We start from the raw sequence: 57,111 nt of genomic DNA, 5'->3' as shown, positions 1-57,111 counted from the left end.
CCTTGGTGTCGTCCTTCGCCGCGCCCTTGAGCCCCTCGGCGATGTCGTGCGCCTGGGCGCGCAGCCGGTCGGCCTCGGCCTCCGCCTCGGAGCGGATCCGCTCGGCCTCCTCGGCGGCGGCCTTCGTGGTGTTCTTGGCGTCCTCGGACGCCTTGTCGAGGACGTCCTCGGCGGTGCGGGCGGCCTTGGCGAGCTGGGAGGCGGTCTCCTCGGCGGTGAGGCTGCGGGCGTTCTCCTCGGCCTCCGCGATGATCTTCTCGGCCTTGGCCTGGGCCTCGGCGACGACCTGATCGGCGTCCGCCTTGGTGGTCTCGGCCTCCTTGGTGGCCTCGGTGACCAGCCGGGCGACCTGCTCCTTCGCCGTACGGGTGCGCTGCTCGTTGGCCGACTCGGCGCTCGCGAGGGCCTTGGCCGCGGCCTCCTTGGCCTCGGTGAGGACCTTCTCGGCCTCCATGCGCGCTTCACGCAGTGAGGTTTCGGCCTCCGCCATCCGCAGCTCGGCGGCCCGGCTCAGCTCGGTGGCCTGCCGGCGGGCGGAATCCGACTCGTTGACCGTGGAACTGCGCAGCTGCTCGGCGTGATCGGTGGCTTCCTGGGCCTGGCTGGAGGCCGCGTTCAGCAGGCGTTCGGCGTCCGTACGGGCGCGCCGCAGCAGTGCCTCGGCCTCCGAGCGGGCGGCCTCGGCGTCCATCTCCAGCCGCTGCCGGGCCTCGGCGGCGACCCGCTCGGCCTCGGCGCGGGCGGCGGCCAGCGCCTGCTCGGCCTCGGCGCGGGACTCCTCGACGAGCCGGCGGGCCTGGGCCTCGGAGCGGGCGCGCAGCTGCTCGGCCCACGCCACGTTCTCGTTGACGTGCGACTCGACGGTCTGCCGGCGCTCGCCCAGCTCCTGGTCGAGCTGCTGGCGCCGGGTCACGGCCTCCTGGTGCAGCTCCGCCTGGAGGCGGGCCGCGTTCTCCGCGTGTTCCTGGAGGATGCGCTGGGTCTGCGCGCGGGCCTGGCTGAGCTCCCGCTCGGCGTCCTGGCGCAGCTGGTCGGCCTGGATCTGGGCATTACGGAGCATCTGCTCGGCCTGGTAGCCGATGTCGCCGCCCTCGTATGCCGGGCGGGACATGAGGGTGCGGCGCGCCTCGTGGAGCTTGGCGCGCAACACCTCGACCTGGTAGCCGAGGTCCTCGGCATGCTGGATCGCCTTTTCCCGCTCGGTCTTCAGCCGCTCCATCTCGGCCTCGAACCGAGAGAGGTGGTCGACGTCAGCCGCCGGCTCTCGCTCCTGGCGTTCGTAGCCCCGCACTGCGCGGTCCCATCCGTCCCCTGGTCGCGGTTTACTCCAACGAGCTCCGTCCATCCGCCGAACGGTGCTCCCGGGGAATGGTGTCAGATCAACGGCGGAGCACGGGCTGCTGCCCCGACGCTCGCCCCCCGAAACCGGACCCCGGCATGCCGTTGCCCTGGTTGCGAGCGACGACCGACCCCAACCCTACCGGCCCATATGTACGAGGGTCAGTGCTCAGGTGACTCAACAGGCGCCGAAGTGACCAGTTCTGTCAGTACGCCATGGCAATCCTTTGGGTGCAGGAACGTGATCCGTGACCCCATGGAGCCGCGCCGGGGCTCCTCGTACAGAACGCGCACACCCTTCCCGCGGATGTCCTCGGAGTCGGTGTCGACGTCGGCCGTGCCGAAGGCGATGTGGTGGACCCCCTCCCCGTTCTTCGCCAGCCACTTTCCTACGGCGGAGTCCTCGCGGGTGGGTTCGAGGAGCTGGAGGTAGGAGGCGCCGCCGTCGTCCGTGTTGTTGATCTTCAACATGGCCTCGCGCACGCCCTGTTCCTCGTTGACCTCGGAGTGGAACACCTCGAAGCCGTACGTGGCCCGGTAGAACTCGACTGTCGTGTCGAGGTCGAAGCAGGCGATCCCGATGTGGTCGATTCGCGTCAGCATGTATGTAGTGCAGCGCTAGCCGGGTGGTTACGCAACGTGCGCGCGATCACACCGACGGCCCGATGACGGGGTGGTCTACCGCTCAGTACATTTCAAGTAAACCCTCGTTCACTCCTCAGCTGAAACACGCTGGAAGGGGATCGCACCTCATGTCTGGAACGAACAGCACGACCTCGGTGATCGTCGCGGGCGCCCGGACGCCCATGGGACGGTTGCTGGGCTCCCTGAAGACCTTCTCCGGAGCCGACCTCGGCGGCTTCGCGATCAAGGCCGCCCTCGACCGTGCGGGTATCGGTGGCGACCAGGTGCAGTACGTGATCATGGGCCAGGTGCTCCAGGCCGGGGCAGGGCAGATCCCGGCACGCCAGGCCGCCGTCAAGGCGGGCATCCCCATGAGCGTCCCGGCGCTCACCATCAACAAGGTCTGTCTCTCCGGCCTCGACGCCATCGCGCTCGCCGACCAGCTCATCCGTGCAGGTGAGTTCGACGTGATCGTCGCGGGCGGCCAGGAGTCCATGACCAACGCCCCCCACCTGCTCCCCAAGTCCCGCGAGGGCCACAAGTACGGCGCGATCGAGATGCTCGACGCGATGGCCTACGACGGCCTGACCGACGCCTTCGAGAACATCGCCATGGGCGAGTCGACGGAGAAGCACAACACACGCCTCGGCATCGCCCGCCCCGAGCAGGACGAGATCGCCGCCCTGTCCCACCAGCGGGCCGCGGCGGCGCAGCGGAACGGCGTCTTCGAAGCGGAGATCACCCCGATCGAGATCCCGCAGCGCAAGGGCGAGCCGGTCGTCTTCAGCAAGGACGAGGGCATCCGCGCGGAGACCACGGTCGAGTCGCTCGGCAAGCTGCGCCCCGCGTTCTCCCGCGACGGCACGATCACCGCCGGCACCTCCTCGCAGATCTCGGACGGTGCGGCGGCCGTGGTCGTGATGAGCAAGACCAAGGCGCAGGAGCTGGGCCTTCAGTGGATCGCCGAGATCGGCGCCCACGGCAATGTGGCGGGACCCGACAACTCGCTCCAGTCGCAGCCGTCCAACGCGATCCTGCACGCCCTGAAGAAGGAGGGCCTGGAGGTCGAGGACCTCGACCTGATCGAGATCAACGAGGCCTTCGCCGCCGTCGCGGTGCAGTCAATGAAGGACCTCGGGGTGTCCACGGAAAAGGTGAACGTCAACGGCGGAGCCATCGCCCTGGGCCACCCCATCGGCATGTCCGGCGCCCGTCTCGTCCTGCACCTCGCCCTGGAGCTCAAGCGGCGCGGCGGCGGGGTCGGCGCGGCGGCGCTGTGCGGCGGCGGCGGTCAGGGTGACGCACTGATCGTGCGGGTACCCAAGGCCTGAGCCCGTACATACGTCGCTAGGAACGGAGCTGTGATGCAGGACGTCGCCTCGCTGGTGGCCCAGGCCAGGGAAGGCCGGCCGCGGGCCGTGGCCCGCCTGATCTCCCTGGTGGAGGGGGCGTCCCCCCAGCTGAGGGAGGTCATGGCGGCGCTCGCACCGTTGACCGGCGGGGCGTACGTCGTCGGCCTCACGGGATCGCCGGGCGTCGGCAAGTCGACGTCCACGTCCGCGCTGGTCACGGCGTACCGCAAGCAGGGCAGGCGGGTCGGCGTCCTGGCCGTCGACCCGTCCTCGCCGTTCTCGGGCGGAGCCCTGCTCGGCGACCGCGTCCGCATGTCCGACCACTCCTCCGACCCCGGCGTCTACATCCGCTCGATGGCCACCCGCGGCCACCTCGGCGGCCTGGCCTGGTCGGCCCCGCAGGCGATCCGCGTCCTCGACGCGGCCGGCTGCGAGGTGATCCTGGTGGAGACGGTGGGGGTCGGCCAGTCGGAGGTGGAGATCGCCTCACAGGCGGACACGAGCGTGGTGTTGCTGGCCCCGGGGATGGGCGACGGCATCCAGGCGGCCAAGGCCGGAATCCTGGAGATCGGCGACGTCTATGTGGTCAACAAGGCCGACCGCGACGGCGCGGACGCGACGGCCCGCGAGCTGAACCACATGCTCGGCCTGGGCGAGTCCCGCGGTCCCGGTGACTGGCGTCCTCCCATCGTCAAGACGGTGGCCTCCCGCGCGGAGGGCATCGACGAGGTGGTGGAGGCACTGGAGAAGCACCGGGCGTGGATGGAGGAGCACGGGGTTCTCGCTGAGCGGCGGGCGGCCCGGGCGGCGCGTGAGATCGAGACGATCGCGGTCACGGCGCTGCGGGCGCGGATCGGGGACCTGCACGGGGATCGGCGGGTCGGTGCGCTCGCGGAGCGGGTCGTGGCGGGGGAGTTGGACGCGTACCGGGCCGCGGACGAGCTGATCGCGGGGATCACGGAGGGCTGAAGCGCGGGAGTGCGGGGGGTGGTGCGGTCGTCGGTCGTGTGCCGGTGCGTCGTGGCTGGTCGCGCCCACGCGGCGGAGCCGCACATTGATACAGCCCCGCGCCCCTGAGAACGCCGAACGCGGGCGGGGTTCACATCCCGCCCGCGTTCGATCAACTGCTGTTAGGGACGGCCCCGTTGGCCCCGCAGATGCTCCGCGATCGGCTTGAGGGTCTTGTCGAGTTCTGACAGGCCCTCAGGCGTCACAAGGTCGATGAAGTGCCGTCGCACGGACGCCACATGATGGGGCGCGACCTTCTGCATCGTCTCCAGGCCGTGTTCGGTGAGTACCGCGTACAGTCCCCGGCGGTCCGACTCGCAGTTCTCCCGGCGTACCAGGTCCGCGTTCTCCATGCGGGTGATCTGGTGCGAGAGGCGGCTCTTGGACTGGAGCGTGGCGGCGGCGAGGTCGCTCATCCGCAGCCGTTTGTCCTCCGCCTCGGAGAGGTTCACCAGGATCTCGTAGTCGTTCATCGTCAGGCCGAACGGCTGCAGGTCCTTTTCGAGCTGGTACGTCAGCAGCCTGTTGACCTCCAGGTGGGTGCGCCAGGCGCACTGCTCCTCATCGGTCAGCCAGCGCGTGGCCGTCTCGGTCTCCATGAATGAAGTCTACCTAAAATGTTGAAAGGCGAACTAGTGAGGGTGGCGTGACGGCGCGCACACGTTCGACGTCACACTCCGCAGACTACCGCTCACAGCCCGAAGCGACGCTGGAGATCTCCCAGCTGTCCGGGAAGGCGCGGTGCGCCCGCTTGCTGTGAGGGGCCTGTGCGCACCCCGCCCCCACCCGGTACCCCCGGCTCGTGCGGCACAACCCCTGTGGCCTGCTCGGGCATGAGGTTCTCGGAGGACTGGAGCAGCACCGTACCCGCCCCTACGAACTCGAACTGGTGCTCCTCCCCGGAGGCCCCGCCGATGCCCGTCATCGCACGTAGACCGCCCATCAGACCGGTCATGTACGCGTGGTCGTAGTGGTGGCACGGGGAGGGGCAGTCGGCCCAGCCGACGAGCGCCTGCGGGTCGACCCGGATCGGGGGTTCCATGAACACCACCGGCCCGCTGGAGGCGGCCACGATCTTTCCGGTTCCGATGAGTGTCAGAAAGCCGGGAACAATCGACTGCTTGAGAGCGAGACTTGGCTGAAAAGCGAGCAGGTTGCCGGAGCGAATGGTCATGTTGGCGTCTTCGAGGTCGTACGCGTTGACGTCGAAGGCCCGGTCGGCGAGCAGCATCTTGCCCGAGCCGTCCGCCACGACCCAGTCGCTCGCGTGCAGAGGCGAATGGAAGGACGTACGGACAAGCCGGTCGAGTCGCCCGTGCCCGATGCCGTTGAACTCCATCGAGCCGTAGTAGGCGATCATCTTCCCCTTCTGCAGGAACCACTGGCTCCCCTTGAGCTCCACGCAGAAGGTGTACTTGTTGACGTTGTCGTCGACCGGGAGGGTCATCGGGTCGAAGACCGTGGGGCCGGACCCCGCGTACTGGCTCACAGTTTCTCCTCCGACGCCTGGACGTACACCGCGCCGCTGCCGCTCAGCTCCAGCTGGAACGCCTCGCCGGAGCCCCGGCCCACCATGTCGCGCCAACCGAGCGCCGTGGACAGCTTGTTGCGGACGTCGCCGTGGTGGGCGACGTAGGCCTGCGGGTCGACATGGACCGGTCGGCCGGGGGTGATCGGCACCTCGAAGACCCCGCCGTGGGCCATCACGGCGACCGCGCCGCGCCCCTGGAGGGTGGTCGTGAACAGCCCCTGTCCGGTGACCTGGCCGCGGACCATGCCCATGACGCCGCCCTGCGAGCCCATGAACATCGTGCCCTGCTGGAGGGTGCCCTCGAAGGCGAGGAGGCGGTCGGCCTCCACGTAGAGGGTGTCTCCGGTGAGCTCGATGATCTGGATGTGGTGGCCGCCGTGACCGAACATCACGGTGCCGCTGCCCTCGACGGTCATCAGGGGCGTCGCCTCGTTCGCCACCCGGCGCCCGAGCATCGACATGACGCCGCCCTGGCCGCCCTGGATGTTCGGGGTGAAGGAGACGTCGCCCTTGTAGGCGAGCATCGCGCCGCGCTGGCTGTACAGCCGCTGGCCCGGCATGACGGTGGCCTGGATCATCTTCGAGTTGATCTCCGTGAACGTCATCTCACACGTCCCCCGCGATCGTGTTCCGCTCGCTGGGCTGGACGTAGACGAGCCCGTCCCCCTCGAAGCGGATCTGGAAGGCCTCGCCGCCGCCCTCCCCGAAGAAGGTGCGGAAGGTCACACCGGACTGGAAGGACTGGTGCAGGTTCCCCTGGTGCGCGATGTACGCGCCGGGGTCGACGGTCAGCGGGTACTGCCGGCTCACCCGCAGCACGACCGCCGGGCCGTCCGACATGATCGCCGCCTGGCCGTGGCCCTCGACGGTCGTCGTGAACAGCCCGTTGCCCTGCGAGGCGCCGCGCAGGCCCGTGAACGTCGTGCCCGTTCTCAGCCCCGCGTCCGTCGCGAGCAGGTTGCTCGACTCGACGTACAGCTTGTCGCCCTGGAGATTCACGAGGTTGATCTCGGAGGCCCGGTCCGCGAACCAGCAGGTGCCCTGCCCCCTCACCTCCATCACCGTCATCTGCTCACCGGTGAGCCGCCGGGTGACCATCCCCCGGATGCCCTCACCGCCGCCCGTCATCTTCTTGAAGGCCATCTGTCCGTCGTACGCGACCATCGAGCCGTTCTTCGCCTTCACGGCGTCCCCGGTCATGTCGACGGCGAGCACCTTGCTGCCCTGGAGTCGAAACATCGCCACGGTGCGAAGGTAGCCGTAGGGTGCGAAAGCCGACAGGGCCCCTGGGTGGAGAACTACCCTGACCTGCCCCCTAGGGCGTGTCGCGGGGCGCGGTCGGCCGGATGACGGCGGTGCACGCGCCCAGGTCGACTGTGGACCTTTGCCGGGCGAGAGGCTCCGTGCAGCTGCCAGGCGCCCAGTTGGCTGTATCGAGCCGAGGCTCCGCCGCAGGGCGACGAGGGGCTGTCGGTCGGCTGCCGGGCACTGCCCACCCCCCACTCTCAGTCGGCTCCGCCGTTTGCCACAATGGTTGAACGTTTGTGCTCGCGTTCACAAACTGTGGACGTCTCTCCCACCGAAGGTGACCTGTGGACATCAAGACCGCCACCGCAATCCGCCGCCTCCGCCTGGTGTCGGCCCCCGAGGCCGTGTCCTTCCTCCTGCTGCTCGTCTGCTCGGTGCTGAAGCGGACCACGGACTTCAACGCGGTGCCCGTGATGGGCATGGTCCACGGTGTTCTCTTCATCCTCTACGTCCTTTTCTGGGCCGACGCCTGGAACCGCACCAAGTGGGGCCCGAAGACGGCCGCCCTCTACTTCGTCCTCTCCGTCCTGCCCACCGGCGGCTTCTTCGCCGAGCGCAAGCTGCGGCGCGAGTCCGAGGACGCGGTCATCGCCTCCCGCGCCCGCCAGGAGCAGCAGGGAGCCGTGAAGGCATGATCGTCGCCTTTTCCGTGACGCCCCTGGGTGTCGGCGAGGACGTCGGCGAGTACGTCGCCGACGCCGTCCGCGTGGTCCGCGAGTCCGGCCTGCCCAACCGTACCGACGCGATGTTCACCTCCATCGAGGGCGAGTGGGACGAGGTCATGGACGTCGTCAAGCGCGCGGTCGCCGCCGTGGAGGCCCGCGCCCCGCGCGTCTCCGTGGTCCTCAAGGCGGACATCCGCCCCGGAGTGACGGACGGCCTCACCTCCAAGGTGGAGACGGTCGAACGACACCTGGCGGACTAGGACCTGTCCGGCGGGTCCTGCCGCAGACGCGGGGTGTGGCACGCGCAGTCGCCCGCGGCGGAGCCGCTGATGTCAACGTCTCCTCCGCCGTGCAGCCGCACGCACCACACCCCGCTCACCGGCGTCGAACAGGCACCGTCGATGTGCTGCGACCTGACCCGCCGGACAGGCCCTGGCCGTCCAACGCCGCGCACAACCGCGATACGGCCGCCGGGTCCGGCACCCAGCTCAGCGCGGCGACCACCTGGCCGCTCGCGAACTCCCGTTGCGCGGCGGTCACCGTCGGGTCGACGGCGCACTCGGCCTGTACACGGACGTAGTTCAGCGAGGTCGCGAAGAGCATCGAGAACGACTGCGGCCCCTGTACGACGGCAGGCCCGCCGGTGCTCCGATAGGCCCGCGCCACCCGCACCCCGGCCTCGACGTTCCCCTCGTTCCCGCCCGACCACACGAACAGGGCGCGGGCCAACTCCCGTTCCGCCGAAGCGGATCCGGCGTTGTCCCAGTCGAGGAGGACGGGACCGTCCGCGCCGACCAGTACGTTCTGCGGCTGGAGATCGAGGTGGGACGTCACCAGGTCACCGGGGCCGGACGGTGTCACCCACTGCGCCAGCTCCCGTGCGGAGGTGGCGATGAACCGTCCCAGCGCGTCCGCCCACGGCATTCCCGCCCGCCGGACCTCCGTGTGCAGCGCGGCCCACTCGTCGTCCTGCGGGCACCGCTCGTACCAGCCGCTCGGCGGCTCGGTCTCGTCCGCTCCCGCCCGGTGCAGCAGCGCCATGGTCCGCCCGAACCAGTCCAGGACGTCCGGGTCGGAGGCGTCCGCGGGGGTGCCGTCGATCCAGTCGTACAGCTTGACCGGGGAGCCGGAGCCGGGGCGGGAGACGTACGCCCCCTGCCGGTCGGGCATGAGCCGCGGCGACGCGATGCCCAGCCGCTCGGCGGCCCGCCGTAACGCGGCCTCGCGGCGGACCTGTTCCTCGTCGCAGCCGAAGAGGAGTTCCTTGACGGCCCAGGAAGTGTCGGCTCCGGACAGTTTCCAGATCTGGCCGAGCGCGCCCCGGGTGACCGGTGTCATCGTCCACGGTCCGGTGCCGAGCGCGTAGGTCTCGGCGATGAGATCGGCGGTGTCGTGCATGCGAGTGCCTTTCGGAGTGCTGATCCGCGGCATTCTCCCGGAGCCGTCTCTCCCCCCGTCTCTCCGCCCGTTCCGCCGCCGGGGTCAACCCCCCACCCACCTGGACGCACCCAGTTCGACACGCCCTCAATTCTCCACTTGTGTGTGGGTATCGGCCCGGTCGATCTTCGGAGCCCAACGGTTCCGCCGGTCCCCTCGGGCGTCGATCACTCCTCAATCATTGGAGGGCGCTGTGCGGCCGGAGGGCTACGACTACGACACCTACAGCCGACTGGCCGGGCCGCTCAGCGAGCCGTCCGGTGCGGCGTACCAGGTGCAGTACACCTCGCTCCTCTCGCGCGAGCCCCACCGAATACGCGCTGTCCTCCTGATGAGCCTCGCCCCGGTGCTGACCGCCGCCCTGCTCGTGTACCTCGTGTGGCCCACCCACTGGGTGGAGCGCGAGGGGGGCCAGGAGTGGATGGTCGGGCTCGACGTCACGATGCTGATAGCCATCGGTCTGATCGAGCTGTTCATGGTGGTCAACGTCGCCTCCGTCGCCCACGCCACGCTGGTCGCCCGCGACCCGATCCCCGTCGTTCCCGAGGCAGGCACCCGCGTCGCCTTCCTCACGACGTACGTCCCGGGCAAGGAACCTCTGTCCATGGTCCGCGCCACCCTCGAAGGCGCGGTCAACGTCACCCACACCGGGCCCGTGGATGTGTGGCTCCTCGACGAAGGTGACGACGAGCAGGCCAAGGCGCTGTGCGCCGAGTTGGGCGTACGGCACTTCACCCGGCACGGGGTTCCCGAGTGGAACCGCCCCAAGGGTGTCCACAAGGCCCGTACCAAGCACGGGAATTACAACGCCTGGATCGCGATGCACGGCGGCGACTACGAGTTCTTCGCCTCCGTCGACACCGACCACGTTCCGCTCCCCAACTTCCTTGAGCGGATGATGGGTTACTTCCGCGACCCGGACGTGGCCTTCGTCGTGGGACCGCAGGTGTACGGGAACTACCACAACCCCGTCACCAAGGCCGCCGAGTCGCAGCAGTTCCTCTTCCACGCGCTGATCCAGCGCGCCGGCAACCGCTACCGCGCCCCCATGTTCGTCGGCACCAACAACGTCGTACGGATCGCCGCCGTCAAGCAGATCGGCGGGCTGTACGACTCCATCACCGAGGACATGGCCACCGGCTTCGAACTCCACCGGCACCGCAACCCGTTGACCCGCACCCACTGGCGCTCCGTCTACACCCCGGACGTGCTCGCGGTGGGGGAGGGGCCGGCCTCCTGGACCGACTTCTTCACCCAGCAGATGCGGTGGTCGCGCGGGACGTACGAGACGCTGATCAAGCAGTACTGGAAGGCGCCGTTCACGATGCCTCCGGGGCGGCTGTTCTCGTACACGATGATGCTCGTCTACTACCCGATGACGGCCGTCAACTGGCTGCTGGGCATCCTGAGTTGCTTCCTGTTCCTGTGGTTCGGGGCCTCCGGCACGCAGGTCGCCGCGTCCGTGTGGCTGATGCTCTACAGCGACGCGGCGGCCCTCCAGATCGGGCTGTATCTCTGGAACCGGCGGCACAATGTGTCCCCGCACGAACCCGAGGGCTCGGGCGGTCTCGCGGGCATGGCGATGTCGGCGCTCTCCGCGCCGATCTACCTCAAGTCCTTCGGCGAGGCGCTGATTCGCAGGCCCAGCCGGTTCGTCGTGACCCCCAAGGGCGGCGACGCCAGCCCGGACCGGGTGATGACCTTCCGCATCCATCTCTTCTGGGCGATCCTCCTGGCGACCTCGCTGGCCGCCTCCGTCGTCCTCGACCACACCCACGCGGCGATGCGCACCTGGGCCGTCCTCGCGATGGTCATCTCCCTTGCCCCGATCGGGGTGTGGGTCGGCTCGCTGGTCAAGGAGCGCCGGGAACGGCACTCGCTGCTCGGCGCCGCGCGCACCCTCGACACCGTCGAACCCGCTCTCGCCACCACCGGGGCCGGCCCGTCCGTCTCCGGCACCACGACAGGGGGCAACTAGACCATGGCGTACCAGCCGTCCCAGAGAACCAGGAAGACCGTCCTCGGCATCGGCGGCATCGCCGTCCTGGCCGGTCTCAACGCCCCGGCCGCCCTCGAGTTCGCCGGCGAGCAGTACCACGAGTACAAGATCACGCGGCCCGACTACATGGCCAAGTACGGCTCCTGGGACCAGATCGACATCCCGAAGGAGTACCGCACCAACGCCATCCACGCCTCGCTGCTGCACACCGGCAAGGTGCTGATCGTGGCCGGATCGGGCAACGAGCAGAAGAAGTTCAACGCCGGGTCCTTCGACACCGTCCTGTGGGACCCGAAGGCCAACACCTTCAAGAAGATCCCCACCCCGGTCGACTTCTTCTGCGGCGGACACAGTCAACTCCCCAGCGGCAACCTGCTGGTGGCCGGCGGCACCGCCCGCTACGAACTCCTCGACGGCGAGGTCAAGCGGGCCGGCGGCGGTATGCGGGTGAAGAACGAGAACCCCAACAAGCCGATGTTCCTCAAGAAGGGCACCGTCTTCCGCTCACCGGCCGGCGTCGACTACGTCAGCAGGTTCGACGTCACCGTCCCCAAGGCCAAGCGCGAGTTCAAGGTCACGTACAACGCCCGTGGTGTGATGCAGCCCTGGAAGACCACGGTCACCGCGAGCGAGGTCCGGGTCTTCGTCGAGGCCACCGAGGCGGGCCCGATGTCGGTCACCGAGAACCAGGCCCAGTACGACATCGTCGGCCTCAAGGGCATCGACGCGAACAACACGTACGGCCTCTCCGAGAAGATCACGCTCGACAAGCAGGACTACCAAGGCATCCGCGCCGCCTACGAGTTCGACCCGAAGGCCGAGCGGTACATCGCCGTCGACCCGATGGACAAGGCCCGCTGGTACCCGACCCTCGTCGGCCTCGACGACGGCCGCGTCCTCGCCGTCTCCGGCCTCGACGACGTCGGCGTCATCGACCAGGGCGACAACGAGATCTACGACCCGAAGACCAAGAAGTGGACCCCGGGCCCCAAGCGTTACTTCCCCACCTACCCCGCCCTCTTCCTCACCAAGGGCGGCAAGCTCTTCTACCCGGCCTCCAACGCCGGCTACGGACCCGCCAACAAGGGCCGCGAGCCGGGGATCTGGGACCTGAAGACCAACAAGTTCACCACGGTCGCCGGACTGCGCGACCCCGACGAGACCGAGACGTCGTCCTCGCTCCTGCTGCCCCCCGCCCAGGACCAGAAGGTCATGATCCTCGGCGGCGGAGGTGTCGGCGAGTCCAAGAAGTCGACCCCGCGCACGGCCGTGGTCGACCTGAAGCAGGACAGCCCGGTCTTCAAGGACGGCCCCAACCTCCCCCAGGGCACCCGGTACTTGAACAGCGTGATCATGCCGGACGACTCGGTCTTCACCACCAACGGCTCCTCCGACTACCGCGGCCGCAGCGCCAGCAACATCTTCAAGGCCCAGTTCTACGACCCGAAGGGCAACGCCTTCCGCGAGGCCGCCGCCCCGATGGTCGGCCGCAACTACCACTCCGAGGCACTGCTGTTGCCCGACGGCCGCGTCGTCACCTTCGGCTCCGACCCGCTCTTCGACGACCAGGCCAACACCAAACTCGGCCACTTCGAGCAGCGCATGGAGATCTTCACCCCGCCCGCGCTGCACAAGAACGGCGGCAACAGGCCCGTACTGCAGGACGGTCCGGAGACCTTGGACCGCCACCACCGGGCGACCTTCCGCACCGACCACCCCGACCGGGTCGTCAAGGCCCGTCTGATGCGGCCGAGTTCGGTCACGCACACCACGGACGTCGAGCAGCGCTCCATCGAGCTGGGTCTGGTCAAGGACGGAAAGTCGGTGACGGTGGACGTTCCCAACGACCGGGCACTGGTACCGCCCGGCTGGTACATGCTGTTCGTGACGGACGCGCAGGGCACGCCGTCGGAGGCGAAGTGGATCCAGGTCCAGTGACCAACCGGGTTGCTACGCCTTGGAGTTGCGCGCCAGCTCCAAGGCGTACTCCGGCCACCACTGGCCGGCGTCCGGACCGCCCTCGCAGGTGCCGTCCGAGGCACCGGGCCGCTTGATCCAGAGGTAGGCGTCCAGGGCGGGTTCGCCGGTGTCGGTGGTCGGGCGGGTGCCCAGTCCCCGGCCCGGCGGGTTGCACCAGGCGCCGGGCAGCGGCCCGTTGCCGTTCCGGCTGCTGTCGACGACGAAGTGCTTGCCGCCGAGGTCCTTCGACAGGTGGACGCCGTACTTCTTCGTCACGTCGTCCGTCTGGAAGTTGGAGACGTTGAGCGAGAATCCGTCGGCCTCCTCGACCCCGGCCCGCTTCAGCGGCTCCACCAGCTTCCAAGGGTCTTGGATCCAGGCCGGGTTGCCCGCGTCGAGATACACCGCCGTACCGGACTGCTGCTTCAGCCGGACGACCGCCTCGCTCAGCAACTGCTCCCGCTCGCCCTGGTATTCGCCCGGGGTGCACCCGTCCACCATGTGCGCGACGGCGTCGGGTTCGAGCACGACGAGCGCCTTGGAGTCGCCCAGTGCCTCCGCGAACTTCCCGATCCAGGCCCGGTAGGCGTCCGCGTCCGCCGCACCGCCCGCCGAGTGCTGACCGCAGTCCCGGTGCGGGATGTCGTACGCCACGAAGATGGGCGTACGCCCCTCCTGACGCGCCGACGCGGTCGCCGCCCGGATCACCGGGCCGGGGTCGAGCTCACCGGCCGGCCACAGCGCGGTCGGCTGATCGGCGATCCGCTTCAGCAGCGCGGCGTCGTGCTTACGCCCCTCCCGCTCCCACATCTGGATCTGCTCGGCCGCCGGGCTCGCCGGGTCGACCCAGAAGGACGTGGCGTGCGCCGGGTCCTTTGACCGGGCACCGGCGACGGACGCCTCGTCGACGTCGGCAGTGGACGAACAGCCCACCGCCAGCCCGAACACCGAGACCACCGCGAACGTGCGGATCAGCCGGGACATGCCGCTCCCTTGCGCGAGGGGACATTAAGTGACGATTCGTCAGTAATTGTGGATGATCTGCCCCCGCGCCGGGTCCTGGCGCGCCGGGCGGGCGGTGCGCGAGGTGGGTGCGGGGTTCTGGGGGTGTGGGTCCGCGGACCGGGCCGGGGGCTGATGTGTCGGTCGGCCGCTGTGTGAGGTCGGCGTGGATTCCCGACGCGGTCCGTTGGCGCACGGTGTCGGGTGTTGCCGTACCGCGCCGGGCCTTGGCGCGCGGGTTGGGGGCGTGGCTTCTCCAGTGGTGTGCGTTCGCGCTCCGTGCCGGGGACTGGTGCGTCGGTCGGCCGCCGCCTGAGGCCGGTGTGGAATCCCGGTGGCGTTCGTTCGCGCACCAGGTCGTGCGCGGGTGCGTCGGTCGGCCGCTGCCCGAGGCGGGCCCGGATTCCCGACGCGGTCCGTCGGCGCACGGTGTCGGGTGTCGCCGCACCGCGCCGGGCCTTGGCGCGCGGGTTGGGGGCGTGGCTTCCTCAGCGGTGTGCGTTCGCGCCCCTTGCCGGGGCCTTGGTCCGTCGGTCGGACGCCACCCGAGGCCCGAGGCTGGCGTGGATTCCCGCCGCGGTCCGTTGACGCGTGGTGTCGGGTCTTGCCGTACCGCGCCCGGCCCCGGCGTGCCGGTCAGCCGCCCCCCGACGCCAGCGCTGTCCCCAGCGGAGTCCGCTCGTACAGCACCTGATGGCCGTAGCGGCGGGCCGTGAGCAGGCCCGCGTCGCGTAGGACCGTCAGGTGTGCGGACACCGACGAGGGGGCGAGGCGGAGGCGGTGGGCCAGGGCGGTTGTGGAGGTGGGTTCGGTGAGGGCGGTCAGTACGGTGGCTCGGCCGCGGCCGAGGAGGCGTAGGAGCGCGTCGGGGGTGTGGGCGGCGGGGTCGGACCACAGGGCGCCGATGCCTCGGGCCGGGTAGGCGAGGGTGGGTTGCCAGGGGTGTTCGAAGGTGCTCACCAGGTTCGGCCAGATGAAGACGCTCGGCAGCAGGACGAGGCCCTGGCCGCCGAGGTCGCGTTCGTGCTCGCCCCGGAACTCCACGGTCAGTGTTCCCGCGTCCCAGGCACAGTGCCGGCTGATCTCCGGGAGCAGCACGCCCAGCCCGACCTCGGCGAGCCGGCGTGAGTGGAAGGCGATGTCGGCCTCCAGCAGGGCGCGCAGCCGGGGCCAGTCCGGTGCGACGAGGGTGTGCCAGACGGACTCCATCGCGTCCGCCAACTCCTCGATCATGCGGGCGGGTTCACGCAGCCAGGCCCGGCCGCGCGCCGACTCCAGCGCGCCCGGGGTGGATGCCAGCGACCTGGCCGTGTCCTCCCGGGCCTCGGCCGGATCGGCCGCGCGCACGGCGGCGATCTCCTCCTCGAAAGTGGCCGCGGGACCGATCGGCGGCGGGCACAGCCAGTCGGGGCAGTGCCCGGTCTGCGGCATCAGCAGCCACAGCGGTGCGAGATCGAGACCGGCCGCCGCCGCACGCGTCCGCCGCAGCCAGTCCGCGTGATACCCGTGCCGCTCCGGCCGCTTCAGCGTGCGGACGACCTCCTGCGTCTCCCAGAGCGGCGACACGGCGAACCGGCACCGGAGGAAGTCGTCCTCCCCGAAATACAGCCGCGACGCCATGCGCCAACCCCCAGAGATTCGGCCCTGCCCGAAACTCTAGGACGCCAGGGGCGCCTCCGACCACGCTGCTGTCCATGCTCCAAGCCCCTCCCGCCCCGCCCACCGGCTACCGCCGCGTCCTCGCCGTCCCCGAGTTCCGTGTCGTCTTCGCCGCGCACGCGCTGTCCCTGCTCGGCGTGGTCGTCACCGAGATCGCGCTCTCCGTCCTCGTCTACGACCTGACCGGCTCGCCCCTGATGAGCGCGCTGGCGTTCGCGGTGGGCTTCCTGCCGTATCTCGTCGGCGGGACGCTCCTGGCCGGGGTCGCCGACCGCTACCCGGCCCGGCGCGTGCTCGTGGTCTGCGACCTGGTGTGCGCGGGCTGCGTCGCGGCGATGGTGGCGCCGGGCACCGGCATCGCCGTACTGCTGCTGCTCCGCTGCGCCCTCGCCGTCGTGTCACCGGTGTTCGCGGGCACCCGGATGGCGACGCTCGCCGACATCCTCGGCGACGGCGACCTCTTCGTGCTCGGCCGCTCGCTGCTGCGGATCGTGTCGCAGAGCGCGCTGCTCGTCGGCTACGGGCTGGGTGGCCTGCTGCTCACCGTCGTCTCTCCGCGCCACGCCCTGCTGATCACCGTGGGCACCTTCCTCACCTCCGCCGCCCTGCTGCGGCTCGGCACCCGGCGCCGCCCCGCCCGGGCGAGCGGCGGGGGCGCCCTGCTCGCCGACTCCCTCAAGGGCGCCGGACAGGTGCTCGCGAACCGCCGGGTGCGGGCGCTGCTCCTGCTGTTCTGGCTGCCCGCGATGTTCTCCGTCGCCCCGGAGGCGCTCGCCGCCCCCTACGCGGCCGAACTCGGCGCCGGTTCCACCGGACTCGGGCTGCTGATGTGCGCCCTGCCCGTCGGCACGATCGCCGGCGAGCTGTACGCCGGTTCCCGGCTGCGCCCCGCCACCCGCGAACGGATCGCCCTCCCGCTGGTCTGCTGCACCCTGCTCCCCTACCTCGCCTACGCCCTCCGGCCCGGCCTCGCCCTCTCCCTCGCGCTGCTGGCGGTCGCCGGCGCCGGGTCCGCGTACACGCTCGGCCTCGACCAGTGGTTCGTACGGGACGTGCCCCAGGAACTCCGCGGCCGGGCCATGACCCTGCTCACCGCCGGGCTGATGACCATCCAGGGCGTGGGCATGGCCCTGGCCGGTGTGGTCGCCGAGTTCGCCGGGGTGCGCGGGGCGGTCGTGGGCGCCGGGGCGCTCGGCACGGTGTGCTGCGCACTGCTCGCGGTGGAAGCCCGTAGGACCGCGGAAGCCCATAGGGCTTCGGAAGCCCGCAGGACCGCCGTGGGACCGAAAGACGAGACGGGGCTGACCACGATGTGACCGGCCGGTAAGGTCTGGTGACGTGCCGAAGCCGCTCAGTCTCCCTTTCGACCCCATCGCCCGTGCCGACGAACACTGGAAGCAGCGCTGGGGAAACGTACCGTCGATGGCCGCCATCACCTCGATCATGCGGGCACAGCAGATCCTGCTCGCCGAGGTCGACGCGGTCGTCAAACCGTACGGACTGACCTTCGCGCGGTACGAGGCGCTGGTGCTCCTCACCTTCTCCAAGGCCGGTGAGCTGCCGATGTCGAAGATCGGCGAGCGGCTCATGGTGCATCCGACGTCCGTCACCAACACCGTGGACCGGCTGGTCAGATCCGGGCTCGTCGACAAACGCCCCAACCCCAACGACGGCCGCGGCACCCTCGCCTCCATCACCGACAAGGGCCGCGAGGTCTGCGACGCGGCCACCCGCGACCTGATGGAGATGGACTTCGGGCTCAGCGCGTACGACGCCGAGGAGTGCGCGGAGATCTTCGCGATGCTGCGCCCGCTGAGGGTCGCGGCGGCGGACTTCGACGAGGACTGACCCGGCAGAGGACGAGGGCCGACCGGGGCGCAGGACGAGGGCCGACCCGGGGAAAGATCGCCCGGAACCGGTCGTTACGCTCGTCCTCATGAAAAAGAGCGTGCTGACCCGCTACCGCGTCATGGCGTACGTCACGGGTGTCCTGCTGGTCCTGCTGTGCCTCAGCATGATCGCCAAGTACCTCCTCAAGATCGACGGCGCCGGCAGCTTCACCGAGGTCGTCGCCATCGCGCACGGCTGGCTGTACGTCGTGTACCTGCTCTTCGCGTTCGACCTGGGCTCCAAGGCGAAGTGGCCGGTCGGCAAGCAGCTCTGGGTGCTGCTCGCGGGGACCATCCCGACCGCCGCCTTCTTCGTGGAGCGGAAGATCAGCCACGAGCTGGAGTCGAAGATCGTCGAGCCGACTCCGGTCGGTGCCAAGGCGTAACCTCCACCGCCGCACGGGTTGCCTGCGGCGGTTGGCCATCGACATTTACTAGGACGTCCTAGTAAATTCGAAGCATGGACGCTGACGCCATCGCAGAGGGCCGCCGACGCTGGCAGGCCCGGTTCGACGCCGCACGTAAGCGTGAGGCCGACTTCACCACGCTCTCCGGGGACCCCGTCGAGCCGGTGTACGGGCCACGCCCCGGGGACAGGTACGACGGCTTCGAGCGGATCGGATGGCCCGGCGAGTACCCCTACACGCGCGGGCTGCACGCCACGGGCTACCGGGGGCGGACCTGGACGATCCGGCAGTTCGCCGGGTTCGGCAACGCCGAGCAGACCAACGAGCGCTACAAGAAGATCCTCGCCAACGGCGGCGGCGGACTCTCCGTCGCCTTCGACATGCCGACCCTCATGGGCCGCGACTCCGACGACCCGCGCTCGCTGGGCGAGGTCGGGCACTGCGGGGTCGCGATCGACTCCGCCGCCGACATGGAGGTCCTCTTCAAGGACATCCCGCTGGGCGATGTGACGACGTCCATGACCATCAGCGGGCCCGCCGTCCCCGTCTTCTGCATGTACCTCGTCGCCGCCGAACGGCAGGGCATCGACCCCGCCGTCCTCAACGGCACGCTCCAGACGGACATCTTCAAGGAGTACATCGCCCAGAAGGAGTGGCTCTTCCAGCCCGAGCCGCACCTGCGCCTCATCGGCGACCTCATGGAGTACTGCGCGACCGGCATCCCCGCCTACAAGCCGCTGTCCGTCTCCGGCTACCACATCCGCGAGGCCGGCTCCACGGCCGCGCAGGAACTGGCGTACACCCTCGCGGACGGCTTCGGGTACGTCGAACTCGGCCTGTCCCGGGGCCTCGACGTGGACGTGTTCGCGCCCGGCCTCTCCTTCTTCTTCGACGCGCACGTCGACTTCTTCGAGGAGATCGCCAAGTTCCGCGCCGCGCGCAGGATCTGGGCCCGCTGGATGCGGGACGTCTACGGCGCGAAGTCCGAGAAGGCGCAGTGGCTGCGCTTCCACACCCAGACCGCGGGCGTCTCGCTGACCGCGCAGCAGCCGTACAACAACGTCGTCCGTACGGCGGTTGAAGCGCTCGCGGCCGTGCTCGGCGGGACCAACTCGCTGCACACCAACGCCCTGGACGAGACGCTCGCGCTGCCCAGCGAGCAGGCCGCGGAGATCGCGCTGCGCACGCAGCAGGTGCTGATGGAGGAGACCGGGGTCGCCAACGTGGCGGACCCGCTGGGCGGTTCGTGGTACGTCGAGCAGCTCACCGACCGGATCGAGGCGGACGCCGAGAAGATCTTCGAGCAGATCAGGGAGCGCGGGCTGCGGGCCCACCCGGACGGCCGGCACCCGATCGGCCCGATCACCTCCGGCATCCTGCGCGGCATCGAGGACGGCTGGTTCACCGGCGAGATCGCCGAGGCCGCCTTCCAGTACCAGCGGTCCGTGGAGAAGGGCGACAAGCGGGTCGTGGGCGTCAACGTGCACCACGGCTCGGTCACCGGGGACCTGGAGATCCTGCGGGTCAGCCACGAGGTGGAGCGGGAGCAGATCCGGGAGTTGGGGTCGCGGAAGGGAGCGCGCGACGAGGCGGCCGTAGCGGCCGCTCTGGACGCGATGCTCGCCGCCGCGCGGGACGGGTCGAACATGATCGGCCCGATGCTGGACGCCGCACGGGCCGAGGCGACGCTGGGCGAGATCTGCGGGGTGCTGCGGGAGGAGTGGGGCGTCTACACCGAGCCCGCCGGCTTCTGAGTCCCGCTCAGTGACGTCAGGCCCAGGAGCAGGACCTGGGTGAAGCTGTGGACCCAGTTCTCGTCGGCGGGTTCCGCGCTGACCAGGGTGCGGTGGACGACCGCGCCGGCGACCACGTCGAAGATCAGGTCGGCGGTGCGGGCGGCTTCCAAGGGGTCCGATTCGGGGGGCAGTTCGCCGCGGGCCTGGGCGCGGGCGCGGCCCTCGACGACCAGGCATTTCTGCCGGTCGACGATCGACTCGCGGATGCGTTCGCGCAGGGCGTCGTCGCGGACGGACTCGGCGACCACCGCCATCAGGCCGCTCTTGGCCTCCGGGCGGGCCAGGATCGCCGCGAACTGGAGGACGACGCCCTCGATGTCGGCGGCCAGGGAGCCGCGGTCGGGGAGTTCCAGTTCGTCGAAGAGTTCGGCGACGGCGTCGACGACGAGTTCGTTCTTGCCCGCCCAGCGGCGGTAGAGGGTCGTTTTCGCAACCCCGGCGCGGGTCGCCACGTCTCCCAACGTGAGCTTGGACCAGCCGAGTTCGACCAGGGCCTCCCGGGTGGCCGCGAGGATCGCGGTGTCCGCGGTGGTGCTGCGGGGGCGGCCCGCGGCGCGTGGGACGGGAGTGCGGCTCTGCATCCCCCGACCATAACCGGCGGTTCCTGTGGTGCAGTGAGGGAGATCACCGGGTATCCCTTTCCGCGAGGCACCCGGCACCATTACGCTACGACTCGTAGCGAAACCACGGGCGTGGGGTGGGGACCCGACGCCGGACAGCACCTGCCGAACAGCACCGACCGGACCGGCTTTCACAACGCTTTTCATTCACACGCGCGGACGGGGGAGGATAGACGCATGCAGCCACGGAACATGTCCATGAGCGGAGTCGTCGACCTCGCCGCGGTGAAGGCGGCCCAGGAGGCCAAGGCCAAGGCGGAGCAGGCGCGCGCCGAATCCGCCAGGCAGGGCGGTGGCGGAGCCGTCTCGCCGGCCGATCTTGTGATCGACGTAGATGAGGCGGGCTTCGAGAGCGAGGTCCTGCAGCGGTCCACCGAGGTCCCGGTCGTCATCGACTTCTGGGCCGAGTGGTGCGAGCCGTGCAAGCAGCTGAGCCCGGTCCTGGAGCGGCTCGCCCTCGAATACAACGGGCGCTTCGTCCTCGCCAGGATCGACGTCGACGCCAATCAGATGCTGATGCAGCAGTTCGGGGTGCAGGGCATCCCGGCCGTCTTCGCGGTGGTCGCCGGCCAGGCGCTGCCGCTCTTCCAGGGGGCCGCCGCCGAACCGCAGATCCGCCAGACCCTCGACCAGTTGATCCAGGTCGCCGAGCAGCGCTTCGGTCTGACCGGCCTTGACGTCGACCCGGACGCCGTACCGGGGGAGCGGCCCGAGGCCGCGGCCGAGATTCCGGCCGGTCCCTACGACGGCCTGCTGGAAGCCGCCGTACAGGCCCTGGACGCGGGGGACTTCGGCGGGGCCGTGCAGGCCTACAAGAACGTGCTGAGCGACGACCCGGGCAACTCGGAGGCCAAGCTCGGGCTCGCGCAGGCCGAGTTGCTGCATCGGGTGTCGGTGCTCGATCCGCAGCAGGTGCGTACGGAGGCCGCCGACAAGCCGGGTGACGTGCCGGCCCAGATCGCCGCCGCGGACCTGGATCTGGTGGGCGGTCATGTCGAGGACGCCTTCGGGCGGTTGATCGACACCGTGCGGCGCACGGTGGGTGACGACCGGGACACCGTACGGGTGCGGCTGCTGGAGCTGTTCGAGGTCGTCGGGGCCGACGACCCGAGGGTGACGGCGGCCCGGCGGGCACTGGCGCGGGCGCTGTTCTGAGCGGGGTCCGAGGCCGGTTCTGACCAGTCGGTAAACCTCGGGAACGGTGTTGCCGGTGTGAAAGATTTGCCGACGGAGTGTCACTGCGACCGCGCTTTACCAAATCTTGGTAATCGCGGTCGCTGTTACTTGGAGTAAGCCGAGGCCGTTGTTCTGTCGGATTCCGTCCGAAGATCCACGGTTTTGTCCTGGCCCACGATGACACCCAGCGTCGTCGGCCGATACCGGCGGGTCGTTGTTCGGTTATCCGGTCGTTACTACCCAGTAACGAAGCCCCTTGTGCGGGCGGCGAGAATGCACCACGATCGGCGACGCTCGGTCCGTTTCCGTACCCCGACAGCCGGTCGGGGCGACGGGGTCTCCTGGGTCCCCACCGAGTAGAGCCGGAAACAATGGAGTCGGCTCTTGGGCAGGGGGGTCTTCGCCGCACGGCGGAGCCTGTCCAGCAAGGTTGTGCGTGATGTGCGTCAGGCGCGACCAGTGGTTGTCGCTCGGGGGTGATCGCCGGTGATCGGTGCGCGGGTTCGCGCCTCCGGGTACAGGCGCTCCCCTTCCCGAGGACGTAGCACTTCTCCCATCCCTGCCCGGCTGAGCCGCCATCTGGGGGCAGTCAGGGCCAGGAGATGTACGTCCGAGAAGGAGGAAATATGGAGTCCCAGGTGCGTGGCGGGACGAGATGGAAGCGCTTCGCTGTGGTCATGGTGCCCAGCGTCGCCGCTACGGCGTGTATAGGTGTCGCCCTCGCGCAGGGCGCTCTTGCCGCGTCGTTCAGTGTTTCCGGCCAGTCGTTCAAGGTGACGGCCGACCAGCTCGACGGCACGGGCTTCACGCAGTACGGAGCCCTGGACTCGGGCTACAACCTGGACGGCAGCAAGACGGCTCACCCCGTCGCCGTCTCGGCGTTCAAGTCCGCCTCGATCACCAACATGTGCCAGTCGGTGGTCACCCCGAACATCCCGATCTTCGGATCGGTCAGCCTCGTGCTGAAGGCGGGCGGCGACGGTACGCCGGTCCAGGCCGAGAACCTGTACATCGACGTCCAGGACCTCAGCGCCGATGCGGTGTTCCACAACATCGACATCGGTGTGGCCGCCGGCAACGCGACCAAGGGTCCGGGCATGAAGGGCGGCAGCGAGGCTGCCAACCCGTACGGATTCGCCCAGCAGGCCGAGTCGGCCACGCTGACCAACGTGAAGCAGACGGCGTGGGCCACCACTGCCGGAACCTTCAAGCTCAGCGGGCTGAAGATGTCGGTGTCGACGGGCACCCACGAGTGCTACTAGGCACGTGACGGCGGGCGGGGGAGCCGGTGGCGCCCCCGCCCGTCCATCTTCCACCCGCACCTTCACACGAGGTGCAACTCTCCACCACAGCAACGCCGTACCAGGGAGCTGTTTTCCATGAGCGCCGAGACTCCTGCCGCACCCGGTCAGTTCACCCGCCGGAGGCTGCAGTTCCGCGCCTGGCGTGGCACGAGGCCGTTCTGGGCCGGTCTGTTCGTCATGTTCGGCGGACTCCCGATCGCCTACTTCCCGTACGCGCATCTCCAGATCGGGCATCTGACGCTGGCGATGGCCACCACCGCGGGCGCCGGGTCCCTGATCATCGGTGTGCTGCTCGTCGTCCTGGGCTTCAGCCTCTGGTTCCAGAAGCACGTGCGCACCTTCGCGGGTGTCGCGGCGATTCTGCTGGCGCTGGTGTCCATCCCCGTGTCCAACCTCGGCGGCTTCCTCATCGGCTTCCTCTTCGCCATGGTCGGCGGAGCGCTGGCCGTGTCGTGGGCGCCGGGCGCACCGCCGGAGCCGCAGGCGGTACAGGAGGACACGCAGGGAGAGGGCGGCACGCCCGCAGCCGCGCCGTACGAGGCCGCCCCGCACGAGTCCGCGTCGTACTACGAAGCCGCGCCGCACGAGTCAGCGCCGCACGAGTCCGCCGACGACGCGGACGAGCCCAAGGATCTGTCAGGAACGAGCCCGGTGAACAACGGGGCGAACGGGAGGCACAGTGCCGGCTGACGAGGTGACCCACGGGACTGACGTGGACGCGTCCCGTGTGAGAACCGGGCCGCGGCACGCGGCGCCCAAGAAGCCGCTGTTCACCAGGCTCCACATGCCCGCCGGCAAGGCGATAGCCACGGTGGCGATGCCGACCGCCGTCATCATGGGGATGGGCTTCACGTCGTCCCTGGCACTCGCCGACAACGGCACGACGACCTCGCCGTCGTCGAAGAGCCTGACCGCCGACGAGTACAAGGACTGCGTCTCGGCCCTCGCCGGGTCGACGGCCAGTGCCACTCCCTCGGCTTCGCCGTCCACCAGTGCGAGCGACTCCGCGAAGGACGACGCGACGCCCTCGGCGACCGCGACGGACTCCGCCACGAAGGACTCGGGCAAGACCTCTTCGTCGGATTCAGGTTCCGACGACACGGCCACACCCACGCCGTCCGCCACGGCGAGCAAGTCGGCCGACACGAGCGGTTCGTCGAGCAGCACCGCCACCGCGACGCCCTCCGCGTCCGAGAGCAGCGGCAACCTGCTGGACACCATCGGCGACGCCATCACCGGCATCCTCACCGGCGGTTCGTCGAACTCGGACTCCACGGCGAGTGCCACGCCGACGCCGACCGCGTCCGCGTCCGCCTCGACGGGTTCCGACGACGGCTCCTCCAGCGCGTCCGACACCGTCAAGGACACGACCAAGAAGGTCACCGACACGGTCGAGAACACCGTGAAGGACACCACCGACACCGCGACCAAGGCGGCCGACGAGGCCACCAAGGCGGCCGAGGACACGGCCACCGCCACGGCCACCCCGAGCGCGTCCGCGAGCGCCGACACGTCGGACTGCCCGGTCGCCACGGACGACACCAGCGGCGTCGACAACAAGATCCTGGTGCCCGACGACCCCTGGTACCTGAACGCCAGCTCGCTGCTGCTCAAGGGCGCCGACTACAAGGGCGTCGTCGAGGTGAAGACCGCCAGCGGCAAGGTCAAGAAGGTCCTGAAGTACGTCATCTCCGGCGGCACCGACATCGGCGACCTGCACCAGACGGTGGACGACAAGCAGTCCGGCAAGACGTACCACGTGAAGGCGGCCAAGGGCTCGACCTCCACGATCCGCGACGGCGACACCGTGATGTACACGGAGTCCATCTCGGGCAACCTGTTCGGTCTGATCCCGATCACGTTCGACCCGGACAACCCGCCCCCGCTGAACATCCCGCTGATCTACTTCACCAACGTGAAGGTGGTCCAGGCCGGCCAGTTCGGCGGCACGCTCACCGTCCCGGGGCTGCAGAGCTACCAGGACTGAGCGTCCCCACAAGCCCGTTCGGGAGCCGCGCACGAACTGAGGGCGCCCCCTTTCCCAGGGGGCGCCCTCAGCGCCGTACAAGAGCCTTCAGCGGTACGTCAGTTGCCCTCGCCGCCGCCGAGGTGGTGGACGCGGAGCATGTTCGTCGTGCCGGCCACGCCGGGGGGCGAGCCGGCGGTGATGATGACGGTCTCGCCCGGGTTGAAGCGGTTGATCTTGGCGATCTCGCCGTCGACCATGTCGACCATCTCGTCCGTGCTGTTGACGAACGGCACCACGTGCGACTCCACGCCCCAGCTGAGCGTCAGCTGGTTGCGGGTGCCCTCGTCGGTGGTGAAGGCGACGATCGGCTGGGCCGCGCGGTAGCGGGAGAGCCGGCGGGCGGTGTCACCGGACTGAGTGAACGCCACCAGGGCCCGGCCGCCGAGGAAGTCGGCGATCTCGCACGCGGCACGCGCGATCGAACCGCCCTGCGTCCGCGGCTTCTTGCCCGGCACGAGCGGCTGGAGGCCCTTGCTGAGCAGCTCCTCCTCGGCCGCCTGCACGATCTTCGACATCGTCTGCACGGTCTCGATCGGATAGGCGCCCACCGAGGACTCGGCGGACAGCATGACCGCGTCCGCGCCGTCCAGGATCGCGTTGGCCACGTCGGAGGCCTCGGCGCGCGTGGGGCGGGAGTTGGTGATCATCGACTCCATCATCTGGGTCGCCACGATCACCGGCTTGGCGTTGCGCCGGCACAGCTCCACCAGGCGCTTCTGCACCATCGGGACCTTCTCCAGCGGGTACTCCACGGCGAGGTCGCCACGGGCCACCATCACCGCGTCGAAGGCCGCGACCACGGCCTCCATGTTGGCGACCGCCTGCGGCTTCTCCACCTTGGCGATGACGGGGACCCGGCGGCCCTCCTCGTCCATCACCTTGTGGACGTCGTACACGTCGCTCGCGTCGCGCACGAAGGACAGGGCGACCATGTCGCAGCCCATCCGCAGCGCGAACCGCAGGTCCTCGACGTCCTTCTCGGACAGCGCGGGCACGTTCACGGCCGCGCCGGGCAGGTTGATGCCCTTGTGGTCGGAGATGACGCCGCCCTCGATGACGATCGTCTTCACCCGCGGGCCCTCGACGCTCAGCACCTTCAGCTCGACGTTGCCGTCGTTGATCAGGATCTGGTCGCCGCGGGAGACGTCACCGGGCAGGCCCTTGTACGTCGTACCGCAGATGGTCTTGTCGCCCGGGACGTCCTCGGTGGTGATGGTGAACTCGTCACCGCGCACCAGCTCGACGGGACCCTCGGCGAAGGTCTCCAGGCGGATCTTCGGGCCCTGCAGGTCGGCGAGGACGCCGATGGCACGGCCGGTCTCCTTGGCCGCGGCACGGACGCGGTCGTACCGCCCCTGGTGCTCGGCGTGGGTACCGTGGCTGAAATTGAAGCGGGCCACATTCATGCCGGCCTCGATCAGCGACACCAACTGCTCGTGGGAGTCGACCGCGGGGCCGAGAGTACAGACGATTTTCGAACGGCGCATGGGACGATCCTATCGGTTTGTTTCGCTACGGAATATTCCGTCTGGCGGAAGATACAAATGGGCGGGCATGCGCTCAGGCGTTGTAATTTCCGACCAGTGCATAGGTCTGTGTGGCGATCTCCAATTCCTCGTCCGTCGGCACCACCGCGACCGCGACCCGCGACGACGCCGGCGAGATCAGCCGCGGCTCGTCGCTCCGTACGGCGTTCAGCGCCCCGTCGACCTCGAGCCCCAGCAGCTCCAGGCCCGCCACGGCAGCTTCCCGCACCGCACTCGCGTTCTCCCCGACTCCCGCTGTGAAGGCGACCGCGTCCACCCGGCCGAGTACCGCGCAGTAGGCGCCGATGTACTTCTTCAAACGGTGAATGTAGATGTCGAAGGCGAGTTCCGCCCGTTCGTCGCCCTCGTCGATCCGGCGCCGGATCTCGCGCATGTCGTTGTCCCCGCACAACCCGATCAGACCGCTCTTCTTGTTGAGAAGAGTGTCGATCTCATCGGTGGACATTTCGCCAACACGCATCAAATGGAAGATGACGGCCGGATCCAGGTCTCCCGACCGGGTCCCCATCACCAGTCCCTCCAGCGGGGTCAGCCCCATGGAGGTCTCCACGCACCGCCCCTTCTCGACGGCCGACGCGGACGCCCCGTTCCCGAGGTGCAGCACGATGACATTCACGTCCTCGGGCGCCTTCCCCAGGAGCTTCGCCGTCGCCCGCGACACATACGCGTGCGAGGTCCCGTGGAACCCGTACCGCCGGATCCGGTACGCGTCGGCCGTCGCCACGTCGATCGCGTACCGCGCGGCCGACTCCGGCATCGTCGTGTGGAACGCGGTGTCGAACACGGCCACCTGCGGCAGATCCGGCCGCAGCGCCATCGCGGTCCGGATCCCGACCAGGTTCGCCGGATTGTGCAGCGGGGCCACCGGTATCAGCCGCTCGATCTCGGCGAGCACGGCGTCGTCGATGACGGTGGGCGCGGTGAAGGTCATCCCGCCGTGCACGACCCGATGCCCGATGGCCGCCAACTCCGGTGAATCCAGGCCGAGTCCATCCTTCGTCAATTCCTCCGCCACGGCCTTCAGGGCGGCCCCGTGATCGGCGATCGGGGCGATCAGCTCCCGTACGGCGCCGGTCGTGACGCAGGTGTGCTTGAGCCGGGAGGCCTCCTCGCCGATGCGCTCGACGAGGCCCAGGGCCAGCCGCTCGCCGCCGCGCATGTCGAGCAGCTGGTACTTCACCGACGAGGAGCCGGAGTTGAGGACGAGGACGCGGGTGGGGCTCACTGGGCGGTTGCCTTCTTGGTCGGGTTCTGGGACTGGATCGCGGTGATGGCGACGGTGTTGACGATGTCGGAGACGAGGGCGCCCCGGGACAGGTCGTTGACCGGCTTGCGCAGCCCCTGGAGCACCGGCCCGACGGCGATCGCGCCGGCCGAACGCTGCACGGCCTTGTAGGTGTTGTTCCCGGTGTTGAGGTCGGGGAAGATCAACACGCTGGCCCGGCCCGCGACTTCGGACTCCGGCATCTTCGTGGCGGCGACACTCGGCTCGACGGCGGCGTCGTACTGGATGGGCCCCTCGATCCGCAGATCGGCCCGGCGCAGCCGCACCAACTCCGTTGCCTCGCGCACCTTGTCGACGTCGGCGCCCGAGCCGGACGTACCGGTGGAGTACGACAGCATCGCGATGCGCGCGGCGACGCCGAACTGCTCGGCGGTGGCGGCCGACTGGACGGCGATGTCGGCCAACTGCTCGGCGTTCGGGTCGGGGTTGACCGCGCAGTCGCCGTAGACGAGGACCTTGTCGGCGAGGCACATGAAGAAGACGGACGAGACGATGTCGGCGTCCGGCTTGGTCTTGATGATCTCGAAGGCGGGGCGGATGGTGGCGGCCGTGGAGTGGACGGCGCCCGAGACCATGCCGTCGGCGAGCCCGGCCTGCACCATCAGCGTGCCGAAGTAGTTCACGTCGGCGACGACGTCGTAGGCGAGTTCGACGGTCACGCCCTTGTGGGCGCGGAGTTCGGCGTACTTCTCGGCGAAGCGGTCGCGGAGTTCGGAGGTCTGGGGGTCGATCAGCTGGGCGGCGCTGAGGTCGATGCCGAGGTCGGCGGCGCGCTTGCGGATCTGGTCCTCGGGGCCGAGCAGGGTCAGCTCGCAGACGCCCCGGCGCAGCAGTACCTCGGCGGCGTGCAGGACGCGGGGCTCGGTGCCCTCGGGGAGGACGATGCGGCGCTTGTCGGAGCGGGCCCGCTCCAGGAGCGTGTGCTCGAACATCATCGGGGTGAGGCGGTCGCTGCTCGGCGCGGAGACCCGCTTGAGGAGGTCGCCGGTGTCGACGTACCGCTCGAAGAGACCGAGCGCGGTCTCCGCCTTGCGCGGGGTGGCCGCGTTCAACTTCCCCTCCAGGGAGAAGAGTTCGGCGGCGGTGGGGAAGGACGTGCCGGTCACCGAGACCACCGGGGTGCCCGGGGCGAGGCGGGCGGCGAGGGTGAGGATCTCGTCGCTCGGCACCTCGTTCAGGGTGAGCAGGACGCCGGCTATCGGCGGGGTGCCGGCGCTGTGCGCGGCCAGCGCCCCGACGACGAGGTCGGCGCGGTCGCCCGGGGTGACGACCAGCGCGCCCGGGGTCAGCGCCTTGAGGAAGTTGGGCAGCATCGCCCCGCCGAACACGAAGTCCAGCGCGTCCCGCGCGAGCCCCGAGTCGTCCCCGAGGAGGACCCGGCCGCCGAGGGCGTGGGTGATCTGCGCGACGGTCGGCGCGGAGAGCGCGGGCTCGTCCGGTACGACGTAACAGGGCACCGGCAGCCGGGTGGCGAGGCGCTGGGCGATCTCCTCCCGGTCCTCGCGGGCGACCCGGTTGGTGACCATGGCGAGGACGTCGCAGCCGAGGCCGTCGTAGGCGCGGTACGCGTTGCGGGTCTCCGCGAGCACGGACTCGGAGGTCTGCTTGCGGCCGCCGACGACGGGGATCACGGACGCGCCGAACTCGTTGGCGAGGCGGGCGTTGAGGGCCAGCTCGTCCGGGAACTGGGTGTCCGCGAAGTCGGTGCCGAGGACGAGGACGACGTCGTAGTCACGGGCGACGAGATGGAACCGCTCGACGAGCGTCGACACCAGCTCGTCCGTGCCCTGCTCGGCCTGGAGGGCGGACGCCTCGTGGTAGTCCATGCCGTAGACGGTCGCCGGGTCCTGGGAGAGCCGGTAGCGGGCACGCAGCAGTTCGAACAGCCGATCGGGATCGTCGTGGACGAGGGGACGGAACACCCCCACCCGGTCGACCTGGCGGGTCAGGAGCTCCATGACCCCCAGCTCGACGACCTGACGGCCGTCGCCGCGGTCGATCCCGGTCACGTACACGCTGCGGGTCACGCGTGCTCCCTCGCTTCGTTTCGGTGGTCGTTTCGGTGGCTGTTTCGGTGGCTGTTTCGGTGGTCATAAAAATCGCCCACCGAGGTGAGCAGAACCCTCTTGACAATACCTCCGGGGGTGGTTAAGACGCCCCTCGGTCCGGCGGGAGCGGCATCGCCCTGAGGGACGTGAAACAATCGGATCCGGCTCACCGGTATCAACAGCGAGCAGGAGACACAGCACGATGCGCATCGGAGTTCTCACCGCAGGCGGCGACTGCCCCGGCCTGAACGCAGTGATCCGATCGGTCGTGCACCGAGCGGTCGACAACTACGGCGACGAGGTCATCGGCTTCGAGGACGGCTACGCCGGACTGCTCGAGGGCCACTACCGCACCCTCGACCTCGACGCGGTCAGCGGCATCCTCGCCCGCGGCGGCACGATCCTCGGCTCCTCCCGCCTTGAGCGCGACCGGCTCCGCGAGGCCTGCGAGAACGCGCTCGACATCGCGCGCGACTTCGGCATCGACGCGCTGATCCCGATCGGCGGCGAGGGCACGCTGACGGCGGCACGGATGCTGTCGGACGCGGGCCTGCCGGTGGTAGGGGTCCCCAAAACAATCGACAACGACATCTCGTCGACGGACCGCACGTTCGGCTTCGACACGGCGGTGGGTGTCGCGACGGAGGCGATGGACCGCCTCAAGACGACCGCGGAATCCCACCAACGAGTGATGGTCGTCGAGGTCATGGGCCGGCACGCGGGCTGGATCGCGCTGGAGTCCGGGATGGCGGCGGGCGCCCACGGCATCTGCCTGCCCGAGCGCCCCTTCGACCCCGCCGACCTGGTCAAGATGGTCGAGGAACGCTTCGCCCGCGGCAAGCGGTTCGCCGTCGTCTGCGTCGCCGAGGGCGCGCACCCCGCCGAGGGCTCCATGGACTACGGCAAGGGCGAGATCGACGCGTTCGGCCACGAGCGCTTCCAGGGCATCGGCACGGCACTGGCGTACGAACTCGAACGCCGCCTCGGCAAGGAGGCCAAGCCGGTCATCCTCGGCCACATCCAGCGCGGCGGCGTACCGACCGCGTACGACCGGGTCCTCGCGACACGCTTCGGCTGGCACGCGGTGGAGGCCGCGCACCGGGGCGAGTTCGGCCGGATGACGGCGCTGCGCGGCACGGACGTGGTGATGGTGCCGCTGGCGGAGGCGGTCACGGAGCTGAAGACGGTGCCGAAGGACCGGATGGACGAGGCGGAGTCGGTCTTTTAGGTCCGGTTTTCTGGGTTCGGTCCGGCCGGTTCGTTCGGTCAGGCCTGTTCAGTAGGTACTCCTGTCGACCATGGCCCAGAAGCGGTCGATGATCTGGTCGAGGAAGTCGCGGCCGGCCTCGCTGGCGTCGCCGGGGGAGTTGCCGCCGGCCCAGCTGAGGGTGGCGAGCATCTGCCCCTGGTAGTCCTGGTGGAGTTCCTTGAGGGAGTCCTCCAGGAGGTGCCGGTCCAGGGGCACCATTTTGCCGATCGGCCGTACGTAGGCCTGCCAGCGGGTGGTCATCGCGCTGCGCAGCAGCTCCGCGAGTTTGGCGTCGCGTCCGGTGACGCTGATGAAGTCGGGGATCGAGAGGTCGAGCAGATCGGCGAGCGTGGCCGACTGGCGCTCGGTGCCGCGCCACTCGTCGTTCTCCTCCATCCGCAAATACACGAGGAGTTCGAGCCCGACGGCACGCGCGATGTCCTCCGGCGCGAGGCCACGGGCGAGCCGGTGCTCACGCAGCGTGCGTGGCCTGCCGATGAGTTCACTCGCGGAACACCACAACACGCCCGCGAGCGCGGTGAGTTCGGGACTGGACGGAGCGGTGAGCCCACGCTCCCAGGCGATGACCAGGTCCGGAGTGACGTAGGGCAGCCCGAACGAGGCACGCATTCCGTACGCGACATGTTCGGGACCCATGTTCAGAGCGGTCCTGAGCCTACGGGCGGCGGGGGCGTTGAACGGCGGCGTGGGCGGCGTGGACTGGCTGGGTCGAGCTGGGGGTCGGCGCACGGGGCACAAGTTAGGGGCGCCTGGGTGCGGTGACTACGGTCTGTTCGGCCAGGATTACGGATTGTATGAACGTACGGATTCGGTCGCGCGGGGGAGATCGAATGCGGCCGGGGCGGGGGTGGGTGGTGACGGTGAGTGGTGGCCGGGGGAGTCGGATGGTGACCGGGGGGTGGTGAATATGCCTCTCTACCTTGCCATTTGCCGGGGCGGCGGGCATTGGCGGAGGGGGTGGTGGGTGGGGGGTCGGTGTCGGGTGTTTGGGCGGGGGTCGAAGGGGAGTGCGTTTGTGGTGGGGGTGATGATCGGGTGTGGGGGGAAGTGGGGGGTGGCGGGATATCGACGGTGGGGGTGTGCGGGGGAGTGTGCGGGCTCGCCGGTTGGTCGTTCAGGTTCGCGTCCCGCCCGTTACCGCATCGAGCGCCGAACCTCAGGGGGGAACTCCTTCGGCCTGCCCTGCGGTGCTGCCAAGTCGCCTGGCCAGAGCGGGTGTTGGGCGGGGGCTGTGGGCGTACCGTGTTGGCACGCGATTCGGGGGCAGCGGCACGGGGACGGCACGATGGGTGAGCAGTACGGCGGGGATCATCTGGACTTCCGGGACGGGGAGTTCAAGGGGGACTTCATCGCGAAGCAGGTGGCGTACCACCAGCACGGGCCGGCGCCCACCGCGCTGGATGCCCTGCCTCCGAGGGTGGCCGGGTTTTCGGGGCGCAGTGACCAACTCGGGGAGCTGCTCGGCGCGTTCGACCCGGGTGGGAGTGGCGAAGCGCCGGGCGCTGTGTTGGTCGCCGCGGTGTCAGGGCTCGGGGGGATCGGCAAGACCGCGCTCGCGGTGGAGGCGGCGCACGCGGCCCGTGACGAGGGGTGGTTCCCGGGTGGGGTGCTCTTCGTCAATCTCCATGGGTACGACGATGATCGCGTTACGGCGGAACAGGCGCTGGAGACTCTACTGAGGGGGCTGGGGACGCCTCCGGAGCACATTCCGAACGGGGTGGACGCACGGGCCGCGTTGTATCGCTCGGTGCTTGCGGCGCGGGAGCGGGAGTTGGGGGCTGTGCTGGTCCTGGCCGACAACGCGTCCTCGGCGGAGCAGGTGCGTCCGTTGCATCCTGGAGGTACGCGGCACAGGCTGCTTGCCACCTCGCGGAGCAGGTTGCCTCAACTGGGGGCACGGCTGCTGGCGTTGGGGGAGTTGAGTCCGGAGGAGGCGTACGACCTGCTGGACCGGGCGTTGCGGATCGCCGCTCCGGGGGATGCGCGGGTGGTGGATGAGGGGGAGGCGGCTGCTGAACTCGCCTTGCTCTGTGGGCAGTTGCCACTCGCACTTCAGATCGCTGCGGCCTTGCTCGTCCTCGACAGGGACAAGACCGTGGCCGAACTGGTGGCGGAACTTGCCGAGTCCGGTGACCGGCTCCTGCACCTTGATGACGGTGAGCGCAGTGTGCGGGCCGCCTTTGACTTGTCATACGGGCGTCTGCCGGCTGAACAGGCGCGGTCGCTACGGCTGTTGGCCCTGGCTCCGGGGCCCGAGGTGACGGCCGAGGTCGTCGCCGTGTTGGACGGGGCGGACGCTGCGCCGGTGCGTGTGCTCGAAGCGTTGTCTCGCGCTCATCTTGTTGAGCGGGGGAGTGGGCGTGGGCGGTGGCGGTTGCATGACTTGGTGCGGGCGTTCGGGGTGGGTGTGGTCAAGGGGGATGTGGGGTTGTGGGAGGAGGGGGAGGCGGCGCGGGGGCGGGTGTTGGAGTTCTACTACCGGTGGGCGGATGCGGCGGATGACTGGTTGCGGTGGTTGCCGGGGATGCCGGTGCCGGAGCGGTTTGTGGATCGGGCGGGGGCGTTGGCGTGGCTGGATGCGGAGCGGGCGGGTCTTGTGGCGGTGGTGCAGTGGGCGCGGGAGGAGTCGTACGCGGCCACGGCGGTGCGGCTGTCGCAGTGTCTGGCGGAGTATCTCGACTGGCGGCGCTCTTTCGACGACTTGATCACGGTGTGCGATGCCGCGCGGGAGGCTGCCCACCACGCCGGTAACCGGATCGCCGAGGCCGGCGCGTGGACCGGCCTCGGCAACGCCCTGCTACAGGCGGGCCGGTCGGAGAAGGCAATCGACGCGCACACTCGGGTCCGCGACCTGTTTCAGGCCGTTGGGGATCGCCACGGTGAGGCCATCGCGTGGGCCAACCTCGGCAGCGCCCTGCGGGAGGCGGGCCGGGCGAGGGCGGCGGCCGACGCGCACACCCGGGCCCGCGACCTGTTTCAGACCGTAGGGGACCGTCACCTCGAGGCCACGGCGTGGGACAACCTCGGCTTCGATCTGGTGGAGGCGGGCCGGGTGGGGGAGGCGATCGATGCGCACACTCGGGCCCGCGACCTGCACCAGGCCGTCGGAGACCGTCACCGCGAGGCCACTGCATGGAACAATCTCGGCGCCGCCCTGGGTGACACGGGCCGTGTGGAGGAGGCAATTGAGGCGTACGAGAAGGCCCTGGAGGGCTTCTGGGAGTTCGAGGACTGGTACCGGGCGGGCCAGACCCTCTACAACCTAGCTCTCACCCACAAGCGCGCCGCCCGCCCCGGCGAGGCCCGCGCCCGCTACCTCCAGTCGGCCGATGCCTACACTCGCGCCGACGCGCTAACCGAAGCAGCCCAAGCCCGCAACCGAGCCGAAGAGCTCACCCCTTAACAGCCCCACCCAAAGCAAACCCCCCACCCAACCGCCTCGCCACCAGCACATACAACAAAATCACCGGCGTCGAGTAAACAACCGAGAACGCGGCCAACTGCCCATACGCCACCATCCCCCGATTCCCGAAGAACTCATTGATGCTCACGCTCGCCGGCATCTGGTCCGGGGTGAGCAACAGCATGAACGGGACGAAGAAGTTCCCCCACATCATCACGAACGAGAAGACGGTCACCACCGCCACCCCCGGTCCCATCAGCGGCAACACAATCCGCACGAGGGACTGAAATGACGACGCACCGTCGGTCCACGCCGCCTCCTCCAACTCCTTCGGCACGCCGTCCATGAAGTTCTTCATCAGCCAAATAGCAAACGGCAGTTGGGACGCGGCGAAGAAGAAGATCGTGCCCTGCATGGTGTCGATGAGGTTCACCTGCACGAACAACGCGTACACCGGCACCATGATCGCGGTGATGGGAAGGCTCGTTGCGAACAGGATCGTCAGGAGGAAGGGGCGGTTCAGGCGGGATCGGAAGCGGGACAAGGGATACGCCGCCAGTGCCGAGCACACCACCGTCAACAGCGTTCCGAAGCCGCACAGGATCAGGCTGTTGAGGAGGGGGGTGAAGGTGATGTCCGAGTTCAGGATCGCGTGGAAGTTGTCGAGGGTCAGGCCGTCGGGGGTCTTCACCTTGAGGTTTGCGTGGGGGTCCAAGGACGACAGGATCACCCAGAGGAGCGGGAGCGCGAACGTTGCCGCGACCACCAGCAGCCCCGCGTCCGCCGCCAGGCGTCGGCTTCTGCGGCGGGAGGAGAGGGTGAGGGCCATGGGTCAGACCTCCGTTCGCAGCAGGCGCATGTAGATCACAGAGAAGACCGAACCGACCAGGAGCAGGAGTAGGGCTACCGCCGTGGCGTAGCCGATCATGCTGTTCTGGAAGGCCTGTTCGTACATGTAGAGGGGGAGGGTCTGGCTCTTGTTGCCCGGGCCGCCTCTCGTCATCACCCAGATCAGGCCGAAGACGGAGAGGGTCTGGAGGGTGTTGAGCATGAGGTTCGTGCCGATCGAGCGGCGGATCATCGGGAGGGTGATGTGCCACATGCGGCGCCAGCCGCCCGCGCCGTCGACCTCCGCCGCTTCCGTGATCTCTTTGGGGATTTCGTTGAGGGCCGCCGAGTAGACCAGCATCGAGAAGGCTGTGCCCCGCCAGACGTTCGCGAAGGACACCGCCAGGATCGGGAGTGTGAACAGCCAGTTCTGGGACGGGAGATGGAGCCAGTCCAGGATGGCGTTCAGGGTGCCTTCGCGGCGGAAGAAGGCGTAGAGGAGGAAGCCTGCCACCACCTCGGGGAGGACCCAGGCCGTGATCACGATCGCGCCCGTGAGCGTGCGGACCGGTTTTGACGCGCGTTGCATGAGGGTCGCGAGCGCCAGGCCGAGGGTGTTCTGGCCGATCAACGACGACAACACCGTGAACACCAGCGTCAGCCATACCGCGTTGAGGAATTCCGAGTCCTTGAAGGCCGTACGGAAATTCGCGAAGCCGACGAAGGACGAGTGGGCCTGGCCTGTGAGTTGGAGGTCGGTGAAGGCGATGTAGGCGCAGTAGCCGATCGGGACGGCCAGGAAGAGGAGCAGGAGGGTCAGGGCGGGGGATAGGGGGAGGAGGTGCGTGAGGATGCGATTGCCATGGCGATTTCGGGTGCGGGGGTGCCGCTGGGGCGCGGACCGGCGAGGGGCCGGGCCCGGGGCGGACTTCGTCGCGTCCGGGCCCGCCGCCTGCCGGGGTGCGGTGGTCACTTCTGGGTGACCTGGTTGTCCGTGGCGGACTTGAGCTCGTCGTCGTACGAACTCGCCGCCTTGTCCACCGACATGTCGCCCGTCGTCACGCCCTCCATCGCCTCCTGGATGGCGGTGGAGACCTTCGGGTACGCCGGGTAGGCGGGGCGGTAGTGCGTGCTCGCGACCAGGTCCGTGAAGAACTTGATGCCGGGCTGGGCGTTGGCGTAGGCGGGGTCGGCGGCGACGTCCTTCCGCACGGAGATACCGGAGTTGGCGATGTACCACTTCTCCGCGTTCGCCTTCGTCTGCATCGTCTTGATGAAGTCGAAGGCGAGGTCGGGGTTGCCGGCCTTGGAGGGGATCGCCCAGGTCCAGCCGCCCGACATGCTCACCTTGCCGGGGGCCTGGCCGGTCTGCGTGGGCATGTACGCGAGCCCCAACTCCTGTGACCACTGCGGCCATTCGTGACCGCTGCCCTTCAACCAGGCCTGGGGGAGCCAGGATCCGTCCAAGGCGATGCCGAGTTTGCCCTTGGGGAGGAGTTCACCGGCCACGTAGGTCTGGATGTTGGGGTCGAGGGCGTCGGACACGTCCGGGCCGAGCTTCTCCTTGTAGACCGTGTGGACGAAGGAGAGGGCGTCCTTGAAGCCTTGGCTTCCCGCGATCCACTTCTTCGACGACTTGTCGTAGAGCGGGTCCGTGGTGCCGTCGTTCGTCCCGTAGAGCAGCATCTCGAAGCCCTGCATGGTGGCGGCTTCGCCGGCCGGTTTGCCGGTGTAGACGTTGAGGGGGGTGACGTTCGGGACCTTCTGCTTGATCGTGCGGGCCGCGGCGAGGACGTCGTCCCACGTCTTCGGCTGCCAATTCGCGGGCAGGCCCACCTTCTTGAAGATTCCCTTGTCGAACCAGAGGCCTCGGGTGTCCGTGCCGTCCGGGACGCCGTACGTCTTTCCGTCCTCGGCCTTCGCTGCCGACTTCGCCGTGTCGACGAACTGGTTCCAGTCCGGCCACTTGGAGAGGTAGGAGTCGAGGGGCTTCAAGTACCCGGACGTGATGTCGCTGTTGATGAGGAACGTGTCCTCGTAGACCAGGTCCGGGGCGGTCTTGGGGGAGCGGAGCATCTGCTGGAGCTTGGTGTAGTACTCCGAGTCCGGGGCCTTGATCGGGACGAGCTCGACCTTCTTGCCGGGGTACTGCTTCTCGAACTGCTTCTTCATGTCGGCGAGGTAGGTGTCCATCACCTTGATGGAGTTGTCCGTCGACTGTTTGAAGGAGATCTTGACAGTGTCCGGGCTGCTGCCGGAACCGCTGCCGCAGGCGGTGAGGGTGGTTGCGGCGAGGGCTAGGGCTGAGACTGCTGCGAGGGCGACGGCGGTGGGGCGCACGGGCACGACCTCCTGCTGGCTCACATCGTTGTGGCCTGGGCCTGGGGGAATGGCTGCCCGGTGAAGGTAAGTGGAGTGGTCTAGTCAGGTCAATGAGTCTGCGCGGGATTGGGCGAGAGCGGCTTCGGTGGGGGCGTTGGCTTGGGTGTAGGCGTCGGCGGACTGGAGGTAGCAGGTGCGGGCCTCGGCTGGGCGGGCGGCGTTCTGGTGGGCGCGGGCCAGGTTGGAGAGGGTGTGGCCCGTGCGGTACCAGTCGTCGAACTCCCGGTGGCCCTCCAGGGCCTTCTTGTATGCCTCAACCGCCTCCTCCCCCCGGCCCGTTGTGCGCAGGGCGGCGCCGAGGTTGTTCCACGCCCTGGCCTCACCATGGCGGTCCTCGACGGTCTGGAATAGGTCGCGGGCGCGGGTGTAGGCATCGATCGCCTCCCCCGCCCGGCTGGCCTCCAGCAGAGCGCTGCCGAGATTGTCCCACGCGCTGGCCTCGCGGGGGCGATCCCCGACAACCTGGAACAGCTCGCGGGCGCGGGTGTGGGCGTCGATGGCCTCCTCGGTCCGGCCCGTCTCCTGCAGGGCGACACCGAGGTTGTTCCACGCGATGGCCTCGCGGTCACGGTCCCCGGCGGTCTGGTACAGGTCGCGGGCGCGGATGTGGGCGTCGATGGCCTCCCCTGCCCGGCCCGTCTGCCGCAGGGCGACGCCGAGGCTGGTCCACGCGCTGGCCTCCCCCACCCGGTCACCGGCGCGGTGGGCGGCGTCCCGCGCGGAACCACACACCGTGATCTTGTCGTCGAAAGAGCGCCGCCAGTCCAGATACTCCGCCAGGCGCTGGGACAGCCGTACCGCTGTGTCCGCGTACCGCTCCTCCCGCGCCCACTGCACCGCCGCCACCAGCCCCGCCCGCTCGCCGTCAAACCACGCCAACGCCCCCGCCCGGTTCGCGAATCGCTCCGGCTCCGGCATCCCCTGCAGCCACCGCAGCCGGTCATCCGCCGCCCTCGCCCACCGCAGATAGAAACCCAGCACTCGCTCCCGCGCCGCCTCCCCCTCCTCCCGCAACCCCGCATCCCCGTTGACCACACCCACCCCGAACACCCGCACCAAGTCATGCAACCGCCACCGAACATCCGCCTCTCCCGGAACAGGCGTGACAAGGTGGGACGCGGCGAGCTCTTCGAGCAGGCCGAACGTCCAGTCGACACCGAGGTCCGCCAGTGCGGCGGCCGTATCGCTGGCCACTTCGGCCGTCGGAGCCAGTGCGAGCAGACGCAGCAACCTGGCCTGCTCAGACGGCAGTTGCCGGTACGCCGCTTCGAAGACCGGGCGGAGTCCGACAGCCGCCGTCACGTCCTCGGCACCCCGCAACTCGTCCACGAGGGATGCGATGGACCGGTGGCGGCGCTTGCGCAGCATGCCTGCGGTGATCCTCAGCGCGAGCGGATGGTGGCCACAGAGTGTGGCGAGTTCCGACACCGCCTCCGGTTCACGCGTCGCCCGATCATCACTGCGGTCGCTGAGCTGCAAGGACCTGCTGATGAGGTCGGCGGCGTCCTCCGCATTGAGAACATCGAGGTCGATCAGCTGAGCGTCCAGTTCCGTGAGTCGATCCCGAGAAGTGATCAGCACCCGATGATGATCCGTCCCCGGCACAAGCGGCATCACCTGCCCCGCATCCGACGCATTGTCGAGGACCAGCAACATCGGCCGCCCCTCCTCCGCCAACAGCCGCCGATACAACCCGTACTGCCCCTCCACCGTCTGCGGAAGATCCGCCCCCCGAACCCCCATCCCGTCCAGCAGCGCAACCACCGCCTGATCCGCCGTAACCGGATCCTCGTCGTACCCCCGAAAGTCGACGAACAACGTCCCGCCCGGAAACCACCCGTCCCGCACCGCCCGATGCGCGGCACACAACGCCAACGACGTCTTCCCGATCCCGCCCAGCCCGGACACCGCGCAGATCACCACGGGCAGATCAGACTCAGCCGCCGGATCCAGTACCGGCGACAACCGCGCCAGGTCCTCGTCCCGCCCGGTGAACCCCGCCGGCACCGCAGGCAACGCGGCAGTGGCAACCGGCACCGGACCGTGCACGGAACCAGGGCCGGAGTTACCGCTCTCCGTCCCCCCGCCCCACCTGCTTGGCGACGAACGGCCCGTTGAACGTGCTCCCCCGAAAGTCGAGGTGGTCCCCGCCATGGGTGGGCCCGCGAAAGGGACCCTCCTTGGGGTCGTCGGCGGTTCCGCCGGAGGGGCCCGGCCGGCCACCGAACGGCCGCAGTTCCCGCAGCACCGCCACCACCGCGGCGGCCGCGTTCGTGGCAGCCCGTGGCTGTGAACCTTCCGCATCGGCGCGGGACTTCTTGGCGTCGGCCCGGTCGCTGATCCCTCGGATCACCAGCGCGTCCCCGCCCGCCAGGTGCACCGCGCTCGCGATTCCCGCGCCCTCCATCTCGATGGCGGCGGCGTCGTTGTAGTGCGTCCGCAGATGTTCCGCCAGCGCGGACCGGGCAGAGGCCAGCACCACGTCCCCGGCGGCGATCGGCTTCAGATGGGCGTGCGGATCCTCCCGCAACGCCTCGCGCGCCGCCTGCTCCAGCCGGTGCGAAGCCCGCCATGCCTCGGGACGGACCAAGAAGTTCTTGTCCGTCTCCTTGCCGCCGTGGATGCCGTACACCTTCGTGGCCACGACCACGTCGCCGATTTCGATGTCGGTTTTGAGGCTGCCGGCAACCCCGACGAAGAACACGGCCTGGGGTTCGAGCCACGACATGACCCGCTCGGTGAGCGTGGCCGCCGTCAGATTGCCCTCGCCCAGCTCCAGCAGGGCTACCGACCAGGGCGTGCCCGACAAGCGGCCCACCGTTGCCAGAGTTCCGTACCGGGGATGCTCCTGCTTCTCCACGTCCGTCAGATGATCCCGTACGGCCGTGTACTCGAGCGGCAGTGCGGTCAGCACCGCGACAATGGGTTGCGTCACTCACTTAAGGTACTGCCAAGAGGCCTGCGCAGATGGCGTGTTGACACCATATGAGGGGGGAGACCGGGCAATGCCGGAACGCGACGTCACCACAGCCCAACTACTCCTCGCCGAATACCAAACCGTCAAGGACGAGCAGAAAACCCGCATCGGCTTCCGCGACAACCTCCTCTACGTCACCCTCACCGTCGTCGCCGCAGTCATCGCCGCCGCCGCCCAGGCCCAGCGGTCCGAGATGCTGCTCGCGCTGCCCCCGGTGTGTGTCGTGCTCGGCTGGACCTACGTCGTGAACGACGAGAAGATCTCCGCGATCGGGACGTACGTACGGGACGACCTGGGGCCCCGGCTCGCCGAACTCGCCCAGGCCCAGGAGGTGTTCGCGTGGGAGTCCGCCCACCGTTCCGACACCCGCCGGCGCTCCCGCAAGGTCATCCAGTCCTCCATCGACCTGCTGGCGTTCTGCGTCGTCCCGTTCGCCGGGCTCGTCGTCTACTGGGCCGCAGGCCAGACGACACCCGGCCTGCTCGCCCTCTCCGTCGCCGAGGCGTTGACCGTCGTCGGCCTCGGCCACCAGGTCCTGAGCTATGCGCGACCGCTCAACTCGCCCCGCCCGCCTACCCCTTGACCCACCGATACTGCAACTCGGGCCGCCCCACAGTCCCGTACTGCGGACTCCGCGCCGCCCTCCCCGCCTCCACCAAATGCTCCAGGTACCGCCGAGCCGTGATCCGGGAGATCCCCACCGCCTCGGCCACTCCCGCCGCAGTGAGCCCCTCCCCGCAGTCCCGCAGAGCGACCGTCACCTTCTCCAGCGTCGGCGCACTCAAGCCCTTCGGCAGCGCCGCAGGCGAAGGCGCGCGCAGGGCGGCCAGCGCGCGGTCGACCTCGTCCTGGCCGCTCGCCTCGCCCGCCGCCGCGTGGAACTCGGCGTACCGCACCAGCCGGTCCCGCAGCGTGGCGAAGGTGAACGGCTTCAGGACGTACTGGACGACCCCCAGCGAGACCCCCTCCCGCACCACCGCCAGATCCCGCGCCGACGTCACGGCGATCACGTCCGCGTGGTAGCCGGCGGCCCGCAACGACCTGGCCAGCTGCAAGCCGTGCGCATCCGGCAGATGCAGATCCAGTAGCAACAGGTCGACCTGCGTACGCTCCAGCGCCCGTCTCGCCTCCGCCCCCGTGTGCGCCTTGCCCACCGCCACGAAGCCCGGCACCCGGCCCACGTACATCACATGCGCGTCGGCGGCGACGGGATCGTCCTCCACGATCAGCACGCGGATCGGCTCGGCCGTAGTCATGAGTGGTCACCTCTGAAAGCCGTACCTCTGGAAGCAGAGCCCCGGGACGACGACGCCCCGACACCACCCTCGCCGCTACCCGAACCCGAACCCGTCCCCGTCTCCGTCTCCGTGCCCCACAACGGCAACCGCACCTCGAACACCGCCCCGCCTCCCTCCGCCTCGGCCACCGTCAACGTCCCCTCATGCCGGTTCACCGCCTGCCGTACCAACGCCAGCCCCAGCCCCCGGCCGCCCGGTCCCGCCGGCTTCGTCGAGAAGCCGCGCTGGAAGACCGCCTCCGCGTGCGCCGGGTCGACGCCCGTCCCCGTGTCCGCGACCCGCAGCACCAGCGCGGAGCCGGAGCCCGTCGCGTCCGCCTCCGTGCGTGCCGTCACCGTGACCCGTGCCCGCAGGCTTCCCTGCGCCGCGTCCACCGCGTTGTCGATCAAGTTCCCGAGGATGGTCACCAGGTCCCGCGCCGACAAGGAGTCCGGCAACAGACCGTCGTCCAATCCGCTGTCCTCGGACACCACCAACTCGACGCCCCGCTCGTTGGATTGAGCCGTCTTGCCCAGCAACAGGGCAGCCAGCACAGGCTCGTTGACCGCCGAGACCACCTGGTCCGTCAGCGTCTGGGCCAGCTCCAACTCCGCCGTCGCGAAGTCCACCGCCTCCTCCGCCCGGCCGAGTTCGATCAACGACACCACCGTGTGCAGGCGGTTCGCCGCCTCGTGCGCCTGTGACCGCAGCGCCTGCGTGAAGCCGCGCTCCGAGTCCAACTCGCCCATGAGGGACTGGAGTTCGGTGACGTCCCGGAGGGTCACCACCGTTCCCCGGCGCTCGCCGCCCGACACCGGTGAGGTGTTGACCACCAGTACTCGGGACGCCGTCAGATGCACCTCGTCCACCCGTTCCTCCGACGACAGCAGCGCCCCCGTCAGCGGTGCGGGCAGGCCCAGGTCGGCCACCGAACGGCCGACCACGTCACCCCTGACTCCGAGGAGTTCGCGGCCGCCGTCGTTCATGAGCGCCACCCGGTACTGCCCGTCGAGCATCAGCAGTCCTTCCCGTACCGCGTGCAGCGCGGCCTGGTGGTAGTCGTGCATATGGCTCAGCTCGGTGGCGTTCATGTTGTGGGTGTGGCGGCGGAGGCGGGCGTTGATGACATACGTCCCTACGGCACCCAGTGCCAGCGCGCCGGCCGCGACGCCGATGAGGGCCGTCACCTGGTCCTGCACCCGCTGGGTGATCGCCTCGACGCGGATGCCGGCGCTGACCAGGCCGATGATCCGGGTGCGCCCGGTGTCGTAGATGGGGGTGACCGCGCGGACGGACGCGCCGAGCGTACCGGTGTAGGTCTCGGTGAAGGACTTGCCGTCGAGGGCGGGCCCGATGTGGCCGAGGAACTTCTTGCCGATCTGGTTCTTGTCCGGGTGGGTCCAGCGGATGCCCTGCGGGTTCATGATCGTGACGAAGTCGACCTGGGTGTCGCGCTGGACGCGCAGGGAGTACGTCTCCAGGTGCGCGGTGGGGTCGGACGTACCGATCGCCGCGACCACCGACGGGGAGTCCGCGACCGAGCGGGCCACCGCCGTGGCCTGGCGGCCGGCCGCGTCCTCGGCCTGGCTGCGGTCGCTGACGTAGGTGAACAGCGCGTACCCGGCGACGACGACCGCTATCAGCACCGCCTGCATGCCGAAGAGCTGGCCGGCGAGGCTGCGGGGGCGGGGGATGTGCGGGAAGCGCATGTCGTCAGTGTGCCTCTCCGAAATGGCGCGAACTAAATGAACGTAAGGGTGACCGGCCTCACAAGCCAGGAGATAGTCACCGCAACCCCCTGGGAGCCCCCATCTCCCGGATCTTCCCGGATGTGAGCCGCACAACGGGATTCCGCCGGTCGTGAGCCGCACGCCGGATGATGCCGACGACGTCGTCAAGGAGGGCAGCCGTGGCCAGCACCGCTCCCGCACCTGCCGCACCCCCCGCGAAGCGGGACCGTACCCACTACCTCTACATCGCGGTGATCGTCGCGGTCGCCCTCGGCATCGCCGTCGGGTTCATCGCGCCCGACTTCGCCAAGGAACTGAAGCCGATCGGTACCGGCTTCGTCTCGCTGATCAAGATGATGATCTCGCCGATCATCTTCTGCACGATCGTGCTCGGCGTCGGCTCCGTACGGAAGGCCGCTCAGGTCGGCAAGGTCGGCGGACTCGCGCTCGGCTACTTCATCGCGATGTCGTTCGTGGCGCTGGCCATCGGCCTGGTCGTCGGCAACATCATCCACCCGGGCAGCGGCATGCACCTGACCGAGGCGGTCAAGGGCGTCGGACACACGCAGGCCCAGGCCGCCGCCGAGGGCCCGGTCGACTTCCTGCTCGGGATCATCCCGACCACCTTCGTGTCGGCCTTCACCGAGGGCCAGGTCCTGCAGACCCTGCTGATCGCGCTCCTCGCGGGCTTCGCGCTGCAGGCCATGGGCCGGACCGGCGAGCCGGTGCTGCGCGGGGTCGAGTACATCCAGAAGCTGGTCTTCCGCATCCTCGGCATGATCATGTGGGCCGCGCCCGTCGGCGCGTTCGGCGCGATGGCCGCCGTCATCGGCGAGACCGGCATGGACGCGCTCAAGGCGCTGGGCACGATCATGCTCGGCTTCTACGTCACCTGCTTCTTGTTCATCGTGGTCGTGCTCGGCACGCTGACCAAGCTGGTCGCCAAGGTCAACCTGTTCCAGCTGCTGAAGTACCTCGGCCGCGAGTTCCTGCTGATCGTCTCCACCTCCTCGTCCGAGTCCGCGCTGCCGCGGCTCATCGCGAAGATGGAGCACCTGGGTGTCAGCCGCCCGGTCGTCGGTATCACCGTGCCGACCGGCTACTCCTTCAACCTCGACGGCACGATGATCTACCTGACCATGGCCTCGCTGTTCATCGCCGACGCCATGGACCAGCCGATGAACATCGGCCAGCAGATCGGCCTGCTGCTCTTCATGATGGTTGCTTCGAAGGGTGCGGCAGGGGTTTCCGGCTCCGGTATCGCCGTGCTCGCCAGCGGTCTGCAGTCGCACAAGCCGGCCCTGGTCGACGGTGTCGGCCTGATCATCGGCATCGACCGCTTCATGAGCGAGGCCCGCGCCGTCACCAACTTCGCCGGCAACGCCGTCGCCACGCTGCTCATCGGCACCTGGACCGGCGAGGTCGACAAGGAGCGGGTGAACCGGGTGCTCGCGGGTGAACTGCCCTTCGACGAGAAGACGTTGCTCGACGAGGACGGCGACGAGCACCTCGACGGCGTGCCCGAGCAGGGCGGCGAGAAGGAACTCGCCAAGGCCTGACCCGCCCCCCGAGCGGGGCGCCCGGACCCACCTGAACAAGGTCCGGACGCCCCATGGACTCCGGGCGGCTGGGTGTCCCCCCGTCGCTCAGCCGCCCGGTCCACCTCCCATCCCTTCTGGGGGATGCACTAGCGTGCCGTGCCGTGCCGGAAAACTCCGGCGCGGTACGGCACGTTCGCGTTCGGCGGGAGTCACGGGGGACATGGGCATGAAGATCGACTGGGACCGGCGGCACTGCGCACGGCACGGGCATGTGACGTACGCGCCCGACGAAACGGTGCTGCGGGAGCGGCTGCGCGTCGAGACCAAGTTCGGTACGGCCTGGCGCTGTCTGCGCTGCGGCGACTTCGTACTCGGCGAACCGCACGGCTCCGGGCCCGCCGAGAACGCCCCGCTGGTGCCGCGCGGGAAGGTGCTGCGGGACCTGTTCATCCTGCGGTTCCTGGCGATCGAGCGGGCCGTGCGCGGGGTGTTCATCGTGCTGGTCGCCGCCGCGGTGTGGAAGTTCAGCAACAGCCAGGACTCGGTGCGCAGGCTCTTCGACGACTACCTGAACGTCTTCCGCCCGGTCTTCAAGCACTTCCACTACGACCTCGACCACTCGCCGGTCGTCGGCTCCATCCAGAAGACCTTCGGCTACAAGCACTCCACGCTGGTCCTGGTCGCCGTACTGCTGCTGGCGTACGCGCTGATCGAACTCGTCGAGGCCGGCGGGCTCTGGTACGCGAAGCGCTGGGCGGAGTATCTGACGGTGGTCGCGACCGCCGCGTTCCTCCCGCTGGAGATCTACGAACTCACCGAGCACATCAGCTGGTTGAAGATCGCCACCCTCGTCCTCAACATACTCGCGGTCCTCTACATCGCCCTCGCCAAGCGCCTGTTCGGCCTGCGCGGCGGACGCAAGGCCTTCGACGAGGAGCGCGAGAGCGCCTCCCTGCTGGAGGTGGAGACCTCGGCGGGCGTGATGGTCTGACTCCGCTCAGGCCCAGGGGTCGGTGATCTCCCGCAACACCGTGAGCGCCTCGCGCAGTTGCCTCATGCGGCGCTTGCCGAGGTGCTCCTCCCACTCCCGCTCCACCTCGGCCACCACCGCGGCGGCGACGGGCTGTGCGGCCCTGGCGCGCTCGGCCAGGCGGATCAGCCGGGCCCGCCGGTCGGTCGGGTCCGGCTCGCGTGTCACATAGCCGGCCTTCTCCAGCTGGTCGACGAGGAACCCGGCGGTCTGCTTGGTGACCTGCGCCTGCTCGGCCAGTTCGGTCAGCCGCGTCCCGTCCGGCCCGACCCGCTGCAGGACCCGGGCCTGGGCGGGCGTGAAGTCGTCGAACCCGGCCTCGGCGAGCGCTGCGAAGATGCGGTTCTCCAGGGCTCTGTACGGGATGAACAGGAGCAGCCCCGTGTTGAGCTCGCTCTCCGCCGCCATGGCCTACGCCTCCTTGACAGTGGTCAGAGTCTCTGACTAATTTGGTCAGAGAAGCTTACCACTTGCATGTCACTTCAGTGGGCGGTGATTCCCATGGGCGTCGTACCGGGTGTCGTACTGGGGACGGACGAGCGCTGGCGGATCGTGGACCGTGAGCGGGCGAGCCTGGCCGACCTCCTCGACGGGCTGAGCCCGGAGGAGTGGGAGACCCCCACACGGTGTGGCGACTGGCGGGTGCGGGACGTCGCCGCGCATCTGACCATCGCCGCACGCATGTCGTACGGCGCCGTCCTGCGCGAGTTCGCGCGGGCCCGCGGGAGCGTCGACCGGATGATCCACGACTCGGCCGTACGGGAGGCCGGGCGGCCGGTCGCGGACATCGTCGCCAACCTGCGCTCGACCATCGGCTCCCGCCGTCTCGCCCCCACGACCACACCCCGCGAACCGCTCCTCGATATCCTCGTCCACGGCCAGGACATCGCCCTCGCGCTCGGCCGGGAGCGGCAGATGCCTCCCGAGGCCGCCCGGGACGCCGCCGACCGGGTGTGGACGATGCGCTTCCCGCCCCGTCCCTGGCCGCTCCCGGAGGCCCGGCTCGTCGCCACCGACATCGAGTGGGCGCGCGGTGCGGGCGAGGAGGTCCGCGGCCCGGTCGGCGCCCTGCTCCTGCTGCTCACCGGCCGCCCGGCGGCGGCCGACGTGTGGTTCGCGCGGGCCGCCGAGGGACCGGCGCACGGCCACTGAGACGCACCCAGGGAGACCCGCGAGGAAGACCCACGGGGGAAACACGGGGGAGCGAGGGGGCGGGCCGGGGGACCCGCCCCCTCGGACGAGCGCCGGCCCGCGGCCCGTTACCCACCCCTTCGGGGACATTCACCCCAAATGCTTTGACCCGCCGCCCTGTTCACCCGCACGCTGGGACACCCGACGTGACCGGTCGGACCCATCGGACCAAGCGGAGGCAGGCATGGGGGAATCGGGCGGACTGGAGATCATGAGCTCCGAGGAGTACGAACGACGGCACGGCGCGGACCGGGAGCCCTCGTCGCTCTCGCTGGAGCAGGTCAACGAACTCTTCTACGAGTTCCTCACGGCGGTGGCCCGCCCCAGGCGCAAGGAGGACGAGGCCGCCCGCAACCTCTCCAAGCGGCTGCGCGACCACCTCGGCACCGCGCCCGCCGACCGGCCCGTGGTCAAGGCCGCGTATCCGCCGTACGACCTGCCGAACGTGCATCTCGCCCTGGAGCGCTGGTTCGCCGGGGGCGGGCGGTCGTACGAGCTGGTCGGCATGCGCGGTGCGCAGCACCACGGCGAGCTGACCCTCGGCGACATCCTCGAAGCGGCCGACCGCTACGACCGGTTCACGATCGGCGCCGTCGACTACGCGCACCTGCCCATCTCGCCGGACGAGGAACTCGCCTGTGTCTCCTGCGGGTTCTACCTCGGTGCGGAGGGCGAGAACCGGTTCGCGGTGCTGCTGCGCGGCCCGGCCGACGAGTACGGGCGCAACAAGGTCGAGATCGAAGTCCTCGCGCAGGACAAGGAGTTCGCGGACCGGCTGCTCGCCGAGATCGACCGGCTGGTGCGCGAGCACAACATCTTCCAGGGGCAGGTGCTCTCCTTCGAGGGCTCCCAGTTCGGCCACGGCCTGGGCCCGTTCCGCTTCCACCGCCGCCCCGCCCTGACCCGGGACGACATCGTGCTCCCCGAGGGCCTGCTGGAGCGCGTCGAGCGCCAGGTCGTCGGCGTCGCCCGCCGCCGCGAGCAACTCCGCGCCGCCGGCCAACACCTGCGCCGCGGCCTCCTCCTCTACGGCCCGCCCGGCACCGGCAAGACCCACACGATCCGCTATCTCCTCTCCCACCTCCCGCAGTTCACGGTCGTCGTCCTCGCAGGGACCGGCATCGACGCCATCGGCCCCGCCTGCGCCCTGGCCCGGATGCTCCAGCCCGCGCTGGTCGTCCTGGAGGACTGCGACCTGATCGCCGAGGCGCGCGACCACGGCGGCGGCGAACAGCCTCTGCTCTTCCAGGTGTTGAACGAGATGGACGGCCTCGGCGACGACGCCGACGTGGCCTTCCTCCTCACCACCAACCGCGCCGACCTCCTCGAACCGGCCCTCATCCAGCGCCCAGGCCGCGTCGACCTCGCCGTGGAGATCCCCCTCCCCGACGCCCAGGGCCGCGCCCGACTCCTCGACCTCTACGGCGCCGGGCTCGACTTCGGCAAGGAAGTCGCCGACGAGGTGGTGTCCCGCACGGAGGGCACGACGGCGTCCTTCACGAAGGAACTCGTACGACGGTCCGTACTGATCGCGGCCGAACGCGAGTCCCCGCACACGGAACCGTCCGACCTGCGTAGCGCCCTCGACGAACTCCTTTCCGACCGCGACCAGTTGACGCGTCGGCTGCTGGGCGTGCGGGGGCCGGAGGACGGCGACGAGGACGCGGACGGCTACTGAGGCCGCCGCGGTTTCCCTGTTGCCCTGAACGCTGTTGCCCTGACGCCGACGTCAAGGATTACCGTCGGGGGCATGCGAATCGGCGAGCTGGCCGCGCGGGCCGGGACCACGACGCGGACTCTCAGGTACTACGAGTCGCGGGGGCTGTTGCCCGCGCGGCGCGGGGGCAACGGGTACCGGACGTACGACGAGGCTGATCTGAAGCTGCTGCGGCAGATCAGGACCCTGCAGGACTTCGGGTTCGACCTGGAGGAGACGCGGCCCTTCGTGGAGTGTCTGCGGGCCGGGCACCCGGAGGGCGACTCGTGCCCGGCGTCGCTCGCGGTCTACCGGCGCAAGCTGGCCGAACTGGACTCCCTGATCGGGGAGTTGCAGGCCGTGCGGGCGGAGATCGGGGTGCGGCTCGCGACCGTCGAGGAGCCGACGCCGTTGTGCGAACTGGGAGGGTCTGAACTGTGATCGATGTGACGCACGTGCCCGATGTGACGGACGAGAACTTCACGGCCGAGGTGCTCGGGGCCGAGCTGCCGGTGCTGGTGGAGTTCACCGCGGACTGGTGTCCTCCGTGCCGGCAGATGGGGCCGGTGCTGCGGGCGCTCGCCGCGGAGGAGGGGGAGCGGTTGAAGGTGGTGCAGCTGAACGTGGACCGGAATCCGGAGACCACGAACGCCTACAAGGTTCTCTCGATGCCCACATTCATGGTCTTCCGGGACGGTGAGCCGGTGAAGGCCATGGTGGGAGCCCGGCCGAAGCGGCGGCTGCTGGAGGAACTGGCCGATGTGATCTGAGCCCGCCGGCACGACCTGTTGGCACGAAAAATCCCCTGAGCAATTGCGCTCGGGGGATTCTTTTGCGTATATTCAATGGTTCGCGACTTCACGGGAATTCGGTCGCAAAGAGGCTCAGTGAGCACAGTATATAGGTCCGGGAGTGGAATTGTCAAACAGCGATGAAATTCACGGCGAGCAGGAATTCATCGACGGTCTGTACGCGCGCGTGGACGCGCTGCGCGGCGCCACCGAGGACTCCGTCCTGGACGCGCTCGGGCAGAGCAACACGCCCAGGCAGGCCCGGCTGGAGCGGGACATCCTGGTCGCCGAGCGCTCGGGGCTGCTCGCCGCGCTGAACGCCGTGGAGGGCTCGCTCTGCTTCGGCCGGATCGACCTGGCCTCCGGGGTCCGGCACCACATCGGCCGTATCGGCATCCGGGCCGACGACGCCGACCTCACCCCGATCCTGATCGACTGGCGGGCCGAGGTCGCCCGCCCCTTCTACCTCGCCACCGGCCACACCCCGATGGGCCTGCGCCGCCGTCGGCACCTCACCACCGACGGCCGCCACGTCACCGCCCTGCACGACGAGATCCTCGACCTCGGCGATGCCACCCGCACCGGCCACGAGGACCCGACCGGCGATGCCGTGCTGCTGGCCGCGCTCAACTCCGCGCGCACCGGCCGGATGAACGACATCGTGCAGACCATCCAGGCCGAACAGGACGAGATCATCCGGGCGCCGCATCGCGGAGTGCTCGTCGTCGAGGGTGGGCCCGGCACCGGCAAGACCGCCGTCGCGCTGCACCGGGCCGCGTATCTCCTCTACGAACACCGGGAGTTGCTCGCCAAGCGCGCCGTCCTCATCGTCGGCCCGAACCCCGCCTTCCTCGGCTACATCGGCGAGGTCCTTCCCTCCCTCGGCGAGACCGGCGTGCTGCTCGCGACCGTCGGTGAACTCTTCCCCGGCGTGAAGGCGACGGCCACCGACAGCCGGGCCGCCGCCGCGGTGAAGGGCCGCGCCGACATGGCCGACGTCCTCGCCAGGGTCGTACGCGACTGGCAGTCCCTCCCCGATCCGGTGATCGCGATCGAGCACGACCGCGAGATCCTCATGCTCGACGACGGCCTGGTCCGGATGGCCCGCGACCGCACCCGCGAGGCCCGACTCCCGCACAACGCGGCCCGCGAGCACTTCGAGGGGCACATCCTCAACACGCTCACCGAGATGGTCGCCGAACGCATCGGCACCGACCCCTTCGACGGCAGCAACCTGCTCGACCCCAGCGACATCACCCAGATCCGCGACGAACTCGCCGAGAACCCCGAAGTCTGGGCCGCCATCGACCAGTTGTGGCCTCGGCTGACCCCGCAGTACCTCGTCGCGGACTTCCTCGCCGACCCCGTGGGCTATGTCTCCGACGACGACGCGGACGCCATCCGCCGCCCGGTGACCCGCGAGTGGACCGTGGCGGACGTACCGCTGCTCGACGAGGCGGCCGAACTCCTCGGTCGGGACGACCGGGTGGTGCGGGCACGGGCCGAGCGCGAGCGCGCCGAGCAAGTGTCGTTCGCGCAGGGCGTGTTGGACGTGTCCTTCGCCTCCCGGACCTTCGAGTTCGAGGACAAGGAGGAGGACGACCCCGAGGGCTCAGAGGTGCTGTCCGCGCACGACATCATCGACGCGGAACGCTTCGCCGAGCGGCACGAGGAGGAGGACCACCGCAGCGCCGCCGAGCGCGCGGCGGCCGACCGCACCTGGGCGTTCGGCCACATCATCGTCGACGAGGCGCAGGAACTCTCCCCGATGGCCTGGCGGTTGCTCATGCGGCGCAGCCCCACCCGCTCGATGACCCTGGTCGGCGACCCGGCCCAGACGGCGGAGGCGGCGGGCGTCGGCTCCTGGTCGGAGATCCTCGCCCCCTACGTCGAGGACCGCTTCACCCACACCCGCCTGGGCGTCAACTACCGCACCCCCGCCGAGATCATGGACCTCGCGGCGGCGGTCGTCCGCGCCGAGAACCCCGACTTCGAACCGCCGAGTTCGGTACGGTCCACGGGCGTACGGCCCTGGGTGCGCGCGACTGACGACCTCCCCGGCGCGGTCGCCAAGGCGGTCGGAGAACTCACCCCCGCCGAGGGCCGCTTGGCCGTCATCGCCCCGCGCGACCTGCACCGCCGACTGGCCGCACGCCTCGACGGAGTGACAGCGGGCGCCGAGCCGGACCTCACCCGGACCGTCGTCCTGCTCGACCCGCGCCAGGCCAAGGGCCTGGAGTTCGACTCCGTACTCGTCGTCGAGCCGGGGCGGTACGGCACGAGCGACCTGTACGTGGCGTTGACCCGGGCCACTCAGCGGCTCGGCGTGGTGCACACGGGACCGCTGCCGCGCGCGCTCACCGATGTACCGGAGCTGTCCTAGGCCGGCCGCAGCCACACCGTGGCCAGCGGTGGCAGCGTGAGTCGGATGCTTGCCGCCCGGCCGTGCCAGGCGGTCGGTTCCGGCTTGATGGGGTCGGGGTTGGTGACGTCGCCGCCGCCGTAGACCGCGGTGTCGGTGTTGAGGGTCTCGTGCCAGGCGGGGGTGTCGTCGGGGACGCCCAGGCGGTAGTCGTGGCGGACGACGGGGGAGAAGTTGCTGACGGCGAGGAGGGGGGTGCCGTCGGTGTCGTAGCGGAGGAAGGCGAAGACGTTGTCCTCGGCCGCGTCACCCGTTATCCACTGGAAGCCGGCGGGGGTGGTGTCCAGCTGCCACAGCGAAGGGGTGTGGCGGTACACCGTGTTGAGGTCGCGGACCAGGTCGCGTACGCCCCGGTGGTCGGCTTCGGCGCCGTAGGCCGGGTCGAGGAGCCACCAGTCGGGGCCGTGGGTCTCGGACCACTCGGCGCCCTGGGCGAACTCCTGTCCCATGAAGAGGAGTTGCTTGCCGGGGTGGGCCCACATGAAGGCGAGGTAGGCGCGTAGGTTGGCGCGCTGCTGCCACCAGTCGCCGGGCATCTTCGACACCAACGAGCGCTTGCCGTGGACGACTTCGTCGTGCGAGATCGGCAGGACGTAGTTCTCGCTGTACGCGTACACCATGGAGAAGGTCATCTCGCCGTGGTGGTGCCGGCGGTGGACCGGGTCGTGGGTCATGTAGTCGAGCGAGTCGTGCATCCAGCCCATGTTCCACTTGAACCCGAAGCCGAGTCCGCCGGTGTCGGTGGGGCGGGTGACGCCGTCCCAGGCGGTGGATTCCTCGGCGATGGTCACGACGCCCGGCACCCTGCGGTACACGGTCGCGTTCATCTCCTGGAGGAAGGCGACCGCGTCCAGGTTCTCCCGGCCGCCGTGCTCGTTCGGGGTCCACTGGCCGGGCTCGCGCGAGTAGTCGAGGTAGAGCATCGAGGCGACCGCGTCCACACGCAGCCCGTCGATGTGGAACTCCTCGCACCAGTAGACGGCGTTCGCCACCAGGAAGTTGCGCACCTCTCGGCGGCCGAAGTCGAACTCCAGGGTGCCCCAGTCGGGGTGCGCGGCGCGGAGCGGGTCCTCGTGCTCGTACAGGGGCCGTCCGTCGAACTCGGCCAACGCCCAGTCGTCGCGCGGGAAATGGGCCGGCACCCAGTCCATCAGGACGCCGATGCCGGCCTGGTGCAGGGCGTCGACCAGGAACTTGAAGTCGTCGGGGGTGCCGAGGCGCGCGGTCGGGGCGTAGAAGCCGGTGACCTGGTAGCCCCAGGAACCGCCGAAGGGATGCTCGGCGACCGGCATCAGCTCTACGTGCGTGAAGCCCAAGTCCTTGACATAGGCCGGGAGTTGCTCGGCCAGCTGACGGTACGTCAGACCGGGGCGCCAGGACGCGAGGTGGATCTCGTAGACGGAGAACGGCGCCTCGTGGGACGGGACTTCGGTGCGGCCAGCGAGCCACTCCTCGTCGCCCCACACGTGGTGCGAGGCCGTGACGATGGAGGACGTGGCGGGCGGTACCTCGGTGCGGCGGGCCATCGGGTCGGCGCGCAGGGTCTTGGAACCGTCGGGCCTGGTGATCTCGAACTTGTACAGCTCGCCCTCGCCGATGCCCGGCATGAACAGTTCCCAGACGCCGGTGGCGCCGAGCGAGCGCATCGGGGCGCCCGTGCCGTCCCAGAAGTTGAAGGTGCCGGCCAGCCGTACGCCCCGGGCGTTCGGCGCCCACACCGTGAAGCGGGTGCCGGGGACCCCCTGGTGCGTCATCGGCTCCGCGCCGAGCGCCTGCCACAGCTGCTCGTGCCGGCCCTCGCCGATCAGGTGCAGGTCCAGGTCACCGAGCGCGGGCAGGAAACGGTACGCGTCCTCGGTGTCCTGCACGGTGCCGTCGTAGGCCACGAGCAGCCGGTACTCCGGCACCTCCGGGAGCGGGAGCAGTCCGGAGAAGAAGCCGTCCCCGTCGTCGTGCAGCTCGGTCGTCGAGCCGCCCGTCACGACGGTCACTCCGAGCGCGAAGGGGCGGAACACCCGGAACGCGACGCCGCCGGGGACCGGGTGTGCGCCGAGGACGGAGTGCGGGGCGTGATGGGTGCCGTGGAGGAGGCGGTCGCGGTCCACGGCATCGAGGGCAGGGGATATGGCGATCTCCGGTGCGGGTGCGGGTGCGGGTGCGGGCGTGGGCGTGGGGGCGGGGGCGGGTGCCTCTTGCTCCGGCGCAGGAGTGAGTGCGGGCGCAGGCGCGGGCGTGGCGGTGGGCGTGGGTGTGGCGGTGAGCGCGGGCGCGGGCGTGGCGGTGAGCGTTGGCGTGGGTGCGGGCGTGGCGGTGAGTGTGGTCGAGTCGGTGCCCGTGTCGGCCGTGGCCGTCTCGCGCGCGGGCTTCTCGCCGGCGGCGCTCGTCTCCTCCACCGAGCCCTTCTGCACCGAGTCCACCACGTCCTTCTGCACCGCGTCCTTCTTCACTGAAGCCTCCTTCACCGTCGCCTTCTGCCCCGCGGTCCTCTTCGACGACGCCTTCTTCAGCGAGTTCCTCTTCGCCGAGTTCTTTTTCCCGGCGCCCTTCTTCCCGGCACCCTTCTTGGCCGTCGCCTTCTTCGCGGCGGCCTTCTTCTTCGGATCCGGACCGTTGGACGACGGGGTGCGCGGGGTCACGGCGGGGCCTCCTGGGCGGGTGGGTCAGGTGGTGGGGTTGGCGAGGCGGCGTACGGCGGAGAGCGGGACCGGGAGCCAGTCGGGGCGGTGCCGGGCCTCGTAGACGACCTCGTAGACCGCCTTGTCCGTCTCGTACGCGCGCAGCAGGACGGGGTCGGTGCGCGGGTCGGCGCCGCTGATCTCCGCGTACCCGGAGCAGTAGGCGGCCCGGCACCTGCTCGCCCAGCCCGGGGCCGGCGGGTCGGCGGAGTGGGCCGCGTAGTCGAAGGACCGCAGCATCCCCGCGATGTCCCGCACCGGCGGCTGCGGCAGCCGGCGCTCCGCCAGCGGCCGGGACGGCTCGCCCTCGAAGTCGATCAGCGACCACTCCCCGGACGGCGAGCGCAGACACTGGCCGAGGTGCAGGTCGCCGTGGATGCGCTGGGCGGTCCAGGTGTGCCCCTCGGCCGCGAGATCGGCCAGCGCCGAGAACGCCGTACGCAGTCCGGGCGCGTACGGCCGGAGCACGGGCACCGCCTGTGCCGCCGCGTCGAGCCGCTCGGTCATGCCCGTCACCAGCTGGTCCAGCTGGACCCGGCCCAGGGTCGTGGTCGGCAGTGCCCGGGCCAGCGCCACATGGACCTCGGCCGTGGCCCGCCCAAGGGCCCGTGCCTCCGCGCCGAAGTCCTCGCCCTTGCGCAGCTCGCGCAGCGCCAGCTCCCAGCCGTCGGTCGCGCCCCGCACGAAGGGCTGGAGCACCCCGAGGACGTACGGCTCCTCGTCGGACTCCGCCCGCAGCCATGCCGTCGGCGCGGGCACCCGGGAGCAGCCCTCCAGGGCGAGGGCCAGCGGGAGTTCCAGGTCGGGGTTGGTGCCGGGGACGATCCGGCGCAGCAGCTTCAGGATGAACGTATCGCCGTAGACGACGGACGAGTTGGACTGCTCGGCCGTCATCAGGCGGGGGGCCAGGCCGGTCGCGATCTCCTGGCCCGGGTCCCGTTCGAAGCGCAGCCCGCCGATGTGGGCCTGGGCGCGAAACGCCTCCAGGAGCACCTCGGCGGGCCGGGGGTCGTACAGGGCCTCGTACACCGTGCGTCCGGCGAGCGGGCCCTCCTCCACATGTCCGATTAGCGCGGGCGCGAGCCGGGGCGGCAGCGCCTCGCGCACCCCTATGAGGAGCTGGTAGCAGTCGCCCGGCGCGGGTGACTGATGGGCGCGGACCAGCAGGTGGTAGAGGCCGAGCGCGCCGTCCGCCGGCAGCAGCTCGGTGGCGGCCACCAGCGAGAAACCGGTGACGGGACGGCCCTTGCCCGCGAACCACCGCTGCCTCGGCAGCCACTCCCGCAGGAGGGGGTCGAGGGACGCGAGGAGGCCGGGACCGGGACTGGTCCGGCCGGAAAGTGTGACAGTTTCCGCCATGGCGTCACGTTCCTTTCCCCGGGGTGGACGGGGTGTCACTGTTGCGTGCCCCGGGCGGGGCGGGGGAAACCGGATCCACCCCGCCCCACGGGGTGACTAGGCGGCTTCCTTGCGGAGCCGGAACCAGTAGAAGCCGTGCCCCGCCAAGGTCAGCAGGTACGGCAGCTCTCCTACGGCCGGAAAGCGGACCCCGCCGAACAGTTCGACCGGATGCCTTCCATTGAACGCCCGCAGGTCGAGTTCCGTCGGCTGCGCGAACCGGGAGAAGTTGTTCACGCACAGGACGAGGTCGTCCTCGTACTCGCGCAGGAAGGCGATCACCGCGGGATTCGACGACGGCAGTTCCCGGTACGAGCCGAGGCCGAACGCCAGGTTCTGCTTGCGGATCTCGATCATGCGGCGCGTCCAGTGCAGCAGCGAGGAGGGCGACGACATCGACGCCTCGACGTTGGTGACCTGGTAGCCGTAGACGGGGTCCATGATGGTCGGCAGCGACAGCCGGCCGGGGTCACAGGACGAAAAACCTGCGTTGCGATCAGGTGTCCACTGCATCGGC

General features: G+C 69.6%; 49 protein-coding genes (1 of these 49 only partly in view). 24 read left to right on the top strand and 25 right to left on the bottom strand.

Going from position 1 to position 57,111, the window contains the following annotated elements; translation table 11 throughout:
* On the bottom strand, positions 1–1,291 hold the beginning of the coding sequence (gene scy, locus SSP08S_RS39365) for a polarized growth protein Scy (protein WP_019073153.1). 2,558 nt of this gene lie to the left of the window's left edge; 1,291 of the gene's 3,849 nt are visible here — the first part of the coding sequence; the start codon lies at positions 1,289–1,291; its stop codon lies off the left edge, out of view.
* 209 nt (positions 1,292–1,500) lie between these two features.
* Positions 1,501–1,941 (bottom strand): methylmalonyl-CoA epimerase, encoded by a 441-nt coding sequence (gene mce / locus SSP08S_RS39360; RefSeq protein ID WP_019073152.1) that lies wholly within the window; start codon positions 1,939–1,941, stop codon positions 1,501–1,503.
* 149 nt (positions 1,942–2,090) lie between these two features.
* Here mce and SSP08S_RS39355 point away from each other — a divergent pair, with 149 nt between their 5' ends.
* Positions 2,091–3,293, top strand: coding sequence for an acetyl-CoA C-acetyltransferase (locus tag SSP08S_RS39355; protein WP_019073151.1), 1,203 nt, complete (start codon positions 2,091–2,093; stop codon positions 3,291–3,293).
* A 33-nt stretch (positions 3,294–3,326) separates the two neighbouring features.
* The gene (gene meaB, locus SSP08S_RS39350; RefSeq protein WP_019073150.1) at positions 3,327–4,283 is read left to right on the top strand and encodes a methylmalonyl Co-A mutase-associated GTPase MeaB; all 957 of its coding nucleotides are present in this window, start codon (positions 3,327–3,329) and stop codon (positions 4,281–4,283) included.
* A 161-nt stretch (positions 4,284–4,444) separates the two neighbouring features.
* On the opposite strand, the gene SSP08S_RS39345 is transcribed toward meaB, so the two are convergent.
* From SSP08S_RS39345 to SSP08S_RS39330, 4 genes are all read right to left on the bottom strand, one after another.
* The gene (locus SSP08S_RS39345; protein ID WP_019073149.1) at positions 4,445–4,921 is read right to left on the bottom strand and encodes a MarR family winged helix-turn-helix transcriptional regulator; all 477 of its coding nucleotides are present in this window, start codon (positions 4,919–4,921) and stop codon (positions 4,445–4,447) included.
* A gap of 92 nt (positions 4,922–5,013) precedes the next feature.
* The gene (locus tag SSP08S_RS39340) at positions 5,014–5,811 is read right to left on the bottom strand and encodes an AIM24 family protein (RefSeq protein ID WP_019073148.1); all 798 of its coding nucleotides are present in this window, start codon (positions 5,809–5,811) and stop codon (positions 5,014–5,016) included.
* Positions 5,808–6,458: an AIM24 family protein gene (locus SSP08S_RS39335; RefSeq protein ID WP_019073147.1), complete on the bottom strand. Its 651-nt coding sequence runs from the start codon at positions 6,456–6,458 to the stop codon at positions 5,808–5,810. Before SSP08S_RS39335 ends, SSP08S_RS39340 begins: the two co-directional genes overlap by 4 nt.
* Before the next feature lies 1 nt (position 6,459).
* Positions 6,460–7,092, bottom strand: a complete 633-nt coding sequence (locus tag SSP08S_RS39330) for an AIM24 family protein (RefSeq protein ID WP_019073146.1) — start codon at positions 7,090–7,092, stop codon at positions 6,460–6,462.
* A 353-nt stretch (positions 7,093–7,445) separates the two neighbouring features.
* On the opposite strand from SSP08S_RS39330, the gene SSP08S_RS39325 reads away from it, so the two are divergent.
* Entirely contained in the window at positions 7,446–7,796 is a 351-nt protein-coding gene (locus tag SSP08S_RS39325) for a DUF3817 domain-containing protein (RefSeq protein WP_019073145.1), read from the top strand.
* Complete coding sequence (locus SSP08S_RS39320; protein WP_019073144.1) at positions 7,793–8,086, top strand: MTH1187 family thiamine-binding protein; 294 nt, start codon at positions 7,793–7,795, stop codon at positions 8,084–8,086. The genes SSP08S_RS39325 and SSP08S_RS39320 overlap by 4 nt, the downstream gene beginning before the upstream one ends.
* 115 nt (positions 8,087–8,201) lie before the next feature.
* On the opposite strand, the gene SSP08S_RS39315 is transcribed toward SSP08S_RS39320, so the two are convergent.
* Positions 8,202–9,224, bottom strand: coding sequence for a phosphotransferase enzyme family protein (locus tag SSP08S_RS39315; RefSeq protein ID WP_019073143.1), 1,023 nt, complete (start codon positions 9,222–9,224; stop codon positions 8,202–8,204).
* Positions 9,225–9,456: 232 nt separating this feature from the next.
* On the opposite strand from SSP08S_RS39315, the gene SSP08S_RS39310 reads away from it, so the two are divergent.
* Positions 9,457–11,241, top strand: coding sequence for a glycosyltransferase family 2 protein (locus SSP08S_RS39310; RefSeq protein ID WP_019073142.1), 1,785 nt, complete (start codon positions 9,457–9,459; stop codon positions 11,239–11,241).
* A gap of 3 nt (positions 11,242–11,244) precedes the next feature.
* Positions 11,245–13,200, top strand: a complete 1,956-nt coding sequence (gene glxA, locus SSP08S_RS39305) for a radical copper oxidase GlxA (RefSeq protein ID WP_019073141.1) — start codon at positions 11,245–11,247, stop codon at positions 13,198–13,200.
* A gap of 12 nt (positions 13,201–13,212) precedes the next feature.
* On the opposite strand, the gene SSP08S_RS39300 is transcribed toward glxA, so the two are convergent.
* Positions 13,213–14,205 carry a glycoside hydrolase family 6 protein gene (locus tag SSP08S_RS39300; protein WP_019073140.1) on the bottom strand — a complete coding sequence of 331 codons (993 nt, stop codon included), beginning with the start codon at positions 14,203–14,205 and terminating at the stop codon, positions 13,213–13,215.
* A gap of 654 nt (positions 14,206–14,859) precedes the next feature.
* Positions 14,860–15,843 carry an ArsR/SmtB family transcription factor gene (locus SSP08S_RS39295; RefSeq protein ID WP_019073139.1) on the bottom strand — a complete coding sequence of 328 codons (984 nt, stop codon included), beginning with the start codon at positions 15,841–15,843 and terminating at the stop codon, positions 14,860–14,862.
* Positions 15,844–15,917: 74 nt separating this feature from the next.
* Here SSP08S_RS39295 and SSP08S_RS56740 point away from each other — a divergent pair, with 74 nt between their 5' ends.
* The 4 genes from SSP08S_RS56740 to icmA all read left to right on the top strand — a co-directional run bounded on the left by SSP08S_RS56740 (position 15,918) and on the right by icmA (position 19,932).
* Complete coding sequence (locus tag SSP08S_RS56740; RefSeq protein ID WP_019073138.1) at positions 15,918–17,198, top strand: MFS transporter; 1,281 nt, start codon at positions 15,918–15,920, stop codon at positions 17,196–17,198.
* 22 nt (positions 17,199–17,220) lie between these two features.
* Complete coding sequence (locus tag SSP08S_RS39285) at positions 17,221–17,730, top strand: MarR family winged helix-turn-helix transcriptional regulator (RefSeq protein ID WP_019073137.1); 510 nt, start codon at positions 17,221–17,223, stop codon at positions 17,728–17,730.
* A gap of 88 nt (positions 17,731–17,818) precedes the next feature.
* Entirely contained in the window at positions 17,819–18,157 is a 339-nt protein-coding gene (locus SSP08S_RS39280; protein ID WP_026179230.1) for a DUF3817 domain-containing protein, read from the top strand.
* 74 nt (positions 18,158–18,231) lie between these two features.
* On the top strand, positions 18,232–19,932 hold the full coding sequence (gene icmA, locus SSP08S_RS39275; protein WP_019073135.1) for a coenzyme B12-dependent isobutyryl-CoA mutase large subunit: 1,701 nt from the start codon (positions 18,232–18,234) through the stop codon (positions 19,930–19,932).
* Here the strand turns inward: icmA and SSP08S_RS39270 are convergent.
* Positions 19,908–20,555 (bottom strand): TetR/AcrR family transcriptional regulator, encoded by a 648-nt coding sequence (locus SSP08S_RS39270; protein WP_019073134.1) that lies wholly within the window; start codon positions 20,553–20,555, stop codon positions 19,908–19,910. The two genes, icmA and SSP08S_RS39270, sit on opposite strands and share 25 nt — an antisense overlap.
* Positions 20,556–20,771: 216 nt before the next feature.
* Here SSP08S_RS39270 and SSP08S_RS39265 point away from each other — a divergent pair, with 216 nt between their 5' ends.
* The 4 genes from SSP08S_RS39265 (at position 20,772) to SSP08S_RS39250 (ending at position 25,061) form a co-directional block, all read left to right on the top strand.
* Positions 20,772–21,749, top strand: coding sequence for a tetratricopeptide repeat protein (locus SSP08S_RS39265; RefSeq protein ID WP_026179229.1), 978 nt, complete (start codon positions 20,772–20,774; stop codon positions 21,747–21,749).
* A gap of 698 nt (positions 21,750–22,447) precedes the next feature.
* Positions 22,448–23,032, top strand: a complete 585-nt coding sequence (locus tag SSP08S_RS39260) for a DUF6230 family protein (RefSeq protein WP_245608044.1) — start codon at positions 22,448–22,450, stop codon at positions 23,030–23,032.
* Between the two features lie 117 nt (positions 23,033–23,149).
* Complete coding sequence (locus SSP08S_RS39255) at positions 23,150–23,764, top strand: DUF6114 domain-containing protein (protein ID WP_019073131.1); 615 nt, start codon at positions 23,150–23,152, stop codon at positions 23,762–23,764.
* On the top strand, positions 23,754–25,061 hold the full coding sequence (locus SSP08S_RS39250; protein ID WP_019073130.1) for a hypothetical protein: 1,308 nt from the start codon (positions 23,754–23,756) through the stop codon (positions 25,059–25,061). The genes SSP08S_RS39255 and SSP08S_RS39250 overlap by 11 nt, the downstream gene beginning before the upstream one ends.
* A gap of 98 nt (positions 25,062–25,159) precedes the next feature.
* On the opposite strand, the gene pyk is transcribed toward SSP08S_RS39250, so the two are convergent.
* From pyk to pta, 3 genes are all read right to left on the bottom strand, one after another.
* Positions 25,160–26,590: a pyruvate kinase gene (gene pyk / locus SSP08S_RS39245; protein ID WP_019073129.1), complete on the bottom strand. Its 1,431-nt coding sequence runs from the start codon at positions 26,588–26,590 to the stop codon at positions 25,160–25,162.
* Between the two features lie 73 nt (positions 26,591–26,663).
* On the bottom strand, positions 26,664–27,875 hold the full coding sequence (locus SSP08S_RS39240; protein ID WP_019073128.1) for an acetate kinase: 1,212 nt from the start codon (positions 27,873–27,875) through the stop codon (positions 26,664–26,666).
* Positions 27,872–29,962, bottom strand: coding sequence for a phosphate acetyltransferase (gene pta / locus SSP08S_RS39235; protein WP_019073127.1), 2,091 nt, complete (start codon positions 29,960–29,962; stop codon positions 27,872–27,874). Before pta ends, SSP08S_RS39240 begins: the two co-directional genes overlap by 4 nt.
* Before the next feature lie 223 nt (positions 29,963–30,185).
* Here pta and SSP08S_RS39230 point away from each other — a divergent pair, with 223 nt between their 5' ends.
* On the top strand, positions 30,186–31,211 hold the full coding sequence (locus SSP08S_RS39230) for an ATP-dependent 6-phosphofructokinase (protein WP_019073126.1): 1,026 nt from the start codon (positions 30,186–30,188) through the stop codon (positions 31,209–31,211).
* 48 nt (positions 31,212–31,259) lie between these two features.
* Here SSP08S_RS39230 and SSP08S_RS39225 read toward each other — a convergent pair whose 3' ends face one another.
* Positions 31,260–31,889, bottom strand: a complete 630-nt coding sequence (locus SSP08S_RS39225) for a helix-turn-helix domain-containing protein (protein ID WP_019073125.1) — start codon at positions 31,887–31,889, stop codon at positions 31,260–31,262.
* A 649-nt stretch (positions 31,890–32,538) separates the two neighbouring features.
* Between SSP08S_RS39225 and SSP08S_RS39220 the strand changes: the two genes are divergently transcribed.
* On the top strand, positions 32,539–34,656 hold the full coding sequence (locus SSP08S_RS39220; protein ID WP_019073124.1) for a tetratricopeptide repeat protein: 2,118 nt from the start codon (positions 32,539–32,541) through the stop codon (positions 34,654–34,656).
* On the opposite strand, the gene SSP08S_RS39215 is transcribed toward SSP08S_RS39220, so the two are convergent.
* From SSP08S_RS39215 to SSP08S_RS39195, 5 genes are all read right to left on the bottom strand, one after another.
* Positions 34,646–35,485: a carbohydrate ABC transporter permease gene (locus SSP08S_RS39215; protein WP_019073123.1), complete on the bottom strand. Its 840-nt coding sequence runs from the start codon at positions 35,483–35,485 to the stop codon at positions 34,646–34,648. The genes SSP08S_RS39220 and SSP08S_RS39215 overlap by 11 nt on opposite strands.
* A 3-nt stretch (positions 35,486–35,488) precedes the next feature.
* Positions 35,489–36,457 carry a carbohydrate ABC transporter permease gene (locus tag SSP08S_RS39210; protein WP_019073122.1) on the bottom strand — a complete coding sequence of 323 codons (969 nt, stop codon included), beginning with the start codon at positions 36,455–36,457 and terminating at the stop codon, positions 35,489–35,491.
* Positions 36,454–37,830, bottom strand: a complete 1,377-nt coding sequence (locus SSP08S_RS39205) for an extracellular solute-binding protein (protein WP_078532660.1) — start codon at positions 37,828–37,830, stop codon at positions 36,454–36,456. The genes SSP08S_RS39210 and SSP08S_RS39205 overlap by 4 nt, the downstream gene beginning before the upstream one ends.
* Before the next feature lie 78 nt (positions 37,831–37,908).
* A complete protein-coding gene (locus SSP08S_RS39200; RefSeq protein WP_019073120.1) occupies positions 37,909–39,915 on the bottom strand; it encodes a tetratricopeptide repeat protein in 2,007 nt (668 codons plus the stop codon).
* 16 nt (positions 39,916–39,931) lie between these two features.
* On the bottom strand, positions 39,932–40,801 hold the full coding sequence (locus SSP08S_RS39195; RefSeq protein WP_043260054.1) for a 5'-methylthioadenosine/S-adenosylhomocysteine nucleosidase: 870 nt from the start codon (positions 40,799–40,801) through the stop codon (positions 39,932–39,934).
* Positions 40,802–40,871: 70 nt separating this feature from the next.
* Here SSP08S_RS39195 and SSP08S_RS39190 point away from each other — a divergent pair, with 70 nt between their 5' ends.
* The gene (locus SSP08S_RS39190; RefSeq protein ID WP_019073118.1) at positions 40,872–41,426 is read left to right on the top strand and encodes a hypothetical protein; all 555 of its coding nucleotides are present in this window, start codon (positions 40,872–40,874) and stop codon (positions 41,424–41,426) included.
* Here SSP08S_RS39190 and SSP08S_RS39185 read toward each other — a convergent pair.
* Positions 41,416–42,099, bottom strand: a complete 684-nt coding sequence (locus SSP08S_RS39185) for a response regulator (protein ID WP_019073117.1) — start codon at positions 42,097–42,099, stop codon at positions 41,416–41,418. The two genes, SSP08S_RS39190 and SSP08S_RS39185, sit on opposite strands and share 11 nt — an antisense overlap.
* The gene (locus SSP08S_RS39180) at positions 42,096–43,829 is read right to left on the bottom strand and encodes a sensor histidine kinase (protein WP_019073116.1); all 1,734 of its coding nucleotides are present in this window, start codon (positions 43,827–43,829) and stop codon (positions 42,096–42,098) included. The genes SSP08S_RS39185 and SSP08S_RS39180 overlap by 4 nt, the downstream gene beginning before the upstream one ends.
* Before the next feature lie 167 nt (positions 43,830–43,996).
* Here SSP08S_RS39180 and SSP08S_RS39175 point away from each other — a divergent pair, with 167 nt between their 5' ends.
* Positions 43,997–45,409 carry a cation:dicarboxylate symporter family transporter gene (locus SSP08S_RS39175; RefSeq protein WP_078532659.1) on the top strand — a complete coding sequence of 471 codons (1,413 nt, stop codon included), beginning with the start codon at positions 43,997–43,999 and terminating at the stop codon, positions 45,407–45,409.
* 208 nt (positions 45,410–45,617) lie between these two features.
* Complete coding sequence (locus SSP08S_RS39170) at positions 45,618–46,382, top strand: DUF2127 domain-containing protein (protein ID WP_026179227.1); 765 nt, start codon at positions 45,618–45,620, stop codon at positions 46,380–46,382.
* A gap of 6 nt (positions 46,383–46,388) precedes the next feature.
* Here the strand turns inward: SSP08S_RS39170 and SSP08S_RS39165 are convergent, their stop codons facing one another.
* A complete protein-coding gene (locus tag SSP08S_RS39165) occupies positions 46,389–46,829 on the bottom strand; it encodes a MarR family winged helix-turn-helix transcriptional regulator (RefSeq protein WP_019073113.1) in 441 nt (146 codons plus the stop codon).
* Between the two features lie 66 nt (positions 46,830–46,895).
* On the opposite strand from SSP08S_RS39165, the gene SSP08S_RS39160 reads away from it, so the two are divergent.
* The 5 genes from SSP08S_RS39160 to SSP08S_RS39140 all read left to right on the top strand — a co-directional run bounded on the left by SSP08S_RS39160 (position 46,896) and on the right by SSP08S_RS39140 (position 52,482).
* A complete protein-coding gene (locus tag SSP08S_RS39160) occupies positions 46,896–47,573 on the top strand; it encodes a maleylpyruvate isomerase family mycothiol-dependent enzyme (protein WP_245608043.1) in 678 nt (225 codons plus the stop codon).
* 223 nt (positions 47,574–47,796) lie between these two features.
* The gene (locus tag SSP08S_RS39155; protein ID WP_019073111.1) at positions 47,797–49,290 is read left to right on the top strand and encodes an AAA family ATPase; all 1,494 of its coding nucleotides are present in this window, start codon (positions 47,797–47,799) and stop codon (positions 49,288–49,290) included.
* 72 nt (positions 49,291–49,362) lie between these two features.
* Complete coding sequence (locus SSP08S_RS39150; RefSeq protein WP_019073110.1) at positions 49,363–49,749, top strand: MerR family transcriptional regulator; 387 nt, start codon at positions 49,363–49,365, stop codon at positions 49,747–49,749.
* Between the two features lie 14 nt (positions 49,750–49,763).
* Positions 49,764–50,078 carry a thioredoxin gene (trxA, locus tag SSP08S_RS39145; RefSeq protein ID WP_026179226.1) on the top strand — a complete coding sequence of 105 codons (315 nt, stop codon included), beginning with the start codon at positions 49,764–49,766 and terminating at the stop codon, positions 50,076–50,078.
* A 148-nt stretch (positions 50,079–50,226) separates the two neighbouring features.
* Positions 50,227–52,482, top strand: coding sequence for a HelD family protein (locus SSP08S_RS39140; RefSeq protein WP_078532658.1), 2,256 nt, complete (start codon positions 50,227–50,229; stop codon positions 52,480–52,482).
* Here SSP08S_RS39140 and glgB read toward each other — a convergent pair.
* The 3 genes from glgB to SSP08S_RS56735 all read right to left on the bottom strand — a co-directional run.
* Positions 52,479–55,157 (bottom strand): 1,4-alpha-glucan branching enzyme, encoded by a 2,679-nt coding sequence (gene glgB, locus SSP08S_RS39135; protein WP_078532657.1) that lies wholly within the window; start codon positions 55,155–55,157, stop codon positions 52,479–52,481. The two genes, SSP08S_RS39140 and glgB, sit on opposite strands and share 4 nt — an antisense overlap.
* 24 nt (positions 55,158–55,181) lie before the next feature.
* Positions 55,182–56,555, bottom strand: coding sequence for a maltokinase N-terminal cap-like domain-containing protein (locus SSP08S_RS39125; RefSeq protein WP_019073104.1), 1,374 nt, complete (start codon positions 56,553–56,555; stop codon positions 55,182–55,184).
* A 96-nt stretch (positions 56,556–56,651) separates the two neighbouring features.
* Positions 56,652–57,111, bottom strand: a 460-nt coding sequence (locus SSP08S_RS56735) for an alpha-glucosidase C-terminal domain-containing protein (protein ID WP_043260051.1), incomplete at its 5' end; no start/stop codon positions are given.

Source organism: Streptomyces hokutonensis (assembly GCF_000376565.1).
In the GTDB taxonomy this organism is placed as follows: Bacteria; Actinomycetota; Actinomycetes; order Streptomycetales; family Streptomycetaceae; genus Streptomyces; species Streptomyces hokutonensis.
The sequence above is the reverse complement of the archived record's forward strand: the minus strand, read 5'-3'. Positions and strand labels throughout refer to the sequence as shown.

Bases quoted from the DNA above. Each gene is read 5' to 3' on its own strand.
- mce (WP_019073152.1), bottom strand. From the start codon at position 1,941: ATGCTGACGCGAATCGACCACATCGGGATCGCCTGCTTCGACCTCGAC.
- SSP08S_RS39355 (WP_019073151.1), top strand. From the start codon at position 2,091: ATGTCTGGAACGAACAGCACGACCTCGGTGATCGTCGCGGGCGCCCGG.
- meaB (WP_019073150.1), top strand. From the start codon at position 3,327: ATGCAGGACGTCGCCTCGCTGGTGGCCCAGGCCAGGGAAGGCCGGCCG.
- SSP08S_RS39345 (WP_019073149.1), bottom strand. From the start codon at position 4,921: ATGGAGACCGAGACGGCCACGCGCTGGCTGACCGATGAGGAGCAGTGC.
- SSP08S_RS39335 (WP_019073147.1), bottom strand. From the start codon at position 6,458: ATGACGTTCACGGAGATCAACTCGAAGATGATCCAGGCCACCGTCATG.
- SSP08S_RS39330 (WP_019073146.1), bottom strand. From the start codon at position 7,092: ATGTTTCGACTCCAGGGCAGCAAGGTGCTCGCCGTCGACATGACCGGG.
- SSP08S_RS39320 (WP_019073144.1), top strand. From the start codon at position 7,793: ATGATCGTCGCCTTTTCCGTGACGCCCCTGGGTGTCGGCGAGGACGTC.
- SSP08S_RS39315 (WP_019073143.1), bottom strand. From the start codon at position 9,224: ATGCACGACACCGCCGATCTCATCGCCGAGACCTACGCGCTCGGCACC.
- glxA (WP_019073141.1), top strand. From the start codon at position 11,245: ATGGCGTACCAGCCGTCCCAGAGAACCAGGAAGACCGTCCTCGGCATC.
- SSP08S_RS39300 (WP_019073140.1), bottom strand. From the start codon at position 14,205: ATGTCCCGGCTGATCCGCACGTTCGCGGTGGTCTCGGTGTTCGGGCTG.
- SSP08S_RS39295 (WP_019073139.1), bottom strand. From the start codon at position 15,843: ATGGCGTCGCGGCTGTATTTCGGGGAGGACGACTTCCTCCGGTGCCGG.
- SSP08S_RS56740 (WP_019073138.1), top strand. From the start codon at position 15,918: ATGCTCCAAGCCCCTCCCGCCCCGCCCACCGGCTACCGCCGCGTCCTC.
- SSP08S_RS39280 (WP_026179230.1), top strand. From the start codon at position 17,819: ATGAAAAAGAGCGTGCTGACCCGCTACCGCGTCATGGCGTACGTCACG.
- icmA (WP_019073135.1), top strand. From the start codon at position 18,232: ATGGACGCTGACGCCATCGCAGAGGGCCGCCGACGCTGGCAGGCCCGG.
- SSP08S_RS39270 (WP_019073134.1), bottom strand. From the start codon at position 20,555: ATGCAGAGCCGCACTCCCGTCCCACGCGCCGCGGGCCGCCCCCGCAGC.
- SSP08S_RS39265 (WP_026179229.1), top strand. From the start codon at position 20,772: ATGCAGCCACGGAACATGTCCATGAGCGGAGTCGTCGACCTCGCCGCG.
- SSP08S_RS39260 (WP_245608044.1), top strand. From the start codon at position 22,448: ATGGTGCCCAGCGTCGCCGCTACGGCGTGTATAGGTGTCGCCCTCGCG.
- SSP08S_RS39255 (WP_019073131.1), top strand. From the start codon at position 23,150: ATGAGCGCCGAGACTCCTGCCGCACCCGGTCAGTTCACCCGCCGGAGG.
- pyk (WP_019073129.1), bottom strand. From the start codon at position 26,590: ATGCGCCGTTCGAAAATCGTCTGTACTCTCGGCCCCGCGGTCGACTCC.
- SSP08S_RS39230 (WP_019073126.1), top strand. From the start codon at position 30,186: ATGCGCATCGGAGTTCTCACCGCAGGCGGCGACTGCCCCGGCCTGAAC.
- SSP08S_RS39225 (WP_019073125.1), bottom strand. From the start codon at position 31,889: ATGGGTCCCGAACATGTCGCGTACGGAATGCGTGCCTCGTTCGGGCTG.
- SSP08S_RS39220 (WP_019073124.1), top strand. From the start codon at position 32,539: ATGGGTGAGCAGTACGGCGGGGATCATCTGGACTTCCGGGACGGGGAG.
- SSP08S_RS39215 (WP_019073123.1), bottom strand. From the start codon at position 35,485: ATGGCCCTCACCCTCTCCTCCCGCCGCAGAAGCCGACGCCTGGCGGCG.
- SSP08S_RS39190 (WP_019073118.1), top strand. From the start codon at position 40,872: ATGCCGGAACGCGACGTCACCACAGCCCAACTACTCCTCGCCGAATAC.
- SSP08S_RS39185 (WP_019073117.1), bottom strand. From the start codon at position 42,099: ATGACTACGGCCGAGCCGATCCGCGTGCTGATCGTGGAGGACGATCCC.
- SSP08S_RS39180 (WP_019073116.1), bottom strand. From the start codon at position 43,829: ATGCGCTTCCCGCACATCCCCCGCCCCCGCAGCCTCGCCGGCCAGCTC.
- SSP08S_RS39175 (WP_078532659.1), top strand. From the start codon at position 43,997: ATGATGCCGACGACGTCGTCAAGGAGGGCAGCCGTGGCCAGCACCGCT.
- SSP08S_RS39170 (WP_026179227.1), top strand. From the start codon at position 45,618: ATGAAGATCGACTGGGACCGGCGGCACTGCGCACGGCACGGGCATGTG.
- SSP08S_RS39165 (WP_019073113.1), bottom strand. From the start codon at position 46,829: ATGGCGGCGGAGAGCGAGCTCAACACGGGGCTGCTCCTGTTCATCCCG.
- SSP08S_RS39160 (WP_245608043.1), top strand. From the start codon at position 46,896: ATGTCACTTCAGTGGGCGGTGATTCCCATGGGCGTCGTACCGGGTGTC.
- SSP08S_RS39155 (WP_019073111.1), top strand. From the start codon at position 47,797: ATGGGGGAATCGGGCGGACTGGAGATCATGAGCTCCGAGGAGTACGAA.
- SSP08S_RS39150 (WP_019073110.1), top strand. From the start codon at position 49,363: ATGCGAATCGGCGAGCTGGCCGCGCGGGCCGGGACCACGACGCGGACT.
- SSP08S_RS39125 (WP_019073104.1), bottom strand. From the start codon at position 56,555: ATGGCGGAAACTGTCACACTTTCCGGCCGGACCAGTCCCGGTCCCGGC.